Below are 48,428 nucleotides of genomic sequence, written 5' to 3' on the forward strand. Positions count from 1 at the left end.
GAATCCATCCGCCAACATCTTCCCATCAAAGGAGGCATCCCACATGTCCATCAAACGCAGAACCTTCCTGCAGACCGCCGGCGCCGGCCTTGCCGCCGGCTCGCTGCCGCTCCTCGGCCGCAAGGCGCGCGCCGACGAATTCAAGGCGGGCTACATCTATGTCGGCCCGATCGGCGATTTCGGCTGGTCCTATCAGCATGATCAGGGTCGGCTGGCGGCGGAGAAAGCGCTGGGCATCAAATCGACCTATGTCGAGAAGGTGCCGGAGGGGGCCGATGCCGAGCGCGTCGTGCGTGAGCTGGCCGACACCGGCCACGGCATCATCTTCACCACCTCGTTCGGCTTCATGGACGCGACCTTGAAGGTGGCGCGCGACTATCCGGATGTGAAGTTCGAGCACGCGACGGGCTACAAGCGGGCCGACAACGTCTCGACCTATAACATCCGTTTTTACGAAGGCCGCTACATCCAGGGCGTCATCGCCGGCAAGATGTCGAAATCCGGCATCGTCGGCTATATCGGCTCGATTCCGATCCCCGAGGTCATCATGGGCATGAACGCCTTCATCCTTGGCATGCGGACGATCAATCCCAGCGCCAAGATCAAGCAGGTCTTCATCAATGCCTGGTACGACCCGGGGAAGGAAGCCGATGCCGCCAAGGCGCTCCTCGACCAGGGTGCCGACATCATGGCGCAGCACACGGATTCACCGGCACCCTTGCAGGTTGCGGCAGAGCGCGGCTTGAAGGGCTTCGGGCAGGCATCGGACATGATCAAATTCGCGCCGAATGCACAGCTGACCTCGTCGATTGATCATTGGGACGGCTATTACACCGATCGGATCAAAGCGGCGATGGACGGATCGTGGCAGAGCCAGGACACCTGGAAGGGGCTTGATACCGGCATGCTCAAGATGGCCGAATATGCCAACATGCCGGACGATGTGAAGAAGCTGGCGATGGATACTGAAGAGGCCATCAAGACGGGCAAGCTCACCATCTTCAAGGGGCCGATCAACGCCCAGGATGGCAGCCCCAAGGTGAAGGAAGGCGAAGTTCTGGATGACGGTGCTATCGCCGGCATGAACTGGCTGGCAGAAGGGGTCGAGGGCGACCTGCCGAAGTAAGCTGCCGCTCTTTCCGAATGATGAAATGCGCCGCCCGGGCCTTCCCGGGCGGCGCTTTCTGTTTGGGTTTCAGAGTTTCGACAGCAGGGTGGCGAGGGCCGCTTCCTGCTCAGCCGACTGCATGATGATCGGCTCCGGTTCCTCGTTGAAGCCGCCGGCCCGATGCAGGGTGGCGACATCTGCGCCGCAGGTTTGGCGCAGCGCCAACGACAGCAGCTTGGCGTCGATCGGTTTCGACACATAAGCGCTCATGCCGGCGGCAAGATAGCGCTCGCGGTCGCCGGCCATGGCATTTGCCGTCAGTGCAATGATCGGTATGGTTTCGAACCTGCCGCCGAGGTTGCGGATTTCGCGCGTCGCCATGATGCCGTCCATGTTGGGCATCTGGACATCCATCAGAACGGCATCGAAATGCCCGCGCTGAATGGCCGAAACGGCCTCCACGCCATCGACGGCCAGTTCCGTGCTGTGGCCCACGGCCTCCAGCATGGCGCAAATGACCTTCTGGTTGATGAGATTGTCTTCGGCGACGAGCAGATGCAGATGTCGGTCCCCCGGACCATCAAGCAAGGCCTGATCCTTGCTGCGGAACTGGCTGACCGATTGGGGAACGATCTTGGCTTCCTCAAGGCTGAGGCGCATCCAGAAATCGGAGCCGTGGCCGGGCTCTGAGCGGACGCCGACCGAACCGCCCATCAACTGCATCAGTTCGCGGCAAATAGCGAGGCCCAGGCCTGTGCCACCATAGCGACGGGTCATGGAGGCGTCTGCCTGGGTGAATTTCTGAAACAGGCGCGCTTGCACGTCGCGGTCTATGCCGATGCCGGTATCGCTGACGACGATCTCGACATCCCACATCCGTTCGCTGCGCTTTACGGCATCGACTTTCACCGTGATGTTGCCGGTATGTGTGAACTTGACGGCATTGCCGAGAAAGTTGGCCAGCACCTGGGCGATGCGCGCGGAATCGCCATAGAGCGCCTTCGGCACCTGAGGGGCGATCTCATAGGAAATGGAAAGGCCCTTCGAAATGACCGATGGACGCCACAGCGCGATGAGATCGTCGATCAACTCGCTGATAGCGAAGGGAGACATGCTGAGGTCGAGGCGTCCCGCTTCGATCTTTGATATGTCCAGAATGTCGTTGAGCAGCGACAGGAGGCCACGTGCCGAGCTTTCCAGCGTCAGAAGCTTGTCGCGCTGGTCGAGACTCAGGGGCGTGTTCTGCAGCATGTGTATCATGCCGATGACGCCGTTCATGGGGGTGCGGATCTCGTGGCTCATCGACGCCAGGAACTCGGACTTGATCCGGTTTGCTGTGTCCGCCGCGTCACGGGCCTTGCGCAGGTCCTGGTTGAGGACGGCGAGCTCCTCGCTGCGGCGGGTCAGGGCTTCCTCGGCGACGCGGCGTTCTATGGCATTGCCGCGAAAGACCTCAAGGGCCCTGGCCATGCGGCCGATCTCGTCCATCCGGTCGGTGAAAGGCACCAGCGAATTGAGATCGCCCGCCGAGAAGCGTTGCATCAAGGCGGTCATCCGATCGAGCGGACGGCTGACGAGATGAAGCGCTAGAAGCGTGAGCCCCAAGAGGACGAAGGCAAGCGCTCCGTTTGTGACAATCAGCGAATGGAGCGATGCACTGCGCTCCAGGTCAAGCGGTGCTCGGGAGAGCGCAACGCTGATCGTGCCGACCTGGCGGCCGTCGATGAAGATTTCGGACTCGGCGTCCACGGTCGCTTCGGTGTCGGCCGGCCGAATCTCGCTTTCCCCGGTTGCGCTGACTGCGACGAATTCCTGACCGCTCGATTCCTTGATGACGGCATGGGCGAAGCCCTCGACCACGCGCATGGCCTGCAACTGGTCCCTGGCCGCATCACGATCATATTCCCAGACCGCATTGGCGACGGCGCCGGCATAAAGCTGGGCAAGGTTCTTGGCACGCGCTTCAAGGCTGACGGAAAGGCGATCAGCCAATCGTCTGTCTTCCAGCACCACATAGGCGGCCTGAATGGCCAAAATGACGATGGCCAATGCCAACACCACCCTGGTCTTCAGACCGAAACCGCGCCAACGTTTCTGCATGCGCCGAGAATGTAGCAAATAGAGTTAATAGAAGATGTATTGGTGTGACGAATCCTTATCGGGAAGCAGCTTGGGGCGAATCGGACGATTTGGCTAGAGTTCCCAAAAGAGGGGAATGAGCCGCATGACTGGTCGATCTGTCAGCCGCCGCACGCTAATCGGGAAGGCGACCTTGGGGTCAATCGCCCTGGGTACTGGTCTTTCCGGGTTTGGGTTGTCCAATCTCGCCCGGGCCGAAGGGGCGCCGCACTGGTCCTATGAAGGACCGGAGGGGCCCGATCATTGGGGGGCTCTGTCCCCCGAAACCGCCGTTTGCGGCCGGGGTGAACGCCAATCGCCCGTTGATCTGGCGGGTGCCGGCATCGACAGTGGCCCCGACCTTGCCATCGCTTGGCAACCCTTCGATGCCTCGGTCGAGCATAACGGCCATACTTTGCAGGTCGCTGCACCCGGTGGGACGGGTAGTTCCCTTACCTTGGGTGGAAAGACATATGCCTTTCTGCAATTCCACTTTCACCATCCCAGCGAGCATGCCGTGGCCGGCGGACGCTGGCCGCTCGAAGTCCATATGGTGCACAAGAGTGAAGCTGGCGATCTGGCTGTTATCGGCATCTTCTTTCGCCCAGGGCGCGAGAACGAGATGCTGGGAGCCGTGCTTGCCGCCGCACCGCGCAGCAAGGGCAAGGCGCCGGTGTCCCGCGCCATCGACATGAACCGCTTCCTGCCGGCCGCGGCGACCACTTACCGCTATGCCGGCTCTCTGACGACGCCGCCTTGCAGTGAAATTGTCAGTTGGACCGTTTTTCGGGAGCCGATCGAGGCGTCCGTCGGCCAGATCGAAACCTTCGCGCAGCTCTTCCCGATGAATGCGCGGCCCCTGCAGCAGCTGTTCCAGCGTCACATCACGCTGGACATGTTCTAAGGATCTGCCGGATGCAACACCGCCTTGCCATCGTCTCGCTGTTCGCTCTCCTGGCCGGCTGCGGCACCGCCCATAAAGTGCCGGATGGCACCGCGATGACGCCCACGGTTCCGACAGACGGCGACGAAGCCGCCGCGCCGGTCGATCCCCGCTTTGGCGGCACTTGGTATGTCAGTGGCGTCTTCCCAGCGGCTGCCCACCAGGCCAGTGCGGCAGATCCCCATCTCGGCAGTGCCCTGACCATCGGGGCCGAGGAAGTGAGCGACGTCAATGGCCAGCGCTGCGTCACGCCGGCCTTCGCCACCGGCACGGCAGATGGCGCGTCGATCGGCCTCAAATCGGCCGCAGGCGGTTGGGACAGCCTCAACGTGACCTGCGCCGGTAAGGATTTTGCCGTCTTCCTGCGCCTGCCGGACCGGGCCGGCGAGGGCGAGGCGCTGATGCAGCGCCGGCCGGAAGGGCTCTATCTTCTTGAACGCGCCGAGGCGCTGCACCATCGCCTGCCGACCGAAGCAGTCGCGGCGATGCCGGTTGCCGCCCATGCCATGCCGCAACAAACGGAGATGGCGGAGACGCCGGCAGCGCCCGCGACTCACAAGGCGCCGGTGGAATTGGCGCCGAAAGTTGAGCCGGCGCCCGAAATCGCCGCCGTGCCAGCTGCTGTTCCCGAGGGGCCCGTCGCCGAGGCATCTGCCTCAAGCGAGGCAAAGGCATCCAAGCCGGCTGCATCCGCGGATTTGCCGGCCAAGGGCACGGCGATGCACCTTGCCTCCTACAAAGGCGAAAGTGCTGCCAAGCGGGGGTGGAAGATCTTGCTTGGCGAATATGACGAGCTCGATCCGCTGTCGCCGCTTTATGTCACCGTCGACGTGCCCGGAAAGGGACCGATGGTGCGCCTCTATGCAACAGGTGCGGCGCCGGCTGAGATCAGCCGAATCTGCGGCGAACTGCGGGCCAAAAAGGTCTATTGCGCACTCAATCCGTAAAGCGCGCCGCTCAGTCGTTCTTGGCGGGATCTTTCACTTCGTCCGCCGCGTCGTAGAGAGCAATCTCGCTGAGGTCTTCGAGCGGCGTCGCTGATTCCTCCAATGCCACGTCGGTCAGCTCGTCCATCGGATCCGACTCTGGTTCTGGCCCACCAACCACCTCTAACGGGATCGCGGCGTCCGCGCTCTCGCTCTCATCTTCCGGCTCAGTGGTCTCTGGCGCGGACTCGTTCGATTCCTGGGGTTCGGCTTCCGCGATCTCTTCCGTGGGTGAGGGTGCGGCGGCTGGTTCGGAGACCAGGGCGCTGACATTTTCTTCCAGCTTTTGCATGACGCTGGTGAGCGACGATTTCTGTCGTCCTTCGATGACCTCGAGCAGGGTCATCACCATGCTGCGCAGCTCACCATTCTCCTTGGCCAGCCGGTCGGCGCGGGCGGCTTCGCCGATGGCCTGTTCGGCCCTGGCGAGAGCCCGTTCAAGTTCGGAACCAAGATCGTCGATTTGTTGTCGGGCACTGTCGAGATCGCTTGCTTGCCGCGCCAGCGAACCTTCGACGATGCGGGCAAGGTCATTGAGCCGCAATTCCACCTTGCGGGCGAGATCGACGTCGCTCGCCAGCCGATCCCGCGCCGCGGCCACGCGCTGGCGCAGATCGTCGAGTTCCCCGCCCATATCTCACCCCGCTCAAAAGAAAAGGCCCGCATCATGATGTGATGCGGGCCGATCTCTGTCGAGGGGAAAGCGCTCGTTACCAGTGCCGAACGCGGCCGGTATCGACGTGGACGAAATCCGATTTGGGATAGAAGCCGACGCCGCCGGCCTTCATGGCCATGGCATCAAGGCGCAGATCGGCGAGCTTGACGTCGCGCAGGCGGATGTCGATCGCCTTGCCTTCCATGTGCATGCTGTGCTTGGCCACACCATTGCTGGCCGAGGCGAGCTTGGCGTTGGTCAGCGGGCTGCGGTAGCCGGAAATGATCTCGAACGGCTTCTTGCTGTCGGTGCGGCGGTGCAGGATCGTGAGCAGGTCGAACAGCTTCAGGTCCATCGAGAATACATCGCCGCTGCGGAAATCGCGCAGGATGTAGTTGATGTCGCTGACCGCGCCGCGATCATAGGAGCCGTTCTGCCAATAGGTGGCTTTCAGGATCTCGTCGGTATGCGTGTTGAAGAAGCCGAGGGTCCGGCTGTCGGTGGCGGTTGTTTTCGCCATGACCGAACGGGGCAGGAAGGTGAGTGCACCGGCACCCGCGAGACCCAGTCCCAGAAAGGAGCGGCGGCCGAGCAAATTGGCTGAATTCTGAGGTGATGACATTTCTTTCCAATCTCCCTAGGCGCCCGGAATGCCTCCGGAGGCCACTATGATCGCGTTGCTAGGTAAGACCGGCGCGAATCGTCCCCACGAGTTCCACGCCAATAATCCAACTCGGCCCGGTCGGCCCGGGCTGTGCCTCACAAAAGTTAAATTGAACCCCCAAAAGCGCCCGGATTTGGACACCGGTATGCAGCAAAGCTGGCACAGCCTTGCTGCAAATGCAAAGTAAAATTCACGTAACCGCTCCAGGCCCTTGGAATCACTTGGAAACCTGGAGCAGCCTAAAAGATTAATAGCCGAGAGCGCAGCCATCCTTGCGAGGGTCGGAGCCTGCCACTAGGACTCCTTTCTCCCAATCGATCCAGATCGCCTGGCCGCCACCCAGCGGGTCGGCAATCGGCTGGACCCGGTGACCGCGGCCGGAAAGGGCCTCAACAGTCGCTGCCGGGATGCTGCTTTCGACCCACAGGGTCCCTTCGTCATAGAAGGCGCGCGGGCAGTCGAGCGCCGCTTGCGGGTCCATGCCGAATTCCAGCATGTTGGTCAGGGCGTGGACCTGGCCGACCGGCTGGTAGTCGCCGCCCATGACGCCATAGGGCATGACCGCCTTGCCGCCCTTGGTGACCATGGCCGGGATGATGGTGTGCATCGACCGTTTGCCTGGAGCGATGCAGTTGGGGTGGTTCGGATCGACCACGAAGCAGGCACCGCGATTCTGCATGAGGACGCCCGATTTCGCCCCCATCTTGCCGCTGCCGAAGCCGTAATAGACCGAGTTGATGAAGCTCACCGCGTTGCGATCCTTGTCGACGACGGTGAGATAGATCGTGTCGGGATGTTTCGGGAACTGGCCGATGGCACCGAGATCGACCGCCCGGTTCGGCTGGATCAGATTGGCGAGCGCCTGGGCATGCGAGGCCGACAGCAAGCCGCTGACCGAGACCTTGGCAAAGGCCGGGTCGGCGATATGCGCGTTGCGTTCGCGGTAGGCGAGCTTCGCTGCTTCGAGCTGCAGGTGGAAACGGTCGGCGCCCAGGGGATCGGTGCCGGATTTATCCGCGCCATAGGCCTTGATGATGTTGAGCATCAGCAGCGCGGTAAGCCCCTGGCCGGGCGGCGGGCATTCCCACAGCTTGATGTCGCGATAGTCGGTCGAGATGGGCTTCACGTAATCGCCCTTGTGGCGCGCGAAATCCTCTGCCGTGTGCAGACCACCTAGCGCCTGCATCGAACGCGCCATATCATCGGCGACCCAGCCTTCATAGAAGCCGGCAGCACCCTTGGCGGCGATTTCGCGCAAGGTTTTGGCAAGGAGCGGCAGGCGCACCGTCTCGCCCACTTTTGGCGCCCGGCCATTGATCAGGTAGCTGCCGGCAGCGGGCCCATCGCGGCGCAGCTTTTCTTCTTCCTGCGCCCAATCATAGGCGACACGAGGGGCGACCGGAAATCCCGCCTCGGCATAGTGAATCGCAGGTTGCAGCAGCTTGTCGATGCCGAGCCGGCCGTGATCGGCGGCAAGCCGGCACCAGGCGTCGATGGCGCCCGGAATGGTGACGGCATGAACGGAGTCAGGGGTGATTTCGGTAAGCTTCTGGCCGGTAAAATAGCCGATTTCGGCCTTCATCGGCGCGGCGCCATTGCCGTTATAGGCGATGATGTCGTCGCTGCCATCCTTCGACAGCAGAACGAAGCAATCGCCGCCGATGCCGGTCATCGCCGGTTCGACAACGGCGAGAACGGCGGAAGCGGTGATGGCCGCATCCATTGCGTTGCCGCCTTCCCGCAGGCAAGCGATCGCGGCTGCCGTGGCGAGGGGGTGCGAAGTCGCGGCGGCACCATCGGTCGCATAGATCGGCGAGCGACCGGGCTTATGGAAATCACGCATGATGAATCCTGAAATCTGCTTAGGGGACGACGGGTGCGTTGCCCGAGCCGGATGAGCCCGGCGCGGTTCCAGCCCCATCCTGATCGTAGATCAAGGTGCTGGAGATATTGTTCGGTGTGATGGTGTAGGTGAAATCGAATGTGGCGTTGGGGTTGGGCGAACTGAACAGCTGCGCGCCCGGTACCGTTCCGGTCTCGTGGAGGCTCAGCCCTTGCGTGAAGGGATCATGCAGCAGCGGAAACTGGGTAACGAAGCCCTCATCCGTGTGGTCAATCTTCACCGTGCCGTCGAAACTGCGGGCAGCCAAATCGAGCGAATAGGTCAGGTAATAGTCGCCATCGCCGGAGGCGCCGGCGAAGGGGATGGCGCCACTGGCGTAATTGATGGTGCCGATCGGCATATTCATGCTGGCATCGATGAGACCGCCATCGTTGATTGGATCGGCATCCTCGAAATTGCGCTGGTCGACGGCAAGGAGGCGGCCGTCCTGGGTCGGCTGGCCTGATTGCCGCAGAATGTCGGTGCCGGTCGCGCGATTGCCGCCGGTTCCAGAGGCGCCGCCGGCAGGCACGAAAATCTCGGCAAAGCGGCGCTCGACCGCGTCGGTCAGTTCGCGCGGTTCGCTCAACGATCCATCCGGGCCGATCTCGACATAGAAACCAGCGCGCTTCAACACCACATCGCCCTTGGGTGAATGGAGGGTGACGGAACTCGGCCGTTTGCCGACATTGTTCTCGGCGCCGGTGCCGGCAAGCGCCACAACACAGCTGCCGTTGCAGGCGCCAAGCACGGTCGTGCCGCGCACGGTCAGCACGGCATTGGGCAGAGCGACCGTGGTTCCTTCCGGATTGCCGCGGGCGATGGCGCCGGTCACTAGGCGGAAGGCACCGCTCGCCAGGCTGGCATTGAGCAGATTACCGTCGGTCTTGGCCGGATCGTAGACGAATTCGTCGATGGTGAGTTGCGCACGTGGCCCCAACGTGATGGCCGATTCATCCAGCAGCATGATCTGCAGGCGCGAATCTGCCGACGTCGACAATGCGTCGCCCATCAGCAGGCCATCGCCAGAGGCAACGGCGACGGGTGCCGGCCCGCTTCTGGCCGGCGAGACCAGATCAACCTCGCCCGAAACGGCCCCGGCAATGCCCGCCGGCGTGCCGATTTCGGCCGCCGCCGGCAAGGGCGCCAGAAGCGCAAGGGTCGAACAGAGGGTAGCCATCCATCGGCTGCGTCGCATGTCGGCAACTCCTTGGCTGCGAGGTTCTGCCGCCATCCTGGCACTACGGACAGCATGCCCCGTTCCGGTCATTTTAGGCAAGTCTCCCAACATCTTCAGAACTCCCATCGCTTGCTGATGGTGAGACCGCCACGGACATTGTCATATTCATAATTGGTGATGTTGGAATCGGTCCGGAAATATTCCCCGTAGACGGACAATGTGAGTCCATTGAGCGCCGAGGGCCATTCTTCGGCGCCGACCAGCAATTGGACCGGGACACCCAGGGTCATACGGGCGCGATAGACCCAATCGTCTCGATCAGTTTCACCGGTGATCGGGTCGGCCATGTCGTAATTGTCGTATTCGCCGAACAGGTCGGTCATCAGGAAGGCGCCGCCGCCGATGAGCCAAGTGTGGTTGAGGTTGAGGCGCTCACCCACATAGCTTTCCCAATCCGAATCCGAGTTGTAGCCGTGATGCGTGAAACTGACGGTCAGCCGGTGATCGGTGCCGATGTAGAAATCAGCACCGGCGGTGATGCCGACATCGCCACCCGATTGCAGATCGCCCGCCGGGTAGAGATCGGTATTGTCATAGTCGATCCAGTTGAGATCGCCGCGCAGCCACAGATTGACCGGATCGCTCACGCGCATGTCGGCCCTGAGGCTGCCGCCGATGCTGTCGATATAACTGTCACCGCCCAGGAACAGGTGATCAAAGGTCAGCGTGGGGGTCAGGAAAATTGCGCCGAACTCGAACCTGCCACCGGCCTGCGCGGTAACGTCCAGCGTGTCGAAGTCGTCCAGTTGGAACTGATCCGCGCCATAGGCGCTCACCGTGGCAAAGAGCGTGTTGCGGTTCTGTGTCGCCAGATCATGCTCGATGCCGAAACGCAGCATGCCGGTCATGCTGTGATCGTCTTCCTTGCGGCCGTTACCGGTCAGATCGTAGGTACCGAGGAACGTCCGCACCTGCCCCGAATTGGGTGCGCCGGAACGGTTGGTGTCGTACTGGTAGCCGATACTGGTCAACAGCGACATGCGCGTGCGCTGATCGCGTCGCTCAAGTTCGGCGGCATAGCGTTCGATGCCGCGCCGCAGTTCGGGGTCGAGGTCGAGTTTCAGCAGGTCGGCGAATTCCTTCTGGGCTTCCCTCAGATTGTCGAGGCGGAAAAGCACGATGGCGCGCAGCGCCCGGATATTGGCCTCGTTGGGGGCAAGCAGGATAAGCCGGTCCAGCGTTGCCGATGCACCGAGCAGATCCGACCGGCGGATCTGTGTGATGGCATAGAGGTAGGAAAGCTCGACATTATCCGGATCAGCCAACACCTGGTCATAGGTCACCGGTTTTGTCTCCGGCAGGCCATCCTCGGTTTCGGCCTGAGCCGGGACGATGTGGAAGGCCAGTGCCAGCAGGGCCACGCCCAGGATGGCGGCAACCCGGTCGATGGAATGCAATTTGCTCGTTCCCGAGCGCGCGCGCGTCATCATGCTGTCCCCTAAATGACATGACGGCTTCACGGCGAACCCGGCGCCTCGTCCCCGCGCCCGAATCACTCGATGTCACCCAATACTAGGACACTTTACGCGGTTGAACGGGCGCCCGCACCCGTCTCTTGCTGGTTTGCCGGGCGATTTGGAGCTGCCGGACATTGTCAGGACGTCCTGATTTGGCCAGATTCCGACGCCCCGTGGCTTGACCGCCGCTTTCATATCGCGCCAAATCCACGGTAAATCTGACTATTCCGCTCAACTTTGCGAAGGATTGATCGTGCCCATTCTGCTTGGCCTGGATACCGGTGGCACCTACACCGATGCCGTTCTGTTCGATCAGGCCAAAGGCGCCATAGGCAAGTCGGACACCGGCGAGGCTCAGATCAGTCAGGTTCATGGCGGCGTGCTGGCAACGGCCAAATCGCTGACCACCAAGCATGATCTGTCGATCGGCCTCAAAGGCGCCATCGAGGCTGTTTTGCCGCGTCTGCCGGCGGGTGTGCGACCGGCCGATATCGCCCTGGTCTCCATGTCGACGACCTTGGCCACCAATGCCATCGTCGAAGGGCACGGGGCACCGATCTGCTTGATCCTGCTCGGCTACGACGCAAAGTCCCTGGAACGTGCTGGCCTCAAGCAGGCCCTTGGCACCGATCCCGTCGTGTTCGCGGCCGGCGGGCACAAGCCGACCGGCGACGAGCAGGCACCGCTCGATATCGAGGCGGTGCGCGCGGCGGTACTGGCGCATGCGCCCAAGGTCGCCGCCTTTGCTGTCTCCGGCTATTTTTCGGTCCGCAACCCGGCGCATGAGATCGCGGTCCGGCAGATGATCCGCGACCTCACCGACAAGCCGGTCAGCTGCGGCCACGAACTGACCTCGAAGCTCGATGCGCCGCGCCGCGCCTTGACCGTGGCGCTCAATGCCCGCCTCATTCCGCAATTGCAGCAGTTGATCCGCGCCGTTGGCGGGTTGCTGGCGGAACAGGGCATCAAGGCGCCGCTGATGGTGGTGAAGGGCGATGGATCGCTCATCGACCAGCAGGTGGCGCTGACTTGCCCGGTCGAGACAATCTTGTCCGGCCCGGCGGCGAGCCTGGTCGGCGCGCGCCATCTGTCCGGTGCCGATACTGTCATGGTTTCGGACATGGGCGGCACCACCACTGATATCGCCATGCTGCGGGATGGAAGGCCCGTCCTCAACAAGGAAGGTGCCGTCGTCGGCGGCTGGCGCACGATGGTCGAAGCCGTTGCCGTGCACACGTTCGGGCTCGGTGGCGACAGCGAAGTACGGATCGACGAGCATCAGGGCTTCATGGTGGGACCACGCCGCGTGGTGGCGCTCAGTCTCCTGGCCCATCTTTATCCCTATGTTCTGGAGACTTTGCGCGCGCAGTTCGCGAGCGAAGATATGATGGCCTATCGGGGGCAATTCGCCCTGCGGCAGCGCCCCCTCGACACCGGCGCCGAGGGGTTGAGCGAAGGGCAGATGAAAGTATGGGAGGCGCTGGCCAACGGGCCGGTAGCGCTGTCCGACCTTATCTTCAGCCCGGCGATCGGCCGGCATCTGGCCCGCCTGGTGGATCGCGGCCTTGTCATCATCAGCGGCCTGACACCGTCGGATGCTGCGCACGTGCTGGGCCGACAGACGAGCTGGTGCCGGGAAGCAGCCGAGATTGGCGCCGAATTGTTCCTGCGCCGCACGCCGCACGCTGGTTGGGTCCCACCCGCTGACGGCAAGGCGCTGGCCGAGGCGATCGTCGAGCAGGTCGTGCTGCAATCCGGCCGCGTGATCCTGGAAACGTCCCTGGCCGAGCAGGCCGGGATCGACCATCACCATTGGGGAACGCTGGGCCGCTACCTGGTCGACCGTTCGCTCAGCGCCGAACAGGCACCGAGCGATCTCATCAACGCCGCCCTGAAGCTCAATTTCCCGCTGGTCGCCATCGGCGCGCCGGTCGGCTCCTATTACGGCGAGATCGCACGGCGCTTGCGCACCGAACTCATCATTCCGCCCCATGCCGATGTCTCCAATGCGGTCGGTGCGGTTGCCGGCGGCGTCATGCAGCGTGTCGCCATCACTATCACGCAGCCGACCGAAGGCGTCTTTCGCGCCCATCTGCCCGGCGGCCTCAAGGATTTTATCGACCTCGAAGTGGCGGCCGCTTTTGCCAGGGATACGGCGGCAAGCGAAGCCGAGGCGCTGGCGCGCAAGGCCGGCGCCAGTGAAATCGAACTTTCGCACGAACGGGCGGACAAAGTGTTCGAACAACCGGGCGGCCTGAAGATCTTCATGGAATCGCAGGTAGCGGCGACCGCCTTTGGCCGACCGGCTCTGGCGCAGGGCTGAAGGCGGTCACCGGCCTGAAAATTCGCGTCAGCTGGTCCGGAATCTGTGCTTTCCATCACATTTCTCAGCTTCCTGGGGTGTGGCGCGTGAGGCGCATCACAAGGTCGCGGGGCTGGTGCTGACGGCCCATTCCTGCTCATATATAGCGGGGGGCGACAAGCGGCGGGAACTCCGCTGCATGACGTAATTGGGATGACAGCATTATGACGCGTTGGATCAAATCACTGCATTCGGCCTCCTTTTTGGCGCTTGCCCTGGCCATGGGCGCCGCCCAGCCGGCTTGGGCCGAGCGCTCCGGCGACCCCATTCAGCCCCCGGCCGGGACGGGTGCCGCCACTGTGGCGCCAGCCCTGTTGCATGTCGCCGGCCTCGACGATGCATTGATGGCCCTGGCCAAGGACCCGCTCTTTGACGGCCTGCCGGTCGATTGGGCCGGTCTCCTCAATTTTTACGCCGAGAATGGCGGCCTGGCCCTGTTCACGACGCCGACGGGGCTGAGCCCGCTCGGCGAGCAGTTGCGCGAGCGCCTGCCGGTTGCTGCCGCGGTCGGCCTCAAAGTGCCCGCCCCAGTGCAGGCGGCCGTTGCGGCGCTGCTCATGCCGAACTCGCCTGAAACGCAAGCCAAGTCTGAAGCGCTTCTTGCCGCGGTCTTTGTCGGCGCCGCTGTCGATGCGACGACCGTGATGGGCGATGCGGATTCCCGCGGTGCCCTCGTCATGAACAAGATTGCCGACGCGCAAGCCAAGGGCCCAGCCGGGACCAAGGCACTGCTCGATGATGAATTGCCGACCTATTATCGCTTTTGGTCGCTGCTCAACTACCTGCCGACCCAGGTCAGCTATCTGGAACGTGGCGGCTGGCCCAGCGTGCCCAGCGTCAAGAAGCTTGAGCCGGGCCAGTCGAACGACGTGGTGGCTGCCATTCGTGCCCGCCTTGGCGTCACGGGCGAGCTCGCGGCGGCCGATCTCGGCAGCGGCAATCTCTACGATCCCAAGCTGGTTGCGGCGGTTGAGCTCTTCCAGCGCAATCACGGACTCAACGACGATGGCGTCATCGGCGGTCGCACCATCGAGGAAATGAATGTCAGCGCCGAGGAGCGCGTGCGCCAGATTCTCCTCAACCTCGAGCGCATGCGCGAGGAAGGGCCGAAGTTCGAGACACGCCATCTCATCGCCAATATTCCGTCGCAGGAAGTGAAAGTGATCGAGGGTGGCAAGGTCACCTTCTATACCAAGGCGATCTTCGGCAAGCTGGAACGCAAGTCGCCGACCTTGTCCTCGGTGATTCACACGGTAAAGCTCAATCCGGACTGGACGGCACCGGCCAAGATCGCCGCGATCGATGAAGTGAAGCGCGAGCGGGCCAACCCGGGCTTCCTCGAAGCCAAGGGCTTCACCATCTATGACCGCAGCGGCAATGTGGTGAGCCCCAGCGCTATCGACTGGCACGATGTCGGACCGGGTAACTTCCCCTATACGCTGAAGCAGGCGCCGGGGCCGGAAAACGCCCTGGGTCCGGTGAAGTTCGATTTCCCGAACGATCACGCGGTCTTCCTGCACGGGACGCCGACGGTGAAGCTCTTCGACAAGCAGGACCGCTACTTCAGCTCCGGCTGTGTCCGAACCCAAACACCGATCGATCTCGCCAAATTCGTCCTCAAGGACGATCCGGAATGGCCGGCGTCACGCATCGACGAGGTGCTGAAGACATCGAAGACGACCCTGGTGCAGCTCAAGAATCCGCTGCCGGTCCACATCACCTACATGACCGCCTGGGTCGACGAGGATGGCGTGATGCAGTTCCGCAAGGACGCCTATTCCTATGACGACCTGCCGTCGCTCCCCAGCGGCATCACGGAGCAGATGGTCGCTTCGAACGAGAGTAAGAGTGTGACGCCGCAATTGCCCGGTACGCCCGATCGCGAGGGGCACGGCAAATGAGGCGATCGCTTTCGGCTCTTGCCCTTCTGCTTTCGCTTACCCAGACGCCGTCGGCCTTTGCCGACGGCGTTGCCGGTCTCAAAGCCTATGAAGCCGGCGACTATGCCACCGCGCTGAAAGAGTTTCTGCCGCTTGCGGAAGCCGGACAGGCCTCTGCGCAAGCAGCGCTCGGGCAGATGTATCTCGACGGTCACGGTGTGCCGCAGGATCCGACCCAGGCGGCGATCTGGCTGGAGAAGGCAGCCAATGGCGGCAATGCTCGTGCCCGGGCGCAGATCGGCGCGCTCTATGCGACCGGAACCGGCGTTCAGCAGGACGAAATGAAAGCGTCCTACTGGCTCATCAAGGCCGCCAACCAGAATGTGCGCCAGTCGCAGCGGTTCATGGCCATCCGCTTCTATAAGGGCGAAGGTGTCCCGCAGGACAAGGCGCAAAGCTTTCTCTATGCGGCCCTTTGTGCCAAGCAGGGCGATCCTGATGGCCAGGCGTTGCTCAATCAGCTCGCGACTGAGATGACGCCCGAGGAAAAGCTCCGGGCCCAGGCCCTGCTGCAGGCCTGGCAGCCAAGCGTCAACTGACCACCGGTTCTCTTCGAACCGGACTATTTTCTGCGCCAATGTGAATCACTGTTGCACCCACGGTGCCGCGAACTGTCCGGCACCGTGATAGCATGTGATCGGTTTCAGCCATCGGGGTGGTCCCATCATGGACGACGTCTTCGAAATTCTCTTCGGGTTGATCGGCATTCTGCTGGGTGGCTTTGCCATCCTGGTGATGCCCTTCGTATCGTTCATCTCATGGCGCCGCGGCTTGCGTCTGGAGCGGGAGCTCAAGGCCCTGCGCCAGGAAGTTGGCCTCCTGAAGAATCAGGCTGCAACGCTTTCCGGGGAAGATGTGGTCGTGAGCGTTGCAGCACCCGCGATCGCCACGGAAGTCCCGCTTGAAGTGCCGCCATCCGCACCGCTGGCTGAACCCGCGGAACCGATCATGGCAGCGGCGATCAGCATCGACGTGCCGGTCGAGGCCGAACCCGCAGCTGCGCTTGAAGCCGCACCGACACCCGAAGATGCCGTGCCGGGGGCGGTGGCGCCCAAGGATTTCGAAGGTCGCCTCGGTGGGCGCATCTATGGCTGGCTGGGTGGTGTGGCGCTGGCCCTGGCCGGCATCTTCCTGGTGAAATATTCGATCGAGCAAGGCTGGCTCTCGCCGGGGGTGCGCGTCGGGCTCGGCATCGTTTTCGGCCTCATCCTTCTTGGTGTCGCGCAATGGATGCGCACGCAATCCAATAACCTGTCGCAGGCCCTCACCGCAGCCTCGGTGGCGGTGCTCTATGCCAGTCTCTTTGCCGCGACCGCCCTTTACGACCTGCTGCCCACGGCTTTCGCCTTCATCGTGCTAGCGGCACTTACCTTTGCCGCCATCGCCCTCGCCTTGCGCGAAGGGCCGTTCGTCGCCTTGGTCGGCTTTGCCGGCGGTTTCCTGACGCCTGTCTTCGTCTCGACTGGCGAACCCAATTTGCCGGTGCTCTTTGCCTTCCTCTATTTGCTGCAACTGGGTGGCCTCTCGCTGCTCAACAAGCGCGGCTGGTGGTACCAGGCAGCGATTGCCGATGCGGGCGGGCTCCTGTGGGCGGCCCTCGGCATCACGTCGCTGCAGGGTGACGCCACCGTCAGCGGTCTCTTCGCGATCCCGCTCTTCCTCATCGCGACCTGCTGGACGGCGATCTGGGCGCTGGAGGCGCGCGGCGGCGCCCATCGGTCCGCTGAGATGCGCTGGACCACACGGGGGACCTCGATCGCCAGCTTCGCCCTGATGGCGCTCTATCTCAATTTCTACGGATACCAGCCGATCGACTGGCTGCTCGCCTTGGTCATGCTGGCGGTCCATCTGCTGGCGGCACGGCGCTGGTCAGCCGAGGATGTCCCCGCCTTCGTCGGCACCGCCATCCTCATCGGCGCTTATGCCCTGTGGCCGGCAACGCTTTGGGACCCGAACACGGCGACGGTCGTGGACCGCAGCGGCGAGATGATCGTGCTTGGCCTCATCTTCGGTGGCGCGCTGCTCTTCGGCGGCTGGTACTTCGCGCATGGCGCCCGCTATCCGACGCGGTGGGCGGGCCTCTCCGTGTTGGGCTCGGCTTTCGTCTTCGGCGGTGCCTATCTGCAGCTGCGCGATCATCAATTGATCGTCACCTGGCCGGTGCTCGCCGTCCTCATCGCGGCCCTCCATATGGGGTTGGCGCAGCGGCTCGATCATCTGCGCCGCGCGGATGCCCACTATGTCGGCGCCTTTGCGCTGCATTGCCTGGCGGTTTCCGGCTTCATCGCCATCGCCATTCCGATGCAGCTCGAGAATTCCTGGGTTGCCGTCGCCTGGTCGTTCGAACTGCCGATCATCGCCTGGGTGGCCAACCGGCTCGACGTCGCCTGGCTGCGCCGGGCCATCTGGCCGGGCATCGCCCTCATTCTCGGCGGCATCTGGTTTTCCGGTTTTCCGGCCGGCGACACGCTGGTCTTCAACTGGCTGCTCTACGGGCTCGGTGTGCCGCTGCTGGGTTTCGTTGCCACCAGCTATCAGCTGACAGCGACACCGGAGCAGAAGATGCGCCGCGTGCTGCAGGCGCTGGCGGCTTTGCTCGGCTTCGGCCTCATCGGGCTCGAGGTGGATCACTTCTTCACGCATATTGACGTCACCGATCCGGATTTCCTGACGCATGGCGTGCAGGCGATCGCCTGGCTCGTCGCGGCACACCTCATCTTCGTGATCGGCGACCGGCGCAAGGCACCTGTTCTCTATGATGCGGCGCTTGTCCTCGCGGGGTTTGCGGCCCTTTGGATCCTTGCCTTTCCGCTTTTCTTCGATCACCCGCTGTTCAACACGATCGATGTGGGCGGAACGCCCTTCGTCAACCGGATCACCTTGATCTACGGCGCGCCGACCTTGCTGCTGCTGGGCCTGGCGGCAACCCTGATGCGCCGGTCGGATCTGGGGCAGAAGGGGCGCATCGGCTATCGTATCGCGGGCGTCTATGGGCTGTTCCTCGGCTTCGTCTGCATCAGCCTTATCGTGCGCCAGTTCGTCCACGGCAATATCATCACCATTCCGCTGTTCAGCGGGGGCAACAGCACGACCGATGGCGAGCTTTACGGCTATTCGGCGGCCTGGACGCTCTATGGCGTGGCGCTGCTGGGGCTCGGCGTGAAGATGCGCTCGCAGGCTTTGCGCTACGCCTCGGCCGTGGTCGTCTTGCTCACCGTGCTGAAGGTGGGCCTGATCGATGCCTCGGACCTCACCGGCCTTTACCGGGTGGCGAGCTTCCTGGGTCTCGGCGTAGCCCTCATCGGCATCGGCTATCTCTACCAGCGCATCCTGTTCCGGACGCGGGCGGAATAGCGCGTCATTCTTCGACCCAGGCGACGCGCAGGATGTTGGTTGAACCCGGTGTGCCGAGCGGCACGCCGGCGGTCACCACGATGCGGTCGCCGGCCTTGGCGAAATCCTCGCGCAGGGCAATGCGTGTCGCCTTTTCGGCCATCTCGGAAAAGCGCTTGAGATCGGCTGTCACCACGCAATGCGTACCCCAGACCAGGGCCATGTTGCGCGCCGTTTCCAGCTTAGACGTCAGGCACATGATGGGGACGGCCGGCCGTTCCCGTGCCATGCGCAGGCCCGTCGAACCCGATGTCGTGTAGCTGACGATGGCTGCCACCGACAGGGTCTGTGCCACCTGTGCCGCAGCTTGGCTGATGGCATCGGATTCCGTGGCTGAGTGATCCAGGCGCTGGGCTTCCAAGATGCGCCGGTAGAAGGGATCGCGTTCCACCCGTTCGGCGATGCGGTTCATCATGGCGACGGATTCCAGCGGATATTGTCCGCTGGCGGTCTCGGCCGACAGCATCACGGCATCGGCGCCGTCATAGACGGCGGTCGCCACGTCCGAGGCTTCGGCCCGCGTCGGTGTCGGCGCGTTGACCATGGAATCGAGCATCTGCGTTGCCACCACGACCGGTTTGCCGGCAAGGCGACAGGCTGCAATGATCCGCTTCTGCAGGCCCGGCACATCCTCGGCCGGCATTTCGACGCCCAGATCGCCGCGCGCCACCATGATGGCGTCGGAAAGGTCGACGATCTCCTCAAGCTTCTCGATGGCGGCAGGCTTTTCCAGCTTGGCGATGATGCGCGCCCGCCCGGCGATGAGCTTGCGCGCCTCGGCCACGTCTTCCGGCCGCTGCACGAAAGAGAGCGCGATCCAATCGGCACCGAGATCGAGAGCGAAGGTGAGGTCGGTCCGGTCCTTCTTGGTGAGCGGCGACAGCGGCAGCACGACGTCGGGCACATTGACGCCCTTGCGGTCCGACAATTTGCCGCCGATCTCGACCTCGCACTCGGCCGCATCCTTGGCGGCCTTGAGGACCCGCATGCGCAGCTTGCCGTCGTCAAGCAGCAGGGTAACGCCGGGCTTCAGCGCCGACAGAATTTCGGGATGCGGCAGCGGCGCGCGGCGTTGATCGCCCGGCGCGGCGTCGAGGTCGAAGCGGAACTTCTGTCCCGGCTCCAATGTGATCGAGCCGTTCTCGAACTGGCCGACACGCAGTTTGGGACCCTGCAGATCGACCAGCACGCCGATCGGCCGCTTCGTCACCTGCTCGATATGGCGAATGATGTCGTAGCGCTTCTTATGGTCGGCATGGCTGCCGTGGGAGAAGTTGAGGCGAAAGACATCAACGCCGGCGAGGAACAGGGCTTCGATTTCGGCCTGCGAGGAACTGGCCGGGCCCAAAGTGGCGACGATTTTTGCCTTGCGCTGACGTCTCATGGATCGCGGGTTCTTTCTTCTTATTTGATCAGGATGACGCGGATATCATTGACATTGGTTCGGGTCGGTCCCGTGACAATCAGATCGCCCAGGGCCGAAAAGAATCCATAGCCGTCATTGTTGGCCAGCATGGCCTTGGCACTCAAGCCCTTATCGGCGGCACGTGCGATACTGTCGGGTGTGAGCAGGGCGCCGGCATTGTCTTCCGTGCCGTCGATCCCGTCGCTGTCACCAGCCGCCGCAAAAATTCCCGGATGACCATTAAGGGCTACCGCGAGAGCCAGCAGGAACTCGGCATTTCGGCCGCCACGGCCCTTGCCGCGGACGGTGACGGTGGTTTCACCGCCGGAAATGAGCGCAACCGGCTTTGGCGCGGGCTGGCCGTGCTTGGCGATTTGCCGGGCGATGCCGGCATGGACCAGGGCCACGTCCCGGGCTTCGCCTTCAAGATCGCCGAGGATGAGCGGCCGATAACCGGCAGCCTCCGCCACTTTGGCGGCGGCCACCAGCGCGTCCTGCGGCGTACCCAGCATCCGCGTTTCGCATCCAACAAGGCGAGGATCGCCGGGCTTCGGCGTCTCGCAGGCGGGGCTGTCGAGATAGGCTTTGACGGCCGGCGGCATCTCGATCCCGTACTTGGCGAAGACGGCGATGGCATCTTCGCGGGTCGACGGATCGGCAACGGTCGGGCCGGAGCCGATGACCGAAGGATCGTCGCCCGGCACATCGGAAATGAGCAGCGTCACGACCTTGGCCGGATGCGCGGCGGCGGCGAGCCTGCCACCCTTGATCGCCGACAGGTGTTTGCGGACGCAATTCATCTCGGCAATGTTGGCGCCGGATTTCAGCAGCGCCTTGTTGACGGCCTGCTTGTCGGCAAGACCCAAGCCATCGCCCGGAACGGCAAGCAGGGCCGAGGCGCCGCCTGAGACGAGACAAAGCACCAGATCATCCGCTGTGAGGCCCTGGACCTTTTCCAGGATGCGCCGCGCCGCCTGTTGTCCCTGCGCGTCCGGCACGGGGTGCGAGGCTTCAACGACTTCGATCGAACGGCAAGGCAGACCGTGCTGATAGCGCGTCACCACCAGCCCGTCGATGTTCCCGCTCCAGGCCGCTTCGACTGCCTTTGCCATCGAAGCCGCAGCCTTGCCCGCGCCCACGACGACGACGCGGCCCTGCGGGCGTGCCGGCAGGTGCGGCGCCAGGATCTTCAGCGGGTCGACGGCGGCAACGGCGGCGGCGAAGATCTGCCGCAGAATCTCGGTCTCGGTCTGGCTCACGGCATTCCCCTGCTGATGCCTCTGGTCATGATTGTCCGGACCATAGGTATCGGGGCGCCACCGGGTCAAGCAAACCGGCGACGCCTTTGCGCCCCAATGCGCCGGTATTGTGCTATTCGGCGGGCTGTGAGGGACTAGGCTTTGCCCAGAAAATGCCGAAAAGGACGATGACCCCACCCAGGATTTGCCACGGCCCCAAGGTTTCGCCGAGAAGGGCCCAGGCGAAGACCGCCGAGGCCAGGGGGTTGATGAGCAGGGTCAGCGATGAGAAAGCGGCCGGCAGATGCGCGACGGCCCAATTGATAAGACTTTGCCCGATGGTCTGGCTGACCAGCGCGAGGCCCAAAACGGCACCCCAGCCGGTCCAGGTTTCGGGCAGGATCCTATCCTCAGTCAGCAGGCCGACCGGCAACAACACAAGGCTTGCGGTGGCGGAACCCCACAGCATCACCTCAGCCGTCGAAAGATGCCGGCGTGCTTCCTTGCCGCCGCGCAGATAGCCCGCATAGGTGATGGCGCCGATCATGCCCAGGACGAAGGCCAGGCTGTCGTGGATGTCGAGCGGCTTCTCGCCGCCGGCCAGCAGCAGCCAGACACCACCGAACGCTGCCGCCATACCCAGGATGAAGCGCAGACCGAACCGCTCGCCGAAAATCAGAAAGCCGGAAGCTGCGACCCAAAGTGGCGCCGTGTTGCCCATCAACGTTGCCGCGGCGACGCTCGCGAATTGCAGGCACCAATGCCAGGCAATGAGATCGACCGCGAGCGACAGGCCGGCAAAGCCCGTCACTTTCAGGGCACGCCGACGGTCGGCTGCTTCGGTCCGCTGTGCCGGCCGATGGCTGAGGACCCAGATCGCGAAGAAGGGCAGGGCCAGGAACATGCGATAGAAGCCGGTCATGGTCGGGCCGACGTCCGACAGCTTCACGAAGATGCCGGAGAACGAGATCATGACCGCCCCTAAGATGAGGACGGGCAGGGCGTATCTGTCGGCGGAACGGCCAGCTTGCATGGTGATTTGGCGGGAAAATTGGATCGTTGCTTGGGTGACAGCGGCGGCCGCCTCTTCTATGCTGGCCCCGGCCCTTGGGTCAAATGCACGCAACGCATGGCGAGACCATGTCTTTGGATAGCTCTTCCTCGGAAAAACTGCTGGGTCCCGGCGACCCGCCACCCTTCACGCTCTTCAATGAAAACGGTCAGGCGCCGCTGGTCATGTTCTGCGACCATGCCGGCCGTGCCATCCCACGTCGGCTCGGCGCACTCGGCCTCACGCCGGAAGAACTCAGCCAGCATATCGCCTGGGACATCGGTATCGCCAAGGTGGCGGCGATTCTGGCCCGCAATCTTGACGCGCCTTGTGCCCTCGCTTCCTATTCGCGGCTGGTCATCGATTGCAATCGGCGCCTCGACGATCCGACTTCCATCGCGCAGGAATCAGACCGCATCGTCGTGCCGGGCAATCGCGGGCTGGACAATCAGGCGCGGTCGCGTCGCATCGACGAGATATTCAAGCCCTATCATTACGCGGTCGCCGATCTCATCAAGAAGAAGCGCGATGCGGGTCAGGTGCCGGCGATCATATCGCTGCACAGCTTCACGCCGGTCATGAACGGTTTCAAGCGGCCGTGGCATTTCGGGGTTCTGTGGAACCGCGACCCGCGTCTGCCTATTCCGCTGATGCAGCGGCTGGCGCAATTGCCCCATGTGGTGGTCGGTGACAACGAGCCCTATTCGGGTCGCGACGAGCACGGCTTTTCCATCATCGCCCATGCCGAGGCGCAAGGGCTGCCGCACGCTCTCATCGAGATTCGCCAGGACCTCATCAGTGACGATGCAGGCGTCAATCGCTGGGCGGCCAAGCTGGAAACGGCGCTGAAAGGGCTCCTCATCGATACCAACATCTTTCCGCAGACCCGAAAATGAGCGAACCGGCCTTCACGCTGGGGATCGAGGAGGAATATCTCCTGGTCGACCGGGTGAGCCGGGATCTAGTGGCTGACCCGCATCCGGGTCTGTTCGAGGCGGCACAGGCGGCTCTCGGTCCCCATGTCAGTCCTGAATTCATGCGCTCACAGATCGAGATCGGCACGGGGATCTGCGGCAGCCTGCGCGAAGCGCGCGAACAACTGCAGCGCTTCCGCACGACCCTTTCCGAAGTGACGGCGCAGCATAATCTGGCGATCGTCGCCGCCTCGACTCATCCGTTTGCCGATTGGGGCGGGCAGAAGCACACGGACAAGGAGCGCTACAACGCGCTCGCCCGCGATATCGGCGGTCCGGTGCGACGCCTGCTCATCTGCGGCATGCATGTGCATGTGGGGATCGAGGACCCGGAACTGCGCATCGATCTGATGAGTCAGGCGAGTTATTTTCTGCCGCATCTCCTCGCCCTTTCCACTTCCTCGCCTTTCTGGCGCGGGGCGGATACGGGCTTGAAATCTTACCGCTTGGCTGTCTTCAACGAGCTGCCACGCACGGGGTTGCCCGAGATCTTTGATTCCTTCGGCGAATTCCAGCGGCACCTCGATGTGCTGGTGAAGGCCGGGCTCATCGAGGATGGCAGCAAGTTGTGGTGGGACCTGCGCCCTTCCTCACGGTTCCCCACACTCGAGATGCGGATATCCGACGCCTGCACGCTTCTCGACGATACGCTGTGCATCGCTGCCATGTATCGCTGCATCCTGCGCATGCTCTATCGGCTGCGGCGCGGCAACCAGCGCTGGCGGCGCTATGCGGCGATGTTGATCAACGAGAATCGCTGGCGGGCGCAGCGCTACGGGCTTGACGAGGGGCTGGTCGATTTCGGCAAGGGCCGCATCGTGCCGATGCGCGACTTGATCGAGGAATTGATCGACCTGTTGGCCGAGGATGCCGCCTTCTTCGGCTGTTCGATGGAACTGGAACATGCCCGCACCATTCTCGACCGCGGCACCAGTGCACACCGGCAGCTGGCGGTCTATAATGCGGCACTTGCCGAAGGGTTGGAGCCGCGTGCGGCGCTCGCTCGGGTGGTCGACCGGCTGATCGATGAAACAGTACGCTTCTAAAGGGATTTGAACATGGACGACAAAACCAAGACCGAGCTTGAGGCAGCGGCCTTCCGCCGCCTTGTTGAGCATCTGCGCGAACGGACGGATGTGCAGAACATCGATCTCATGAACCTCGCCGGTTTCTGCCGCAATTGCCTCTCCCGCTGGTATCGGGAAGCTGCCGAAGCCAAGGGTGTGGCACTGGCCGATCCGGCCGCGCGCGAGATCGTCTATGGCATGCCCTATGACGAATGGAAGGCGAAGTATCAGTCCGACGCTTCGGCAGAGAAGAAGGCGGCGTTCGAGAAGAACAAGCCTGCCCACTGACCTGCTGTTAGTTGGTCGGGAGCGAGCGCAGGAACTTCCGCACTTCCTCCTGCAGGTGGGCCGACTGGGCGACTAGGCTCTGCACCGCGCTCGATACCTCTGTCGCCGTACTGCCGGTATCTTGGGCGACCGCTTGAACGCTGCTGATGATGGTCGTCGTCTCGCCGGTACGCAGCGACACGCTCTGGGCGGAACTGGCGATCTCGCGCGTCGCCTGGTTCTGCTGCTCGACCGACGAACTGATCTCCTGTGCGATGCCGCTGATCTCGCCGATGATGTCGGCGATCGACTTGATCGCTTCGGCTGATTTGCTGGTCGCGACCTGGATGGCGCCGATCTGGGCGGAGATTTCCTCGGTCGCCTTGGCGGTCTGACCGGCCAGGGACTTGACCTCGCCGGCGACGACGGCAAAGCCCTTGCCCGCTTCGCCGGCGCGCGCCGCCTCGATGGTGGCGTTGAGGGCCAGCAGATTGGTCTGGCTGGCGATATCGTTGATGAGATGGATGATGTCGCCGATCTTCTGCGCGGCACTGGTCAGTTCGGCGACCGACGAGGAAGTAAGGCCGGCCTGTTCCACCGCCCGCGCGGTGATCTCGGTCGAGCGCTGCGCCTGGCGCTGGATTTCGCCGACCGACGCCGTCAATTCTTCGGCGGCTGCGGCGATAGCCTGCGCGTCCCCCGTGGTGGCACCGGATGCCTCCGCCGCTTGCGCCGCCTTGGCGGCATTTTCGCGGGCGACCCCGGTCATGCCGTCGGCCAGATTGGCGGCCTGGCCGGTACGCGTCGTCACTTCGTTGATGACCGATTGCACGGCCCCTTCGAATTCGCTGGCGATGCGGGCTAGAACCTTGCGCTGTTCGTCCTTGGCGCGGGCTTCTGCCTCGCGCTCATGTGCCGCTGATTTTTCGGCTTGGTGGCGCGCCGTTTCCGCCTCGCTCAGCGATTGCTTCGCCTGGGTGAGCGCCTGCGCCAGATATTGCGAGATCCACATCAGGACACCGGCCTCGATCAGGACGATGACGGCATGCAGCACGACCCGGAAGAAGTTGCCGCCGCCCGGAAACACCGCTGCCGGCAGCAGGAAGTTGAGCAGCAGGTGATGAAGGGCGATGGTCAGTGTCGCCGTCAGGATGGCGCGCCAGTCGCACAAGGCCGTCAGCATCGCGAGTGCCGCGAAGAAATACATGTGGATGTCGATCTGCCACGGATGACCCTCCATGGCCGCGACCAGAAGGCCGATCATCACCATGAGCGCCGCCGAAAGGAAGAGCTGCAGGCCGGTTCCCGCGCTGAACAGCGCGTAAGCACCGACCGCGATGCTGACCGCAAGCGCAATCCCCGAAAGCCAGCCGACACCGCCGCCGACCAGCCATTCGAGCAAGGCGACGACCGGCAGGTGCAGACAGATATAGACCGCCAGGATGCGGGCGACGCGACCGCGCAGATGATCGATCGAATTCATGACGAGCGCTCCTTCTCGGAACTGGTGCAGCCCATGGCCGGATCGGCGCGCAAGACGAGGCTGGCGCCGGCGGCATAAAGGCGATGATTGAAATCGGGCGTGTCGCCGATGGCGATGATCGAGCCGGGCAGTCCGCCCGGCCCCAACAGGCGGCCGCCGGCGGCGATGACACTCGCCAGAGCATCGCCCTGCCAGCTATAGACCGCGACGGGCTGATTTTCCTGCGGCAGGGCGGCCACGACCGAAATGGCACCCATGCCGAGGACAGCCAAGCCGGCAGCCGGCACGAAACTGCTCCAACATGTTGATTTTCCCGACATTTTCCTGACCCAGACGGTCTATTTGACGATCGACCGATATTCTCGAAGCGACACTATAAGAGCCGTTTCCAAAGACATTGTTAAGGATAAGGGTTAGGAAAAGATGACCGGCTTCAGTTGTTGCTGGGCGTCACTGGGCGGGCGGAATGCTCGCGGTCTTGGGGCGGCCACGCCAGACGACGATAGCAAGGCCTAGGAGGATGATGCCGCCACCCAGCACGATCCCCTCCGACAATTCCTCGCCCAGCTGCCAGGCGGCGGTGACGACGCCGAAGACCGGCATCAGCAGCGTGAAGGGCGTCAGCTCGTCGACCCGGTGCCGCATGAGGAGCCAGTACCAGATCGAATAGGGAAGCGCGAAGCCGAAGGCGGCGATGCCAAGGACCCCCAGCCAGCCCTGCAGCGGAATGGCTTCGATAGTCGGCAGCAGGGAATGGCCTTCCAGCAGCAGGGCCGCCACGATCATCTGCGGCGTCGCATAGCGGGCGATGGCGGCATAGAGCGCCGTGCCGTGATCCTTGGCGACGATCGGGATGAAGGCCTGGGTGGTGGCCCAAGAGGTCACACAGACCAACATGGCGAAGATGCCGAGATAGGCCGAGGTCGCATCGGGCTTGCCGATGACGACGGCAACGCCGATCAGGCACAAAGCTGCACCGATCCCGTTCTTGAGGTTGGGCTTGTCGCGTCCCAGTACCCAGGAGGCGACGATGGCGATGGGCACCGACAATTGCATCAACAGCACCGCCATCGAGGCGGGGAGCAGCATCAGGGCGTAATAGACCGCCGTGCTCTGCAAGGTGCCGCCGAAGAAGGCGAGGAGGAACAGCGTCTTTCGCGGCGTTTTGGCCCGCGGGTAGAAGGGCGAGAGCAGCAGCGCCACGGTACCGTAGACGATGGTGACGAGGAGCACGGGCGAGAACCAGTTCTCGACCGCGGGTTTGGCCAGCGTATAAATCGGTCCCCAGAGAATCTGGATGAAGACGGCAAGCACGATATGGGAAAGGGGCATGGGAATCCCGGACCTGAAGGCGGCGGCACTCTGCCCGTAACCGCAGTCCGCCGCAAGATGGCCCCGCTATCCACGTTATCCACAGCCTTTCGCGTCTTGTTCCCCTGGTTGGGCGCGGCTAGAGTCCGGCCCGATTCGATCCGCCCGGACTGGGCGGCTGCCTTTATTGGAGAGACTCATGGCTGATTCCGGTGGCATTGCCGGCGACCACCTCAAATCCTTCATCGAGCGCATCGAGCGCCTGGAGGAGGAAAAGGCCGCCATCGCAGGCGACATCAAGGAAGTCTATGCCGAGGCCAAGGGCACCGGCTTCGACACCAAGATCATGCGCCAGATCATCCGCCTCCGGAAAATGGAGCCGAACGACCGGCAGGAGCAGGAAGAACTGCTCGACATCTACATGCGTGCCGTCGGCATGATGGTGTGATGCCGCCCGCCGGCATTTGCTGAATGAGAAAGCCCGGGCTTCGACCCGGGCTTTCGTCTTTTTTGAAGGATGTGCTCAGTTCAGCTTGGGCGGTCCGGCATGGTGGCAGGCCACCAGGTGATCCTTCCCCGCCGATACCAAATCCGGCATCTCTTGCGCGCAGATTTCGGTGGCGCGCGGACACCGCGTGCGGAACGGGCAGCCTGAGGGCGGATTGAGCGGCGATGGCAGGTCGCCCTTGAGGACGATGCGCGCCTTGTTCTGCTCGATCTCTGGGTCGGGCACCGGCACGGCCGAATTCAGCGCCTGGGTATAGGGGTGCAAGGGATTGCGATAGAGCGAATCCCGGTCCGCCACTTCCATCACCTTGCCGAGATAGAGCACCATCACCCGGTGGCTGATGTGCCGCACGATGGCGAGATTGTGCGAGATGAAGATGAGCGACATGCCCATCTCCTTCTGCAGATCCATCAGCAGATTGACGATCTGCGCCTGGATCGAGACGTCGAGGGCCGAGACCGGCTCGTCGCAGACGATGAGGCGCGGGTTGTTGATGATGGCGCGCGCGATGCCGATGCGCTGGCATTGCCCACCCGAGAATTCATGCGGATAGCGGTTGATCTGGTTGGGGAGGAGACCGACCTTCGCCATCATCGCCTTGACGCGCGCCTTCACCTCCTCGCCGCTCAGATTGGGCTGAAAGGTGATGAGCGGTTCAGCAATGATTTGCCCCACCGTCATGCGCGGATTGAGGCTTGCCAGCGGGTCCTGGAAGATGATCTGCATCTCGCGTCTCAAAGACCGCATCGCCTCGGGCTCGAGCTTGGCGAGATCCTGGCCGAGCCACACAGCGCGCCCGCCTTTCAGGGGCAACAGGCGCAGCACGGCACGGCCGAGCGTCGACTTGCCGCAACCGGACTCGCCCACCAGCCCCAGCGTCTCGCCCGGCTTCAAATCGAAGGAGACGCCGTCCACAGCCTTGACGATGGCCGGTGTGCCGCCGCCGAAGATCCGCTTGCGGCCCACATCGAAATGAACCTTGAGGTCATGGACGGAAAGCAAGGGCGCGCTCATGCCGCATCTCCCATCAGGTTATCGCGGTGGCAGGATTTGGCGCGCCCGCCGCCGATGTCACGCAAATGCGGCCGTTCGCTCATGCAACGCTCCACCGCATAGGGGCAGCGTTCGCGGAAGGTGCAGCCGCTGGGCAGGTTCTGCAGATTGGGCGGCTGGCCGCCGATGGTCTGCAGGCGCGTGATGCCGGTTTCATCGAGGCGCGGCATCGACCGCAACAGCCCCTCGGTATAGGGGTGCTGCGGCCGCTTGAAGATGTCGCGCACACTGCCTTCCTCGGCGATGGCGCCCGCATACATCACCATGACCCGGTCGGCGAGCCCGGCGATGACGCCGAGATCGTGGGTAATGAGCGCGATCGCCATGCCGTTGTCGCGCCGGAGCTGCGACAGCAGATCCAATATCTGCGCCTGCACGGTGACATCGAGGGCCGTGGTCGGCTCGTCGGCGATGAGCAATTCCGGCCCGCACAACAGCGCCATCGCGATCATCACGCGCTGGCGCATGCCGCCCGAAAATTCGTGCGGATACATGTTGAGTCGCCGCCGCGCTTCGGGGATCTGCACCTGGTCGAGCAGGCGGACCGATGTTTCGGCGGCCTCCTTCTCGCTCAACCCCTTATGCGTCATCAGCACTTCGGTCATCTGGCGGCGCACGGTGAGATAGGGGTTCAAGGACGTCATCGGGTCCTGGAAGATCATCGACATGCGCGCGCCGCGGATCTTGTTGAGTTCCGCCGTCGGCACGCCCAGGATTTCGGTACCCGCCACCTTGACCGACCCGGTGGCTTTCCCGTTGCTGGCAAGGAGACCCATGATCGACATGAAGATCTGGCTCTTGCCCGAGCCGGACTCACCGACGATGCCCAGTGTCTCGCCGCGCGCTATGGCAAAGGAGACGTTGTTGACGGCCTTCACGTCGCCTTCCGGTGTCCAGAAGGTTGTGTTGAGGTTGGTGACTTCAAGAACGTTGCTCATGGCGCGTCACCGGTCCTTCGGGTCGAGCGCATCGCGCAACCCGTCGCCGACGAAATTGAGCGCCAGCAGCGTCACCACCATAACGGCGCTGGGGAAGACCACGGCCCAGGGGGCGATATCCATCGACCGCGCACCTTCGCTGATCAAGGTACCCCACGAGGAATCCGGCTCCTGCACACCCATCCCGAGGTAGGAAAGGAAGCTCTCGGTCAGAATGACCGCCGGTACTGTCAGGGTCATGTAGACGACGACGGGGCCGAGGCAGTTGGGAATGATGTGGCGTGTGATGATGCGCCAGTTGGAAACACCGCTCGCATGCGCCGCCTCGATGAACTCCTTGCGGCGGATGCTGATCGTCTGCCCACGCACGATGCGCGCCATGTCGAGCCAGCTCACCGCGCCGATCGCCACATAGATCAGCACCATGTCCCGACCGAAGACGACGGTGAGCAGGATGACGAAAAAGACGAACGGAATTGAATAGAGGATGTCGACGATGCGCATCATGACATTGTCGACCCGGCCGCCGAAGAATCCCGCCGTGGCACCCCACAGCGTGCCGATGACAAGGCTGACCAAGGTCGCGACGAAGCCGACGATCAGCGAGACCTGGCCGCCGTACAGCGTACGGACGAACAGATCGCGGCCGTTCTGGTCGGTCCCGAAGTAATAGCCGAGCTCGAAATTGGGCGGAATGCTGAGGGATTCCAGCGACCAATCGACCTCTTCCGGATCATGGAGGCCGAAATAGGGGGCGCCGAAGCAGGCAATGGTGACGAGCAACAGGATGACGAGGCCCGTCACCGCCGCCTTGTTGTGCGAGAAGCGGCGATAGGCGTCGACCCAGAGGCTGCGCCCCTTGACCTCCGGCTGGACGGCGAGGGCGGCAAGATCAGTCATAGCGCACCTTCGGGTCCAGCAAACCGTAACAGATGTCGGCAATCAGATTGCAGATGATGACCAGGGCGCCGAACAGGATGGTGACGCCCAGCACCAGCGTGTAATCGCGGTTGATGGCGCCTTGCACGAAATAGCGGCCGATGCCGGGGATGCTGAAGATCTGCTCGACGATGACCGAACCGGTCACGATATTGGCGATGGCCGGACCCATATAGGAGACGACGGGCATCAAGGCCGCGCGGATGGCGTGGCGAGTCAGCGTGATGACTTCCGGGAGCCCCTTGGCGCGCGCGGTGCGGACAAAATTGCTGCGCAGGATTTCCAGCATCGACCCGCGCGTGAGGCGGGTGAAGGCGGCGATCTGCGGGATGGCCAGCGCGATGATGGGCAGTATCCAATTGGAGGGCTTGCCCCAACCGCCGACCGGCAACCAATTCAACATCAGGCCGAAGACCAGCGTCATGATGGGCGCGATGACGAAATTGGGCACGGCAATGCCCAACATCGCCGTCCCGACGCTGATATAGTCGATCCAGCTGTTCTGTCTCAGTGCCGACCAGATGCCGAGTGTCACACCGATGACAAGTGCGATGGCGATGGCGGAAAGGCCGAGGCCGAGCGAGGTGGGGAAGCCCTGCCAGATCAGCTCGGAAACCGTGAAATCCTTGTATTTGAACGAAGGGCCGAAATCGCCCTGGGCAAGGCCGCCCACATAGCGCGCGAATTGCTGCGGCAGAGGTTCGTCCAAATGATATTGCTGGATGAGCTTGGCTTCGACTTCAGCCGGAACTTTCCGCTCCTTGTCGAAGGGACCGCCCGGTGCCATGCGCACCATGAAAAATGATACCGCCAAAATAATGAACAGGGTCGGTATCGCGCCAATGAGGCGCCGGATCGTGTAGTTCAGCATTACAGCCGCCTCCCATCGGTGCCGAGGAACGGTGCCGAGGCGTATCGGGTCAAAGAAAAACGACCCGGCGGCATGATGCCACCGGGTCGCCTATCACGCAATCTTACTCGGCAACCGAGAGGAAGCGCGCCAGGTGGAAATCGAGAATGTTGTATTCCCAACCGGCCACCTTCTTCGACACCATGTGCTGCGACGTGTAGTGGTAGATCGGAATCATCGCCGTGTCGTTGAGGAAGATCTGTTCCGCGTCATGGAACATCTGCATGCGCTTGGCTGGGTCCGTTTCCGTGCCCGTGGCCTTCACCAGCTTGTCGTATTCCGGGTTGTTGTAACCCGCATCGTTACGCTCTCCGGCGTCGGACAGGAACATATCCGCGAAGTTGATCGGATCGTCATAGTCGGCGATCCAGGCCGCACGGGCGACGTCGAATTGCTTCTTGTCGCGGGTCTCCAGATAGACCTTCCATTCCTCGTTGCGGAGCGTGGCGTCGACGCCGATTTGCTTCCACATGCTCTGCACCGCGACCGCGATCTTCTTGTGGTTCTCGCTGGTGTTGTAGAGCAGCTCGACCTTCAGCGGGTTCGACTTGCTGTAGCCGTGCGCTTCCAGCAGCTTCTTGGCTTCCGCCAGGCGCTGCTTCTGCGGCATGTCCTTGAAGTCAACGAAGGCCTGCTTGTAGTTCGACATCGGCGGCTCCCACGAATAGGCCGGGGCTTCGCCGCCCTGCGTGATCTTGCTGACCAGCACTTCGCGGTTGACCGCCAGGGACAGGGCCTTGCGCAGGTCCTTCTGGGCGCCAAGCGGCTCACGGGTCAGGTTGATCACGTAGTAGTAGGTGCCGAGATAGGGCGTATTCTTGAACTCATCGGAAAAGTTCTTTTCCAGATCCGGGATCTGTTCCGATGGTGTGTCATAGGTGACCTGCAACTCGCCGGCCTTGAAGCGCTTCAGCTCTTCAGCGAGGTCCTCGGTCGGATACATGACGACCTTGTCGACCTTCACATTGGCCGCGTCCCAATAATTCGGGTTCTTCACGTAAGTGAGCGAGGCCTGAGGAGTCCACTCGGTCAGCTGGTAGGCGCCGTTGCTGACGATGTTGCCGGGTTTCGTCCAATCGTCCTTGAACTTCTCGACCGTCGCCTTGTGCACCGGATAAGAGATCGGATGGCGGAGAAGTCCCAAGAAATAGGGGGTCGGACCGTTGAGTGAGATCTTCAGCGTGTAATCGTCGACCGCTTCGGCGCCAAGCTTCGCAAAATCTTTCTCCTCGCCTTTGCGGATCTTCTCCGCGTTGACGATGACGTCGAGGATCGGGGCGTAATCGGCGGCGGTCTCCGGGTTGATCGCATCCTGGAAGCCGAAGACGAAATCCTTCGCCGTCACCGGCTCGCCGTTCGACCATTTCGCGTTCTTGCGCAGGTGGAACGTGTAGGTCTTGCCGTCGTCGCTGATGTCCCAGCTTTCGGCAGCGCCCGGGATGATGTCGCCATTGGCGGCATAGGTGGTGAGGCCCTCGAAGATGTCGGCTTCGATATTGGCCTCGGTCACGCCGGTCGATTTGTGCGGATTGATCGTCTCCGGCTCGGCGCCGTTGCCGCGATTGAGTACCATCTCGGCTTGTGCCAGCGCCGTGCTGGTCATCAAGGCGGCGACGGTCATGGCCGGCAGCACCAGCCGCTTCAGTATCTGGTTCATTTCTGAAAACCTCCTCTGTCATCTGAAAGCGTGAGGACGCTTCGCGCGGTTTGCCGGCTTGACGTTGCGATCAATACCGATACCGACGTCTTGTCCTCAGCTGGCGTCATCTTTCTTCAACAATTGGCGTGGTTCAATAGAAATAGCTGATTTCTCGGCACTTTCCGGCACGTCGCGCGTTTTCCGCCGGGGCGCTTTTGTTCTCCCCGGCGGGGGAATTTCTGACGGTTTGCGAGGCTGGCCCGGCGCATTGACGGGCTTGGGGCGGCGATCCGGACGGAGCGCCGGGTTCTCGTCGACATCGGCGCAGTTGGTAAACAAACGTATCGCAACTGTGGGTTTAGGCGCCGGTCTCCGGATCGGGGGCGCCTTCCGCCTCGGCCGGGGGCTCGATGGTCGCCGCAACGGGTGGCGGCGCCAGATCCTCGCTCTCGGTCAAGGCCTCGCGGGCCGATTCGCGCCGCCAGCGGGCGATGATCGAACTGGCCTGGGCGGGCTCGGTGCGGTCGAAGAAATCCAGCGCCTGGCCAAGGTCGGCGGCGCCGATGCCGCCCGACTTGGTGCGCAGCTTCCGGACCAGCAGATAGATCTGCGCGAATTCGTCCCGCCGGAGGCCGATGGCGCGCGCGATGAAGGCGATGCTGTCGCCGCCGTTTTCATTCATCAGCTTGCGCACCAGTCCCATGCGCAGATTGGCGAGATGCGCCACCTGGGCCTGGAAGAGGGCGAGGTTGTCCGCGCGCAGCGCACTGATCATCGAAGCCGGCGACAATTCGATCTCGCCGCCTTCGTCGGTCACGGGCTTCGGTTCTTCGGGAAGGACGGATGCTTTCTGGCCATAGACCGGCTGCTTGGCGGAAGCGATCATGGCGTCGAACTGGAAGCGGCCATTGAGCGCCTCGCACACAATGGGGTCGGCCCATGTCATCATGTCTTCGGCCAGGCTCTCGGGCAGTTCGCGCCGCTCGGCGATGAGGCGCTGCAGATCGACATCGGTCATGGCGACGAGGGCCGCTGACGACAAGGCCGGAATGGAGAAGGGCGCTTCCGGATCGTTGAGCAGGCGGCGCAGAATCTCCGTATCCTCCAGTTTCGCCAGCGCATCGACGACGGCAATGGTTGGTGCCTTGCGCTGGGCGATGACCGTGCCGTGCGAGACGCCGCGCGCCTCGATCACCGAGACCAGATCACTGGGTTCCAGCCGGTTGGTCGAGAACAACACCGGCGAGGCGATCTCGATTTCGTCCTCGGCAAAGACCTTGAGGAGGTCCGGCTCCGCCAGCGTCGAGCCGGCGATCTCATAGGCCAGTTCCAGGCGCGCCTCAGGTAGCGTCTTGGGGCGCAGCACCCGCAGAATTTCGGCCAGCATGACCTTTTCCTTGGGCTTCATGATGGCGCCGCGCCGCCAGAACAGGCGCGCCAACAGCGCAAACATCTTGGAGCGGCCCCCGGGCGACTTGTCGCGGGCCACTACCGCCAGTTCCTTGAGGTCGAACCCCTCGCTCACGCCCATTCACTCCCGACTCAGCAGGGGATATCCATCATTCGTAACCCGTGATGGTGGGATGGGTAAAGGAGATCGCTGACACGGTGGGCAGGGTCAGGGCGGGCAGGGTAACGATCAACTCCCTCCCCCCTTGAGGGGGAGGGTGGGGAGGGGGGTCACTTCACCTGGACCAGATGATTGCCGTCGATGACGCGGCTGGCGGGCAGGGTGACGATGGCGCGGGTGCCTTCGCCCAGCACGCTTTCCAGGTGCAGCTCGCCGCCGTGGAGCCGGGCGAGGCCCAATGACAAGGTGAGGCCCAGCCCCGTCCCTTCATATTTGCGGTTGAGCCCGCCATCGACCTGGGAAAAGGGATGCATGACGCGATCGATATCCTCGGCGGCGATGCCGATGCCGGTATCGCTTACCACCAGCACCAGATCGCCGTCCCGGGTGACGCTGGCCGAAAGAGTGATGCGTCCGCCCTTGGGCGTGAACTTCACGGCGTTGGCGAGGAGGTTGGCCAGAATCTGCTTCAGCTTGCGCTTGTCGGCGTGGACGCGCGGCAGGCGCGTCGGCAGGTCGATCTTCAGCTCCAGCCCTTGCGCCTGCAGTCGGTCCTGGATGAGGCGCGCCACGGCGTCGAACAGCTCCTCGATATTGCAGGCGCTCTCGTTGATCTCCGCCTGGCCGTTCTCAATACGTGATACGTCGAGGATGTCGTTGATGATGCCCATCAGATTGATGGCGCTGCCGTGGATATCCTTCACATAGCTGCGGTATTCGCTGTTCTCGATCGGGCCCAAAAGGCCCATGCGCATCACGTCGGCAAAGCCGATGATGGCGTTCAAGGGCGTCATCAGCTCGTGGCTCATATTGGCCAGAAACTGGCTCTTGGCGCGATTGGCGGTTTCCGCGGCTTCCTTGGCGGCGCGCAAATTCTCTTCGCGCCGGGTCAGTTCGGTGATGTCGGTCGCGGCACCCCGATAGCCGATGAGGGCGCCGCTCGTGGGATCGAACACCGGCAGCGCGCTCATCAGGAACAGCTTGCGCTTGCCGGTCGCATCCTCGGCGTCGAAGGGCAGGTCGCGGAACGGCGACAGTTTGGAAAGGCGGCGCTGCAGATTGGCTTTGAGCGCGTCCGAGGCGATGAGGTCGAGGAGGTTCCGCCCGATGAGCTGCTGCGGCACCATGCCGAGGGCCGCCACCACGCGCTGCGTCACCAGCTTGATGTTGAGCGCGGCATCCGTCTCCCACATCCAGTCGGCGGAAAGGCGGATGAAATCCATGTGCCGGTCGATGGCTTGCGCCGTCTCGTCCTGGCGCTCGCGGCCTTCCTGCAGGAGGGTGAGCAGGCCGCCGAAGCCGGTCAGCGTGCCGTTGGGCTCCAGCATCGGTTCAAAGCGCGCGCGCAGGCGCTGCACGCTGCCCCCGGCGGCGAAGTCCCAGTCGCGGAAGACGGTCGCCCGGCGCAGGTCGATCTCCTCGGCGACGTCGGCAAGACGCAGCCTTTCGCCGATCATGCCACCGTCGATGCGGGTTTCGGCGATGCGGCGAAGCGAGGCGTTGGACCAGCTGATCTGGCCCTTGGGATCGCACATCAGCATGGCCGGGCCGAATTCGACCAGTTCCTGGCGGAACAGATCGTTGAGGCGCGCCGGCGAGGGGGCTGCTTCGTTGGCGGGGCTCGCCTTCTTCGGGGCGACGCTGATCGAGATGGTGGGCGCGAGCGGCGTGACCTTGTTCATGCGCGTTTCTTCTCCTGCCCTTCTTCGATCGAGCGGATGGCAAACAGATAGTCAGGATCGCGCCGCCAGCGGGTCAGCACGGTCTCGGCCGCCGCATGCGAGAGGCGGTCGAAGAATTCGAGCGCGCGGCCGAGATCGGCCGGGGCGAAGGTCGCCTGGGCGCTGCGCGCGCGGCGCGTCAGCAGGAAGATGGTGGCGAATTCCTCGCGGTTGAGGCCCATGGCGCGGGTGACGACGGCAAGGCTCTGCCCGCCCGGCTCATAGGCGATGCGCGTGATGAGCCTGAGCCTGAGGCCGCTCATCTCGGCGAACATCGCTTCGAACAGCTGGATCTCGCCCTTGCGCAAGGTCTGCAGCAGCAGGCGCGGCGTCAACTGCCGTCCGTGGCCGAGGGCGCGGGCGAGGACCGCCGACGCATCGTCGATCTCGGCTTCACGCGCGGCTTCGGCCGCTTCTTCCTTCACCACCGGCTCCAAGCGGTCGTCGAGCGTGTCGGGGTCGATCGCGAAGCGGTCGAGGATGGCTTGGCGCAGGGCCGCCGCCACCCAATAGACCATGCGCCGCGCCAATTCCTGCGGCAGGTCGCGGCGGCGCACCAGCGGTTCCTGGAACTCATCGACCGTCTTCGACTGTTCGACCAGATAGGCAAGCGTCACGCGCGAGATATCGGCGTCCTGATTTTCGAGCAGCGTGCGGATGACGTCGCGGTCGCCGGTCTCGACCAGCGCGTCGGCGACGCTGCCGGAAAGATCGCGGCGCATGGCGATGGTGAGGATGTGCTGGCGCGAGCGGTGGCGGATCACCTCGATGAGGTCGATATCCTGCAGGACCGCCGAACGCAGCAGGATCGGCGAGGCGACGTCGATCTCGTCATTGGCGAGGAGGATGGCCAGTTCGCGCGGCAGGCCCGGCGCGTCAGCCAGGCGCAGCGCCAGCTTGCGCTTCACATCCTGGGCCACTTCGCCGATGAGCTTTTCGAGAATATCGAGCATCAGGGCGCGTTCCTGCGCCGAGAGCACGTCGTTGCGGTCGTGGAAGAGATCGCCCATGACGGCAAAGAGCTCGGCCCGGGCTTCGTCCGAGCGAAGCCTGGCCAAGGCCAGCAATTGCGCGCCGTCGATGTTGTCGCTTGCCATCACCCCTCTGCTCCGGATTGCGGTCACCCGTCAAAACTTTGACGGCGCGCCTACATCCTGATGCAGTTTCCCCGAAATACCCCCGACTATGGAAGGCTAAGATCGGGTCATGGTTAAAGTCAACCTAATTTCCGAGCTTTCTATTGTATTTATTTGATTTGTAACGGAAATTTTTTTACTAAAATGCAAGACAACCACTATATCAATGTTTGCTCACGGATTGAGCGCCTAGATAATGTGTGTTTTAGGCAAAATGGCGGAAACCGGCTTCCCGGGAGGAATGCACACCCTTTCGCAAGGAATAGAGGTGAGGTGTGCGCCAGCGCACTGCCGCTGTGCCGGTGAACGCGCTAGATTGATCTCCATGAACGAGGGACGCCGCTTCATCGCTGCCATTCTGTTGATCTGCGGCCTGGCCTGTGCCGGCAAGGCGATGGCCGAGCCGCGCATCGCGCTTGTCGTCGGCAACGGCAAGTACGATGCCTCGATCGGCAGTCTCATCAACCCGCCCAACGACGCCAATCTGATGGCCGAGCGTTTGAGCGGCCTCGGCTTCAAGGTGACCAAGCTCCTCAATGCCGATCAGAAGGCGCTGAAGCGGGCCATCTCGAATTTCGGCCAGGCGCTGCAGGCGGCCGGTCCCGATGCGGTCGGCCTCTTCTTCTATGCCGGTCACGGCGTCCAGGTGGACGGGGCCAATTACCTCATTCCCGTGGGTGCCGCGATTGCCGCCGAGGCCGATGTCGATCTCGAAGCCGTTTCGGCCGAGACGGTGCTGAAGCAGATGGAATTCGCCGGCGCCCGCGTCAACATCGTCATTCTCGATGCCTGCCGCAACAATCCGTTGCCGCGGTCGATGCGCTCTTCCTCGCGCGGCCTCGCGCGCATGGATGCGCCGACGGGCTCGTTCATTGGCTATTCGACGGCGCCCGGGAACGTCGCCAATGACGGCACGGGGAAGAACTCGCCCTATACATCGGCGCTGGCGGCGGAACTCGGCAAGCCCGGGATCGCCATCGAAGAGGCGTTCCGCAATGTCCGCGTCAAGGTCATGGCCAGCACCGATGCCCAACAGGTGCCGTGGGAATCCTCGTCCCTGACCGGTGCCTTCTATTTCAAGCCCGGGACCGCTGCCACGGCGAGTGCTGCTGCCGAGCCCGCTGCGGCATCCGCGAGCGATGCCGAGAAGGGCTATTGGGAAGAGGTGAAGAACAGCCAGGACCCGGGCGAATTCGACGCCTTCCTCGCCCGCTTTCCGGACGGCTTCTACGCCGACCTCGCCCGTGCGCGCTCGGCTCGCCTGCACGCCAAGACGGGAGAATCGGTCGCCGACGCCTCGCGGAATAAAAAGGCGCAGCCGACATTCGAAACCTCCGCCGATACGGCGCCCGCAACACCCGTCGCGCCCAAGAGCGAGACGGTGCCGGCAAGCAAGACGGAAGCCGAGACGCAAGTGGCGTCGCTGCCGCCCGACGATGTGGTGGAGGCACCGGCGCCAGGCGGTACACTGACTCTCTCCAAGAAGGTGAGCGGTGCGCTGCGCGCCTATATCGCCGGCCTTCAGCAGAAGAACGGCGCCTTTGCCGTCTCGCCCGATGGCCAGTTCTTCGGCCAGTTCATCTGCCAGGAAGTCAACCAGTGCATTTCCGGTCGCCGGGGGCAGCCGCAGAACACGAACCCCCGCTACCCGCAGGAGACTGCCCTGAAGAAATGCCAATCCTCGGCAAGGCAGGAATGTGTGCTCCTGATGGTGCGCGAGGAGAAGAAGCTGCCGTTCCTGGTCACCAGCCAGTAAGGCAGCACCGGCTCAGTGCCGGCCGATCCGTCCAGAAGGGGCCGGTGCCCGCACCCTGTTGTGCGGGAAGCGCAGCAGCACGCGCGTTCCCTGGCCGGGTTCGCTCGACAGATCGATCGAGCCGCCATGCAGTTCCATCAGACGCTTGGTAATGGCAAGGCCCAGGCCCGTCCCGCCATAGCGCCGGCTGATGCTGGCGTCCGCTTGGTGGAAGGCCGAAAACAGGCTCTGCATTGCCTCGGCCGACATGCCGATGCCGTTGTCGCGGATGACGACCAGCAAATCGCCGCTGTCGCCGATGCGGCCGGTGAGATGCACCGAACGGCCCGGCGGCGAGAATTTGACGGCATTGCTCAGAACATTGAGCAACACCTGTGCCACCGCGCGTCCGTCGGCGAAAAGGGCGGGCAGGCCGCGCTCCCAATTCTGCTCGATCTTGACCGCGCCCTCGTCGGCGCGTGACTGCATCATGCGCACGCAATCCTCGGCAACCGTGCGGATATCGATGATCTCTTCGAACAGCTCGACCTTGCCGGCTTCCAGCTTCGACATGTCCAGGATGTCGCCGATCAGCTGCAGCAGCAACTTGCCACTTTTGTAGATGTCGCCGGCATAGGCGGCATAGCGCTCGGGCGCGTCGCCGAAATGCTGGTCGTGGATCACCTGCGAGAAGCCGATGATGGCGTTGAGCGGCGTGCGCAGTTCATGGCTCATATTCGCCAGGAATTCCGTTTTCGTGCGATTGGCGACCTCGGCGGCGTTCTTGGCGCGCACCAGTTCCATCTCGCGCTGACGCTGTTCCGTGATGTCCTGCAGGGCGCCCGCGATCTGCACCGTGCGGCCGTGGGCGTCGATCGTCTTCTCGCAGATCGACTTCACATAGCGGATACCGCGATGGCGCGAGAGGATGCGGTATTCATGGACGAAATGCGTATCGGATCCTTTGATGAAGCCCTGATACTTCTCCCAACTCGACACTGAATCGTCCGGATGCACGACCTGCTTGTGCCAATCTTCGTCATTGAGCTCGACGTCTTCGGGATCCAGGCCAAGGAGATCCGCCGTCTCACCCGAAGAATGATAGACGCCGGGCAGGCCATCCACGCTGTCCAGCGACAGGTGCCACGACCAGTGGCACAGGCCCGACATGCGCAGCGATCGCTGCAACTCCGTTTGTGCCAGCTTCAGGCTGCGCTCCGAACCGCGCAACTCGGTGACGTCCTGGAAGGTCCCGACGATCTGCATCGCCACGCCGTCATCGTCCAGGATCCACTCCGCCGTCTCACGGATATAGAGCACGCGGCCCGACCGGTGGATGGCGCGGTATTCGATCGAATAGGAATCGCCCCGGCTGGAACGGAACGATTTGTATTGCGCGAATACCCCGTCTCTTTCCTCAGGATGAATGATCATCAGGGCGAATTCGTCGCCATAACCCGGCAGATCGTCCGGTTCATAGCCGAATATGTCACGAGCCTCATCCGAATAGACGAAGCGGCCCTTGCGGCGATCGGGTTCGATCAGGTCGCCGGGCTCGTCCGGCTGCCAGTGCCAATGACAAAGTTTGGCAATGCGGTGCGCCAGGCGCAGATAGGTCTCATTGCGCAGCAGCGACAATTCGTGTCGGCGCAATTCGGTGATGTCGAGACCGATCTTGAGGAGCAGCGACGGCGCATCGGAATCGTACCGCACGGCGACATTCGACCAGCGGATGATGCGCCGGTCGCCATTGCGTGCAATCCAGGCGGCCTCGCGGAAGACCGGTTGCCCGGTTTCGAGCGCCGCCGCTTCGATCCGCTGCTCGGCGTCGAAATCGTTGCCGGGAAAGCGCGCGCGCCAGATGTCGCTGCGGCCGAGCTCACGGGCCGAAAAGCCGGAAACGCGCTCGGCAATCGCATTGGCCTGGATCAGTTTGCCGTTCTTGCCGCGCAGAATGACGATGGCATCGGCCGCCTGGAACCCGGCATCGACCAATTGCCGCTGGGCGGAAATGGTCGCCGCGCTGACGGCGAACAGGCGGCGTACGGCCAAGGCGCCGACGCCCGCAAGCATCACGATTCCGGCCGGCGGCAGCAGATTGAAAAGCGAAAAATCGCGCGAGACAGCGATCAGCAGGCCGATGCCCGCCATACCGGCAAGCGCCAGATAGGCCAAGGCGCGATAGGGCTGCATGCGGCCCGGCTGATGCAGGGGCGATGCCGGCGACGAATCTCCTCGGTCGCCGCGGCTGGTGGACATCACGCCGTTGCGCACAACTGGTTTTACCGCCTCGCTCCAGGCGGTGTGCGTCGCGTCTGGTTCCAGAATCGGTCCACCTTCACCCATTTTGCTTCTGCTGCTAATGCCCCACCCACCCGAAATACGGGTCCCCAAGCAGTGAATCCTAGCCCCTGGCATATTAACAACTCTTTACGATGCAGCATTTCGAAACCCTCGATTTTTTGGGGATATCTGCGGCTGCCGAAAGATCGTGCGTGCCAATAGGACGTCATGCTTGCTGCATTGCGGCGCATCCTCACAGTTGTAAAAAAGCTGCGCGGGACCGTGTCGGTCGGACAGATTCCCATCCTGCGCCGCCATAGCGGCAACACTCTCTTGCCATTGTCGGGAACGCGGCAAAATCTGCTATCCAAGCTGCGCTGAAGTCGGGATGATCGCCGTAACTCATTGCACGGAATATCTCTCTCACGGGAAACGGGGGCGTTTCATGCCGGTGCTGAAATCGGCGCTCAACAGCCAATCGCCGGAAAGCCGGGACAATGCCGCGGCGATGGAAGCGCTGGTGGCCGATCTCGAAACCACTCTCGCAACCGTCGCCGAAGGCGGTGGGGAAGCTGCCCGGCAACGGCATGTGGCCCGAGGCAAGCTGCTGCCGCGCGAGCGCATCCAATTGTTGCTCGATCCTGGGACGCCGTTCCTCGAGCTTTCGGCTCTGGCGGCGCACGGTGTTTATGCGGACCATGTTCCTGCGGCCGGCATTCTGACCGGCATCGGCCGGGTCGCCGGCCGGCTCTGCGTCATCGTCTGTAACGACGCCACGGTGAAGGGCGGCACCTATTACCCGCTGACCGTGAAGAAGCATCTGCGCGCTCAGGAGATCGCGGCCGAAAACGGTCTTCCTTGTCTCTACTTGGTCGATTCCGGCGGTGCGAACTTGCCCAACCAGGACCAGGTCTTCCCCGACCGCGATCATTTCGGCCGCATCTTTTTCAACCAGGCCAATATGTCGGCTTCGGGCATTCCGCAGATCGCCATCGTCATGGGCTCGTGCACGGCGGGCGGTGCCTATGTGCCAGCCATGTCGGACGAAAGCATCATCGTGCGCAATCAAGGCACCATTTTCCTAGGCGGCCCACCGCTGGTGAAGGCCGCGACGGGCGAATTGGTCAGCGCCGAGGATCTGGGCGGCGGCGATCTCCATGCCCGCCGCTCCGGCGTTGTCGATCATCTGGCTGAGAACGACTGGGACGCGCTGCAGCGCTGCCGCGATATCGTGGCGCGGCTTGGGCCGGATGCCGCATCCTTATCCGCCCATGCGGCGGCGTGCGAACCGGCCTATGACCCAGCCGATCTCGGTGCCATCGTGCCGGCCGACACGCGCAAGCCCTATGACGTGCGCGAAATCATCGCCCGTATCGTCGATGGATCGGTCTTCGACGAGTTCAAGCAGCATTACGGTGAAACGCTGGTCTGCGGCTTTGCCCATCTCTACGGCCATCAAATCGGCATCGTCGCCAATAACGGCATCCTCTTTTCGGAATCCGCCTTGAAGGGCGCGCATTTCGTCGAGCTGTGCGGCCAGCGCAAGATCCCGCTCGTCTTCCTGCAGAACATCACCGGCTTCATGGTGGGAAAGAAGTACGAAGCCGGCGGCATCGCCAAGGATGGCGCCAAGCTGGTGACGGCCGTCTCGACCGTCGCCGTGCCGAAGCTCACCGTCATCATCGGCGGTTCGTTCGGCGCCGGCAATTATGGCATGTGCGGCCGTGCCTTCGGCCCGCGCTTCCTCTTCATGTGGCCCAATGCGCGCATTTCGGTGATGGGTGGTGAACAGGCGGCCTCGGTCCTGGCGCAAGTGAAGCGCGACAATATCGAGGGGAAGGGTGAAACCTGGCCTGCTGCCGAGGAGGAGGCGTTCAAGCAGCCGATCCGCGATCAGTATGAACGCCAGGGCCATCCCTATTATGCCTCGGCCCGGCTCTGGGACGACGGCATCATCGCACCCGCCGATACGCGCCGCGTGCTGGGGCTCAGCCTCGAAGCCGCCTTGCAACGACCGATCGGGGAAACCCGCTTCGGCCTCTTCCGCATGTAAAAGAGAAAAAGATCATGAGCGATATCGAACTCGACATCTCGGCCCGCGTGGCGACCATCACCATCAATCGCCCCGACCGGCACAACGCGCTCGACATCGCCATGATCGATGCGTTCCACGCCGCACTGGACAAGGTCGCCGCCGATAAATCCGCCCGCGTGCTGCAGATCCGTGCGCGCGGCACCTCCTTCTGCGCCGGCGCCGACATCAACTGGATGCGCCGCATGGCGGAATATGATGCCGCCAGCAACATCGCCGACGCCAAGCGCCTGGCGGGCCTCTTCGAAAAGATCGCCTTTCTGCCGCTGCCCACCATCGTCGCGGTGAATGGCCCGGCCTATGGCGGCGGCATCGGCATCGTTGCCGCCTGTGATTTTGCGATCGCCGTCCCCACGGCCGATTTCGTCCTCTCCGAGGTGAAGCTCGGCCTCATTCCCGCGGTCATCAGCCCGCATATCATCCGCGCCATCGGTGCGCATGCGTCGAAGCGCCTGTTTCTGTCGGGTCGCAAATTCGATGCGGCGGAAGCCGAACGCCTCGGACTCCTCGCTGAAATCGTGGCCCCGGAGAAACTGGACGAAGCGGTGACCGCGCTGACAAAACAGTTGCTCGATAATGCGCCGGAAGCGATGGCGGCTGCCAAGGAACTGGTGCAGTTCGTGGCCTCCAAACCCTTGGGCCGCGAAGTGATCGACGGTACCGCCGACCGCATCGCCGCCCGCCGCGCCAGCGCCGAAGGCAAGGAGGGCCTCACCGCCTTTCTCGAAAAGCGCGTTCCCGCCTGGCGCAAGGACTGATGAAGATGAACCATTTAACCCTGCCTCTCTCAACGCGATCCAAAGCCCCTCTCCCTTCAGGGGGAGGGGTTGGGGTTGGGGCGGGCGCGTTCGCGCCAGCTAAGGACTGACCCCATGTTCTCGAAGATCCTCATCGCCAATCGGGGTGAAATCGCCTGCCGCGTCATTCGCACCGCGCGTGCGATGGGGATCAAGACGGTCGCCATCTACGCCGATGCCGATCGACATGCGCGCCACACGCAGCTTGCTGACGAAGCGATCCACATCGGCCCTTCCCCGGCCCGCGAAAGCTATCTGCAGGGTGCGCGCATCATCGCGGCGGCGAAATCCGCCGGGGCACAGGCAATCCATCCGGGCTACGGCTTTCTTTCCGAGAATGCGCCCTTTGCCAAGGCCGTGACCGAGGCCGGCCTCGTCTTCATCGGCCCGTCGGCGAAATCCATCGAGGCGATGGGCGCCAAGGATGCGGCGAAGATCCTGATGCGTTCGGCCGGCGTACCCGTCGTGCCCGGTTATGAAGGAACGGCGCAGGATGCAGCGAGCTTGCAAAGGGAAGCCGACAAGATCGGCTATCCCGTGCTCATCAAGGCGGTGATGGGCGGCGGCGGTCGCGGCATGCGCAAGGTGGACGCGGCCGTCGATTTCGCCGCTTCCCTCGAATCCGCGCAGCGCGAGGCCCAATCGGCCTTTGGTGACGGCGCGGTCCTCATCGAGAAATATCTCACGCGCCCGCGCCATATCGAGGTGCAGGTCTTTGCCGACAATCACGGCAATACGGTCCATCTCTATGAGCGCGACTGCTCGCTGCAGCGGCGCCATCAGAAGGTGATCGAGGAAGCGCCGGCCCCCGGCATGACCGATGCCGTGCGCAAGCGCATGACCGATGCCGCCATCGCGGCGGCGCGGGCCATCGATTATCGCGGTGCCGGCACGGTCGAATTCATCGCCGAGGGCGACAATCTCGACAATTTCTACTTCATGGAAATGAACACGCGCCTCCAGGTCGAACACCCTGTGACCGAGATGGTGACGGGCCTCGATCTGGTCGAATGGCAGCTGCGCGTCGCTGCCGGCGAGAAGCTGCCGAAGGCGCAGGCCGAGATAGCCCTCTGCGGCCATGCTTTCGAGGCGCGCATCTGTGCCGAGGATCCGGCGCGCGGCTATCGCCCCGAGACCGGCCGGCTCATCCATTTCAGCGTGCCGGATGGACCCTATATCCGTCTCGATTCCGGCTTCGGCGAAGGCGATGAGATATCGGTCCATTATGATTCACTCATCGGCAAGCTCATCGTCGGCGGCGCCGACCGCGACGATGCGCTGGCGCGTCTCGGTGCGACACTCGGCCGGTCGCACGTCGCCGGCATCGCCAGCAATCTCAATCTCCTCACCCGGGCCGCCGTCGACGGTGACTTCAAGGCGGCCCGCATCGATACCGGCTTCATCGCCGCGCATCCCGCGCTGCTGCACGATGCCCATCCCGACATTGTCGGCTGGGCGCTCCTCGCGCTCTCCGAGCAACTCGACCTCGCGGCGCGCAATGCCGGTTCTTCGCCCTGGTCGGCGACCGACAATTGGCGCCTCGGTGGTGTGGCGCCGCTCACCTGGCATTTCGAGCATGACGGTATCGACCATGCCGTCTCGCTGCAGCGGCAGGGTGACGGCTGGCGCGTCGCCTGGCGCGACGATGTGCTGCCCTTGCGTCTCATCGAGCGGCTCGGCGATTCCTTCATGATCGAACTTGGCGGCCGGCAATATCACGGCCATGTCCATGTCGACGGGGCGGTGCGCTGGCTCAAAGTGGGTCCGACCCGCTGGCGCATCCGCGCCCTCGGTGCCTTCGGCCGCCCACCGGCACGGCGCGATCAGGCGGGCGGGCAGGGCGGAACTGTCTTGGCACCTATGCCGGGGCGTATCGTCTCGATCCTCGCCGCAACCGGTGATCCGGTCGAAGCGGGTCAGGTTCTGCTGCGCCTCGAGGCGATGAAGATGGAACACAATCTCGTGGCCGCGACGTCGGGCAAGGTTGCCTCAGTGTTGGTTGCTGCCGGCGATCAGGTGGTCGAAGGGGCCGAACTCATCCGCATCGAGGCCGGCGCATGAACCTTCCAGCCCAGGTCCGCATCGTCGAGGTGGGCCCCCGCGACGGTCTGCAGAATGAGAAGGCGCCCGTCTCGACTGCGGCGAAGATCCGCCTCATTGAAGATTTGGCGGTGGCGGGCCTTGCCGATATCGAGGCCGGCGCCTTCGTCTCGCCGAAATGGGTCCCGCAGATGGCGGATTCCGCTGCCGTGCTCGCCGGCCTCCAGCGCGATCCGATGAAGCGCTACCCGGTACTTGTTCCTAATCTGCAAGGTCTCGAGGCAGCGCTCGCCGCCGGTGCGCGCGAGGTGGCGGTCTTCGCCGCCGCCTCGGAAACCTTCTCGCAGCGGAACACCAATTGTTCGATCGCCGAGAGCATCGCGCGCTTCGGGCCCGTGATGGAGCGCGCGCGTTCGGCAGGTGTTCCAGTGCGCGGCTATATCTCCTGCGTGCTGGGTTGCCCCTATGAAGGCGAAATCGCGCCTGCGTCCGTTGCTGCCGTCGCTAAGTCCTTGATCGAGCTGGGCTGCGCTGAAATCTCGCTGGGCGATACGATCGGTGTCGGGACCCCGCTTGCCACCCAGCGCATGATCGGCGCGGTGGCGGAAAGGGTGCCCATCCCGCAGCTCGCCGCCCATTTCCACGACACATACGGCCAGGCGCTCGCCAATATTCTGGCCGCCCTGCAGATGGGCGTTGCGGTCGTCGATGCGTCAGTGGCGGGCCTCGGCGGCTGTCCCTATGCCAAGGGGGCGACCGGCAATGTCGCGACGGAAGATGTCGTCTTCATGTTGAACGGTATGGGAATCGAGACGGGAATCGATCTCGATGCGCTGGCTGCGGCAGGATGGCGCGTCCTCGAGCACATCGGCCGCGCGCCAAGTGCCGGCGTCTCGCGCGCACTGTGGCAGAGAAGGCAGAAATCACAGGCTTAACTCGCATGTGATGCGATTGGTGATTGCCGTCACTCGCCATTTATGGAATCTAAGCATATCTGTTCAGGCAAGTTGTTCCGCCGGACATCTCCGGCACTTGCTCAAGGGTTGGGTTGCATCATGCGTAGCAGATATGTTTTCGACGACGTCATCGAACTGACGACTCCCATTCGCCTGAAGAATGGCCTCAAGGGCTATATCTCCGGCCGCTGCTGGAATGTGCGCCGCGGGGTCGAGGAATATGACGCGATGCTGGAGGGTAACCAGATGATCCGCGGCCTCATGGCCCATGATTTCGAGATCACGGGCACCCCGCGCATCGACCGCGTCCGCGCGGCCTGAAAAGGTATCCTGATACCGTCCGAAAAGGCCCGTTTTCACCCCTTTTGGGGCTCCCTTTTCGCCCCTTTCAGACTTCCTTAACGCCCCGGCCGTTAGCATTCTCCGTCGAACTGAGTTTGAGGGAGGATGCGATGAGCCTCGGCAAATGGTTAACGGATCTGATGACCGGTCAAGCGGCCCCGCAGCCGATCCCCGTCCGTGTTCAGTCGCGCACCGACCTCATTGCCGGTGCCCGCGCCCAGATCC

General features: G+C 63.2%; 39 protein-coding genes. 18 read left to right on the top strand and 21 right to left on the bottom strand.

Going from position 1 to position 48,428, the window contains the following annotated elements; translation table 11 throughout:
• Positions 1-43: 43 nt before the first annotated feature.
• Positions 44-1,126, top strand: a complete 1,083-nt coding sequence (locus ACE3PP_RS02035) for a BMP family ABC transporter substrate-binding protein (protein WP_374377507.1) — start codon at positions 44-46, stop codon at positions 1,124-1,126.
• 69 nt (positions 1,127-1,195) lie between these two features.
• On the opposite strand, the gene ACE3PP_RS02040 is transcribed toward ACE3PP_RS02035, so the two are convergent.
• Entirely contained in the window at positions 1,196-3,169 is a 1,974-nt protein-coding gene (locus tag ACE3PP_RS02040; RefSeq protein ID WP_374377508.1) for an ATP-binding protein, read from the bottom strand.
• Positions 3,170-3,332: 163 nt separating this feature from the next.
• On the opposite strand from ACE3PP_RS02040, the gene ACE3PP_RS02045 reads away from it, so the two are divergent.
• Both ACE3PP_RS02045 and ACE3PP_RS02050 read left to right on the top strand, forming a co-directional pair.
• Positions 3,333-4,130, top strand: coding sequence for a carbonic anhydrase (locus tag ACE3PP_RS02045; RefSeq protein ID WP_374377509.1), 798 nt, complete (start codon positions 3,333-3,335; stop codon positions 4,128-4,130).
• Between the two features lie 11 nt (positions 4,131-4,141).
• Positions 4,142-5,116, top strand: a complete 975-nt coding sequence (locus tag ACE3PP_RS02050; RefSeq protein WP_374377510.1) for a hypothetical protein — start codon at positions 4,142-4,144, stop codon at positions 5,114-5,116.
• A 10-nt stretch (positions 5,117-5,126) separates the two neighbouring features.
• Here ACE3PP_RS02050 and ACE3PP_RS02055 read toward each other — a convergent pair whose 3' ends face one another.
• From ACE3PP_RS02055 to ACE3PP_RS02075, 5 genes are all read right to left on the bottom strand, one after another.
• Entirely contained in the window at positions 5,127-5,789 is a 663-nt protein-coding gene (locus ACE3PP_RS02055) for a hypothetical protein (protein ID WP_374377511.1), read from the bottom strand.
• A gap of 76 nt (positions 5,790-5,865) precedes the next feature.
• The gene (locus ACE3PP_RS02060; protein WP_374377512.1) at positions 5,866-6,432 is read right to left on the bottom strand and encodes a DUF882 domain-containing protein; all 567 of its coding nucleotides are present in this window, start codon (positions 6,430-6,432) and stop codon (positions 5,866-5,868) included.
• A 289-nt stretch (positions 6,433-6,721) separates the two neighbouring features.
• Positions 6,722-8,317: a gamma-glutamyltransferase gene (ggt, locus tag ACE3PP_RS02065; RefSeq protein ID WP_374377513.1), complete on the bottom strand. Its 1,596-nt coding sequence runs from the start codon at positions 8,315-8,317 to the stop codon at positions 6,722-6,724.
• Positions 8,318-8,336: 19 nt separating this feature from the next.
• Complete coding sequence (locus ACE3PP_RS02070) at positions 8,337-9,554, bottom strand: FecR domain-containing protein (RefSeq protein ID WP_374377514.1); 1,218 nt, start codon at positions 9,552-9,554, stop codon at positions 8,337-8,339.
• A 95-nt stretch (positions 9,555-9,649) separates the two neighbouring features.
• Positions 9,650-11,026 carry a hypothetical protein gene (locus tag ACE3PP_RS02075; protein ID WP_374377515.1) on the bottom strand — a complete coding sequence of 459 codons (1,377 nt, stop codon included), beginning with the start codon at positions 11,024-11,026 and terminating at the stop codon, positions 9,650-9,652.
• A gap of 280 nt (positions 11,027-11,306) precedes the next feature.
• On the opposite strand from ACE3PP_RS02075, the gene ACE3PP_RS02080 reads away from it, so the two are divergent.
• The 4 genes from ACE3PP_RS02080 (at position 11,307) to ACE3PP_RS02095 (ending at position 18,709) form a co-directional block, all read left to right on the top strand.
• Complete coding sequence (locus tag ACE3PP_RS02080; RefSeq protein WP_374377516.1) at positions 11,307-13,376, top strand: hydantoinase/oxoprolinase N-terminal domain-containing protein; 2,070 nt, start codon at positions 11,307-11,309, stop codon at positions 13,374-13,376.
• 203 nt (positions 13,377-13,579) lie between these two features.
• On the top strand, positions 13,580-15,316 hold the full coding sequence (locus tag ACE3PP_RS02085; RefSeq protein WP_374377517.1) for a murein L,D-transpeptidase: 1,737 nt from the start codon (positions 13,580-13,582) through the stop codon (positions 15,314-15,316).
• Entirely contained in the window at positions 15,313-15,894 is a 582-nt protein-coding gene (locus tag ACE3PP_RS02090; RefSeq protein ID WP_374377518.1) for a tetratricopeptide repeat protein, read from the top strand. The genes ACE3PP_RS02085 and ACE3PP_RS02090 overlap by 4 nt, the downstream gene beginning before the upstream one ends.
• Positions 15,895-16,021: 127 nt before the next feature.
• The gene (locus tag ACE3PP_RS02095) at positions 16,022-18,709 is read left to right on the top strand and encodes a DUF2339 domain-containing protein (protein ID WP_374377519.1); all 2,688 of its coding nucleotides are present in this window, start codon (positions 16,022-16,024) and stop codon (positions 18,707-18,709) included.
• A gap of 4 nt (positions 18,710-18,713) precedes the next feature.
• Here the strand turns inward: ACE3PP_RS02095 and pyk are convergent, their stop codons facing one another.
• The 3 genes from pyk to ACE3PP_RS02110 all read right to left on the bottom strand — a co-directional run bounded on the left by pyk (position 18,714) and on the right by ACE3PP_RS02110 (position 22,424).
• A complete protein-coding gene (pyk, locus tag ACE3PP_RS02100; RefSeq protein WP_374377520.1) occupies positions 18,714-20,132 on the bottom strand; it encodes a pyruvate kinase in 1,419 nt (472 codons plus the stop codon).
• Positions 20,133-20,152: 20 nt separating this feature from the next.
• Complete coding sequence (locus ACE3PP_RS02105) at positions 20,153-21,412, bottom strand: glycerate kinase (RefSeq protein WP_374377521.1); 1,260 nt, start codon at positions 21,410-21,412, stop codon at positions 20,153-20,155.
• A gap of 112 nt (positions 21,413-21,524) precedes the next feature.
• On the bottom strand, positions 21,525-22,424 hold the full coding sequence (locus ACE3PP_RS02110) for a DMT family transporter (RefSeq protein WP_374377522.1): 900 nt from the start codon (positions 22,422-22,424) through the stop codon (positions 21,525-21,527).
• A gap of 107 nt (positions 22,425-22,531) precedes the next feature.
• Here ACE3PP_RS02110 and ACE3PP_RS02115 point away from each other — a divergent pair, with 107 nt between their 5' ends.
• The 3 genes from ACE3PP_RS02115 to ACE3PP_RS02125 are packed head-to-tail and all read left to right on the top strand — an operon-like array spanning position 22,532 to position 24,771.
• Positions 22,532-23,338: an N-formylglutamate amidohydrolase gene (locus ACE3PP_RS02115; protein ID WP_374377523.1), complete on the top strand. Its 807-nt coding sequence runs from the start codon at positions 22,532-22,534 to the stop codon at positions 23,336-23,338.
• Positions 23,335-24,462 (top strand): carboxylate-amine ligase, encoded by a 1,128-nt coding sequence (locus ACE3PP_RS02120; protein ID WP_374377524.1) that lies wholly within the window; start codon positions 23,335-23,337, stop codon positions 24,460-24,462. Before ACE3PP_RS02115 ends, ACE3PP_RS02120 begins: the two co-directional genes overlap by 4 nt.
• Positions 24,463-24,474: 12 nt before the next feature.
• Entirely contained in the window at positions 24,475-24,771 is a 297-nt protein-coding gene (locus ACE3PP_RS02125; RefSeq protein ID WP_374377525.1) for a DUF1244 domain-containing protein, read from the top strand.
• 7 nt (positions 24,772-24,778) lie between these two features.
• Here the strand turns inward: ACE3PP_RS02125 and ACE3PP_RS02130 are convergent, their stop codons facing one another.
• The 3 genes from ACE3PP_RS02130 to ACE3PP_RS02140 form a co-directional block, all read right to left on the bottom strand.
• Positions 24,779-26,233 carry a methyl-accepting chemotaxis protein gene (locus ACE3PP_RS02130; RefSeq protein ID WP_374377526.1) on the bottom strand — a complete coding sequence of 485 codons (1,455 nt, stop codon included), beginning with the start codon at positions 26,231-26,233 and terminating at the stop codon, positions 24,779-24,781.
• A complete protein-coding gene (locus ACE3PP_RS02135) occupies positions 26,230-26,520 on the bottom strand; it encodes a hypothetical protein (RefSeq protein WP_374377527.1) in 291 nt (96 codons plus the stop codon). The genes ACE3PP_RS02130 and ACE3PP_RS02135 overlap by 4 nt, the downstream gene beginning before the upstream one ends.
• A 163-nt stretch (positions 26,521-26,683) precedes the next feature.
• Positions 26,684-27,565 (bottom strand): DMT family transporter, encoded by an 882-nt coding sequence (locus ACE3PP_RS02140; RefSeq protein ID WP_374377528.1) that lies wholly within the window; start codon positions 27,563-27,565, stop codon positions 26,684-26,686.
• A gap of 178 nt (positions 27,566-27,743) precedes the next feature.
• Between ACE3PP_RS02140 and ACE3PP_RS02145 the strand changes: the two genes are divergently transcribed.
• On the top strand, positions 27,744-27,992 hold the full coding sequence (locus ACE3PP_RS02145) for a DUF2312 domain-containing protein (protein ID WP_374377529.1): 249 nt from the start codon (positions 27,744-27,746) through the stop codon (positions 27,990-27,992).
• A gap of 75 nt (positions 27,993-28,067) precedes the next feature.
• On the opposite strand, the gene ACE3PP_RS02150 is transcribed toward ACE3PP_RS02145, so the two are convergent.
• The 8 genes from ACE3PP_RS02150 to ACE3PP_RS02185 form a co-directional block, all read right to left on the bottom strand.
• Positions 28,068-29,066, bottom strand: coding sequence for an ABC transporter ATP-binding protein (locus tag ACE3PP_RS02150; protein ID WP_374377530.1), 999 nt, complete (start codon positions 29,064-29,066; stop codon positions 28,068-28,070).
• Positions 29,063-30,043: an ABC transporter ATP-binding protein gene (locus tag ACE3PP_RS02155; protein ID WP_374377531.1), complete on the bottom strand. Its 981-nt coding sequence runs from the start codon at positions 30,041-30,043 to the stop codon at positions 29,063-29,065. Before ACE3PP_RS02155 ends, ACE3PP_RS02150 begins: the two co-directional genes overlap by 4 nt.
• Before the next feature lie 6 nt (positions 30,044-30,049).
• Positions 30,050-30,943 carry an ABC transporter permease subunit gene (locus ACE3PP_RS02160; protein ID WP_374377532.1) on the bottom strand — a complete coding sequence of 298 codons (894 nt, stop codon included), beginning with the start codon at positions 30,941-30,943 and terminating at the stop codon, positions 30,050-30,052.
• Positions 30,936-31,853 carry an oligopeptide ABC transporter permease OppB gene (gene oppB, locus ACE3PP_RS02165; protein ID WP_374377533.1) on the bottom strand — a complete coding sequence of 306 codons (918 nt, stop codon included), beginning with the start codon at positions 31,851-31,853 and terminating at the stop codon, positions 30,936-30,938. Before oppB ends, ACE3PP_RS02160 begins: the two co-directional genes overlap by 8 nt.
• A 103-nt stretch (positions 31,854-31,956) precedes the next feature.
• The gene (locus ACE3PP_RS02170) at positions 31,957-33,549 is read right to left on the bottom strand and encodes a peptide ABC transporter substrate-binding protein (protein WP_374377534.1); all 1,593 of its coding nucleotides are present in this window, start codon (positions 33,547-33,549) and stop codon (positions 31,957-31,959) included.
• A 340-nt stretch (positions 33,550-33,889) separates the two neighbouring features.
• Positions 33,890-35,056, bottom strand: a complete 1,167-nt coding sequence (locus ACE3PP_RS02175; protein WP_374377535.1) for a DUF2336 domain-containing protein — start codon at positions 35,054-35,056, stop codon at positions 33,890-33,892.
• Between the two features lie 155 nt (positions 35,057-35,211).
• A complete protein-coding gene (locus ACE3PP_RS02180; RefSeq protein ID WP_374377536.1) occupies positions 35,212-36,783 on the bottom strand; it encodes an ATP-binding protein in 1,572 nt (523 codons plus the stop codon).
• Positions 36,780-37,919, bottom strand: coding sequence for a DUF2336 domain-containing protein (locus ACE3PP_RS02185; RefSeq protein ID WP_374377537.1), 1,140 nt, complete (start codon positions 37,917-37,919; stop codon positions 36,780-36,782). Before ACE3PP_RS02185 ends, ACE3PP_RS02180 begins: the two co-directional genes overlap by 4 nt.
• 364 nt (positions 37,920-38,283) lie before the next feature.
• Here ACE3PP_RS02185 and ACE3PP_RS02190 point away from each other — a divergent pair, with 364 nt between their 5' ends.
• Positions 38,284-39,714, top strand: a complete 1,431-nt coding sequence (locus ACE3PP_RS02190; protein ID WP_374377538.1) for a caspase domain-containing protein — start codon at positions 38,284-38,286, stop codon at positions 39,712-39,714.
• A 12-nt stretch (positions 39,715-39,726) separates the two neighbouring features.
• On the opposite strand, the gene ACE3PP_RS02195 is transcribed toward ACE3PP_RS02190, so the two are convergent.
• Positions 39,727-42,039: a PAS domain-containing protein gene (locus ACE3PP_RS02195; protein WP_374377539.1), complete on the bottom strand. Its 2,313-nt coding sequence runs from the start codon at positions 42,037-42,039 to the stop codon at positions 39,727-39,729.
• 165 nt (positions 42,040-42,204) lie between these two features.
• Between ACE3PP_RS02195 and ACE3PP_RS02200 the strand changes: the two genes are divergently transcribed.
• The 6 genes from ACE3PP_RS02200 (at position 42,205) to ACE3PP_RS02225 (ending at position 48,182) form a co-directional block, all read left to right on the top strand.
• Positions 42,205-42,357 (top strand): hypothetical protein, encoded by a 153-nt coding sequence (locus tag ACE3PP_RS02200; protein WP_374377540.1) that lies wholly within the window; start codon positions 42,205-42,207, stop codon positions 42,355-42,357.
• Between the two features lie 64 nt (positions 42,358-42,421).
• Positions 42,422-44,029, top strand: a complete 1,608-nt coding sequence (locus tag ACE3PP_RS02205) for a carboxyl transferase domain-containing protein (protein WP_374377545.1) — start codon at positions 42,422-42,424, stop codon at positions 44,027-44,029.
• A 14-nt stretch (positions 44,030-44,043) separates the two neighbouring features.
• Positions 44,044-44,826, top strand: coding sequence for an enoyl-CoA hydratase-related protein (locus tag ACE3PP_RS02210; RefSeq protein WP_374377541.1), 783 nt, complete (start codon positions 44,044-44,046; stop codon positions 44,824-44,826).
• 114 nt (positions 44,827-44,940) lie between these two features.
• Positions 44,941-46,926, top strand: coding sequence for an acetyl-CoA carboxylase biotin carboxylase subunit (locus ACE3PP_RS02215; RefSeq protein ID WP_374377542.1), 1,986 nt, complete (start codon positions 44,941-44,943; stop codon positions 46,924-46,926).
• Positions 46,923-47,840 (top strand): hydroxymethylglutaryl-CoA lyase, encoded by a 918-nt coding sequence (locus tag ACE3PP_RS02220; protein ID WP_374377543.1) that lies wholly within the window; start codon positions 46,923-46,925, stop codon positions 47,838-47,840. Before ACE3PP_RS02215 ends, ACE3PP_RS02220 begins: the two co-directional genes overlap by 4 nt.
• Before the next feature lie 120 nt (positions 47,841-47,960).
• Positions 47,961-48,182 (top strand): hypothetical protein, encoded by a 222-nt coding sequence (locus ACE3PP_RS02225; protein WP_374377544.1) that lies wholly within the window; start codon positions 47,961-47,963, stop codon positions 48,180-48,182.
• The last annotated feature ends 246 nt before the right edge of the window (positions 48,183-48,428 follow it).

It is taken from the genome of Dongia sp. (assembly GCF_041910485.1).
Taxonomy (GTDB): Bacteria; Pseudomonadota; Alphaproteobacteria; order Dongiales; family Dongiaceae; genus Dongia.

Excerpts from the sequence above, each read along its gene's own strand:
- ACE3PP_RS02035 (WP_374377507.1), top strand. The coding sequence starts at position 44 with ATGTCCATCAAACGCAGAACCTTCCTGCAGACCGCCGGCGCCGGCCTT.
- ACE3PP_RS02045 (WP_374377509.1), top strand. The coding sequence starts at position 3,333 with ATGACTGGTCGATCTGTCAGCCGCCGCACGCTAATCGGGAAGGCGACC.
- ACE3PP_RS02050 (WP_374377510.1), top strand. The coding sequence starts at position 4,142 with ATGCAACACCGCCTTGCCATCGTCTCGCTGTTCGCTCTCCTGGCCGGC.
- ACE3PP_RS02055 (WP_374377511.1), bottom strand. The coding sequence starts at position 5,789 with ATGGGCGGGGAACTCGACGATCTGCGCCAGCGCGTGGCCGCGGCGCGG.
- ACE3PP_RS02060 (WP_374377512.1), bottom strand. The coding sequence starts at position 6,432 with ATGTCATCACCTCAGAATTCAGCCAATTTGCTCGGCCGCCGCTCCTTT.
- ggt (WP_374377513.1), bottom strand. The coding sequence starts at position 8,317 with ATGCGTGATTTCCATAAGCCCGGTCGCTCGCCGATCTATGCGACCGAT.
- ACE3PP_RS02070 (WP_374377514.1), bottom strand. The coding sequence starts at position 9,554 with ATGCGACGCAGCCGATGGATGGCTACCCTCTGTTCGACCCTTGCGCTT.
- ACE3PP_RS02075 (WP_374377515.1), bottom strand. The coding sequence starts at position 11,026 with ATGATGACGCGCGCGCGCTCGGGAACGAGCAAATTGCATTCCATCGAC.
- ACE3PP_RS02085 (WP_374377517.1), top strand. The coding sequence starts at position 13,580 with ATGACGCGTTGGATCAAATCACTGCATTCGGCCTCCTTTTTGGCGCTT.
- ACE3PP_RS02090 (WP_374377518.1), top strand. The coding sequence starts at position 15,313 with ATGAGGCGATCGCTTTCGGCTCTTGCCCTTCTGCTTTCGCTTACCCAG.
- ACE3PP_RS02095 (WP_374377519.1), top strand. The coding sequence starts at position 16,022 with ATGGACGACGTCTTCGAAATTCTCTTCGGGTTGATCGGCATTCTGCTG.
- pyk (WP_374377520.1), bottom strand. The coding sequence starts at position 20,132 with ATGAGACGTCAGCGCAAGGCAAAAATCGTCGCCACTTTGGGCCCGGCC.
- ACE3PP_RS02110 (WP_374377522.1), bottom strand. The coding sequence starts at position 22,424 with ATGCAAGCTGGCCGTTCCGCCGACAGATACGCCCTGCCCGTCCTCATC.
- ACE3PP_RS02115 (WP_374377523.1), top strand. The coding sequence starts at position 22,532 with ATGTCTTTGGATAGCTCTTCCTCGGAAAAACTGCTGGGTCCCGGCGAC.
- ACE3PP_RS02120 (WP_374377524.1), top strand. The coding sequence starts at position 23,335 with ATGAGCGAACCGGCCTTCACGCTGGGGATCGAGGAGGAATATCTCCTG.
- ACE3PP_RS02125 (WP_374377525.1), top strand. The coding sequence starts at position 24,475 with ATGGACGACAAAACCAAGACCGAGCTTGAGGCAGCGGCCTTCCGCCGC.
- ACE3PP_RS02130 (WP_374377526.1), bottom strand. The coding sequence starts at position 26,233 with ATGAATTCGATCGATCATCTGCGCGGTCGCGTCGCCCGCATCCTGGCG.
- ACE3PP_RS02140 (WP_374377528.1), bottom strand. The coding sequence starts at position 27,565 with ATGCCCCTTTCCCATATCGTGCTTGCCGTCTTCATCCAGATTCTCTGG.
- ACE3PP_RS02145 (WP_374377529.1), top strand. The coding sequence starts at position 27,744 with ATGGCTGATTCCGGTGGCATTGCCGGCGACCACCTCAAATCCTTCATC.
- ACE3PP_RS02150 (WP_374377530.1), bottom strand. The coding sequence starts at position 29,066 with ATGAGCGCGCCCTTGCTTTCCGTCCATGACCTCAAGGTTCATTTCGAT.
- ACE3PP_RS02155 (WP_374377531.1), bottom strand. The coding sequence starts at position 30,043 with ATGAGCAACGTTCTTGAAGTCACCAACCTCAACACAACCTTCTGGACA.
- ACE3PP_RS02160 (WP_374377532.1), bottom strand. The coding sequence starts at position 30,943 with ATGACTGATCTTGCCGCCCTCGCCGTCCAGCCGGAGGTCAAGGGGCGC.
- oppB (WP_374377533.1), bottom strand. The coding sequence starts at position 31,853 with ATGCTGAACTACACGATCCGGCGCCTCATTGGCGCGATACCGACCCTG.
- ACE3PP_RS02170 (WP_374377534.1), bottom strand. The coding sequence starts at position 33,549 with ATGAACCAGATACTGAAGCGGCTGGTGCTGCCGGCCATGACCGTCGCC.
- ACE3PP_RS02180 (WP_374377536.1), bottom strand. The coding sequence starts at position 36,783 with ATGAACAAGGTCACGCCGCTCGCGCCCACCATCTCGATCAGCGTCGCC.
- ACE3PP_RS02185 (WP_374377537.1), bottom strand. The coding sequence starts at position 37,919 with ATGGCAAGCGACAACATCGACGGCGCGCAATTGCTGGCCTTGGCCAGG.
- ACE3PP_RS02190 (WP_374377538.1), top strand. The coding sequence starts at position 38,284 with ATGAACGAGGGACGCCGCTTCATCGCTGCCATTCTGTTGATCTGCGGC.
- ACE3PP_RS02195 (WP_374377539.1), bottom strand. The coding sequence starts at position 42,039 with ATGGGTGAAGGTGGACCGATTCTGGAACCAGACGCGACGCACACCGCC.
- ACE3PP_RS02200 (WP_374377540.1), top strand. The coding sequence starts at position 42,205 with ATGCTTGCTGCATTGCGGCGCATCCTCACAGTTGTAAAAAAGCTGCGC.
- ACE3PP_RS02205 (WP_374377545.1), top strand. The coding sequence starts at position 42,422 with ATGCCGGTGCTGAAATCGGCGCTCAACAGCCAATCGCCGGAAAGCCGG.
- ACE3PP_RS02210 (WP_374377541.1), top strand. The coding sequence starts at position 44,044 with ATGAGCGATATCGAACTCGACATCTCGGCCCGCGTGGCGACCATCACC.
- ACE3PP_RS02215 (WP_374377542.1), top strand. The coding sequence starts at position 44,941 with ATGTTCTCGAAGATCCTCATCGCCAATCGGGGTGAAATCGCCTGCCGC.
- ACE3PP_RS02220 (WP_374377543.1), top strand. The coding sequence starts at position 46,923 with ATGAACCTTCCAGCCCAGGTCCGCATCGTCGAGGTGGGCCCCCGCGAC.
- ACE3PP_RS02225 (WP_374377544.1), top strand. The coding sequence starts at position 47,961 with ATGCGTAGCAGATATGTTTTCGACGACGTCATCGAACTGACGACTCCC.